Origin of the sequence: Thioalkalivibrio sp. AKL8, assembly GCF_000380525.1 — a bacterium.
Lineage (GTDB): Bacteria > Pseudomonadota > Gammaproteobacteria > Ectothiorhodospirales > Ectothiorhodospiraceae > Thioalkalivibrio > Thioalkalivibrio versutus.
The window spans coordinates 57,363-115,033 of sequence record NZ_AQYF01000001.1; the positions used below are offsets into that span (position 1 = coordinate 57,363).

The 57,671-nt window shown below is 65.3% G+C and carries 47 protein-coding genes (2 of these 47 cut by a window edge); 19 read left to right on the plus strand and 28 right to left on the minus strand.

The genetic code is table 11. The features are described 5' to 3' along the window. Positions 1-683, plus strand: the 3' portion of a protein-coding gene (locus tag G335_RS0100270) for a GNAT family N-acetyltransferase (RefSeq protein WP_018175559.1). Its footprint begins 142 nt before the window's first position; the window shows 683 of its 825 coding nt (coding positions 143-825); its start codon lies beyond the left edge, outside the window; its stop codon occupies positions 681-683. Positions 684-726: 43 nt separating this feature from the next. On the opposite strand, the gene G335_RS0100275 is transcribed toward G335_RS0100270, so the two are convergent. Then, positions 727-2,334, minus strand: coding sequence for an amino acid adenylation domain-containing protein (locus G335_RS0100275; protein WP_018175560.1), 1,608 nt, complete (start codon positions 2,332-2,334; stop codon positions 727-729). Positions 2,335-2,596: 262 nt separating this feature from the next. Between G335_RS0100275 and G335_RS0100280 the strand changes: the two genes are divergently transcribed. The 4 genes from G335_RS0100280 (at position 2,597) to G335_RS0100295 (ending at position 8,488) form a co-directional block, all read left to right on the plus strand. Next, entirely contained in the window at positions 2,597-4,399 is a 1,803-nt protein-coding gene (locus G335_RS0100280) for an ABC transporter ATP-binding protein (RefSeq protein WP_018175561.1), read from the plus strand. A gap of 73 nt (positions 4,400-4,472) precedes the next feature. Then, positions 4,473-5,372, plus strand: a complete 900-nt coding sequence (locus G335_RS0100285; RefSeq protein ID WP_231362639.1) for a hypothetical protein — start codon at positions 4,473-4,475, stop codon at positions 5,370-5,372. 218 nt (positions 5,373-5,590) lie between these two features. Next, complete coding sequence (locus tag G335_RS13650; RefSeq protein ID WP_196802238.1) at positions 5,591-6,424, plus strand: FkbM family methyltransferase; 834 nt, start codon at positions 5,591-5,593, stop codon at positions 6,422-6,424. Between the two features lie 498 nt (positions 6,425-6,922). Further along, the gene (locus tag G335_RS0100295; protein WP_026304729.1) at positions 6,923-8,488 is read left to right on the plus strand and encodes an asparagine synthase-related protein; all 1,566 of its coding nucleotides are present in this window, start codon (positions 6,923-6,925) and stop codon (positions 8,486-8,488) included. A gap of 285 nt (positions 8,489-8,773) precedes the next feature. Here the strand turns inward: G335_RS0100295 and G335_RS0100300 are convergent, their stop codons facing one another. Beyond that, positions 8,774-9,997, minus strand: coding sequence for a hypothetical protein (locus tag G335_RS0100300; protein ID WP_155986703.1), 1,224 nt, complete (start codon positions 9,995-9,997; stop codon positions 8,774-8,776). Between the two features lie 230 nt (positions 9,998-10,227). Continuing rightward, a complete protein-coding gene (locus G335_RS13465; RefSeq protein ID WP_018175564.1) occupies positions 10,228-11,052 on the minus strand; it encodes a hypothetical protein in 825 nt (274 codons plus the stop codon). 107 nt (positions 11,053-11,159) lie between these two features. On the opposite strand from G335_RS13465, the gene G335_RS0100310 reads away from it, so the two are divergent. Continuing rightward, positions 11,160-12,170, plus strand: a complete 1,011-nt coding sequence (locus G335_RS0100310; RefSeq protein WP_026304730.1) for a glycosyltransferase family 2 protein — start codon at positions 11,160-11,162, stop codon at positions 12,168-12,170. 14 nt (positions 12,171-12,184) lie between these two features. Here the strand turns inward: G335_RS0100310 and G335_RS0100315 are convergent, their stop codons facing one another. Both G335_RS0100315 and G335_RS0100320 read right to left on the minus strand, forming a co-directional pair. Further along, entirely contained in the window at positions 12,185-14,020 is a 1,836-nt protein-coding gene (locus G335_RS0100315; RefSeq protein WP_026304731.1) for a hypothetical protein, read from the minus strand. Between the two features lie 22 nt (positions 14,021-14,042). Continuing rightward, complete coding sequence (locus tag G335_RS0100320) at positions 14,043-15,476, minus strand: putative O-glycosylation ligase, exosortase A system-associated (protein WP_018175567.1); 1,434 nt, start codon at positions 15,474-15,476, stop codon at positions 14,043-14,045. A gap of 205 nt (positions 15,477-15,681) precedes the next feature. Between G335_RS0100320 and G335_RS0100325 the strand changes: the two genes are divergently transcribed. The 4 genes from G335_RS0100325 to G335_RS0100340 are packed head-to-tail and all read left to right on the plus strand — an operon-like array spanning position 15,682 to position 20,180. Then, the gene (locus G335_RS0100325; RefSeq protein ID WP_018175568.1) at positions 15,682-17,295 is read left to right on the plus strand and encodes an acyl-CoA ligase (AMP-forming), exosortase A system-associated; all 1,614 of its coding nucleotides are present in this window, start codon (positions 15,682-15,684) and stop codon (positions 17,293-17,295) included. Further along, positions 17,292-18,527, plus strand: a complete 1,236-nt coding sequence (locus G335_RS0100330) for a pyridoxal-dependent decarboxylase, exosortase A system-associated (RefSeq protein WP_018175569.1) — start codon at positions 17,292-17,294, stop codon at positions 18,525-18,527. The genes G335_RS0100325 and G335_RS0100330 overlap by 4 nt, the downstream gene beginning before the upstream one ends. Then, positions 18,524-19,492 carry a GNAT family N-acetyltransferase gene (locus G335_RS0100335; RefSeq protein WP_018169288.1) on the plus strand — a complete coding sequence of 323 codons (969 nt, stop codon included), beginning with the start codon at positions 18,524-18,526 and terminating at the stop codon, positions 19,490-19,492. The genes G335_RS0100330 and G335_RS0100335 overlap by 4 nt, the downstream gene beginning before the upstream one ends. A 37-nt stretch (positions 19,493-19,529) precedes the next feature. Beyond that, positions 19,530-20,180, plus strand: a complete 651-nt coding sequence (locus G335_RS0100340; protein WP_018175570.1) for a GNAT family N-acetyltransferase — start codon at positions 19,530-19,532, stop codon at positions 20,178-20,180. Here the strand turns inward: G335_RS0100340 and G335_RS0100345 are convergent. From G335_RS0100345 to wecB, 4 genes are read right to left on the minus strand one after another with little or no spacing between them, the layout of a single operon-like run. Beyond that, positions 20,143-21,300, minus strand: coding sequence for a GNAT family N-acetyltransferase (locus G335_RS0100345; protein ID WP_018169286.1), 1,158 nt, complete (start codon positions 21,298-21,300; stop codon positions 20,143-20,145). The two genes, G335_RS0100340 and G335_RS0100345, sit on opposite strands and share 38 nt — an antisense overlap. Positions 21,301-21,302: 2 nt before the next feature. Beyond that, complete coding sequence (locus tag G335_RS0100350; RefSeq protein WP_018175571.1) at positions 21,303-22,298, minus strand: polysaccharide deacetylase family protein; 996 nt, start codon at positions 22,296-22,298, stop codon at positions 21,303-21,305. Next, complete coding sequence (locus tag G335_RS0100355) at positions 22,295-23,260, minus strand: polysaccharide deacetylase family protein (RefSeq protein ID WP_018169284.1); 966 nt, start codon at positions 23,258-23,260, stop codon at positions 22,295-22,297. The genes G335_RS0100350 and G335_RS0100355 overlap by 4 nt, the downstream gene beginning before the upstream one ends. Before the next feature lie 5 nt (positions 23,261-23,265). After that, complete coding sequence (gene wecB / locus G335_RS0100360) at positions 23,266-24,420, minus strand: non-hydrolyzing UDP-N-acetylglucosamine 2-epimerase (RefSeq protein WP_018169283.1); 1,155 nt, start codon at positions 24,418-24,420, stop codon at positions 23,266-23,268. 560 nt (positions 24,421-24,980) lie between these two features. Here wecB and G335_RS0100365 point away from each other — a divergent pair. From G335_RS0100365 to G335_RS0100405, 9 genes are all read left to right on the plus strand, one after another. After that, positions 24,981-26,111, plus strand: a complete 1,131-nt coding sequence (locus G335_RS0100365) for a hypothetical protein (RefSeq protein WP_026304732.1) — start codon at positions 24,981-24,983, stop codon at positions 26,109-26,111. A 91-nt stretch (positions 26,112-26,202) separates the two neighbouring features. After that, positions 26,203-27,492, plus strand: coding sequence for a nucleotide sugar dehydrogenase (locus G335_RS0100370; RefSeq protein ID WP_018175574.1), 1,290 nt, complete (start codon positions 26,203-26,205; stop codon positions 27,490-27,492). 314 nt (positions 27,493-27,806) lie between these two features. After that, complete coding sequence (locus G335_RS0100375) at positions 27,807-31,130, plus strand: VanZ family protein (RefSeq protein WP_018175575.1); 3,324 nt, start codon at positions 27,807-27,809, stop codon at positions 31,128-31,130. Between the two features lie 140 nt (positions 31,131-31,270). After that, positions 31,271-31,993, plus strand: a complete 723-nt coding sequence (locus tag G335_RS0100380) for a GAF domain-containing protein (protein ID WP_018169279.1) — start codon at positions 31,271-31,273, stop codon at positions 31,991-31,993. A gap of 40 nt (positions 31,994-32,033) precedes the next feature. Beyond that, entirely contained in the window at positions 32,034-32,768 is a 735-nt protein-coding gene (locus G335_RS0100385) for a class I SAM-dependent methyltransferase (protein WP_018169278.1), read from the plus strand. 256 nt (positions 32,769-33,024) lie between these two features. Continuing rightward, the gene (locus G335_RS0100390) at positions 33,025-33,792 is read left to right on the plus strand and encodes a hypothetical protein (protein ID WP_018175576.1); all 768 of its coding nucleotides are present in this window, start codon (positions 33,025-33,027) and stop codon (positions 33,790-33,792) included. A gap of 55 nt (positions 33,793-33,847) precedes the next feature. Next, positions 33,848-34,150, plus strand: a complete 303-nt coding sequence (locus G335_RS0100395) for an HPr-rel-A system PqqD family peptide chaperone (protein WP_018175577.1) — start codon at positions 33,848-33,850, stop codon at positions 34,148-34,150. Beyond that, positions 34,147-35,052 (plus strand): HprK-related kinase A, encoded by a 906-nt coding sequence (locus tag G335_RS0100400; RefSeq protein WP_018175578.1) that lies wholly within the window; start codon positions 34,147-34,149, stop codon positions 35,050-35,052. Before G335_RS0100395 ends, G335_RS0100400 begins: the two co-directional genes overlap by 4 nt. Beyond that, positions 35,049-36,155, plus strand: a complete 1,107-nt coding sequence (locus tag G335_RS0100405) for a nucleotidyltransferase family protein (protein WP_018175579.1) — start codon at positions 35,049-35,051, stop codon at positions 36,153-36,155. Before G335_RS0100400 ends, G335_RS0100405 begins: the two co-directional genes overlap by 4 nt. An 18-nt stretch (positions 36,156-36,173) precedes the next feature. Here G335_RS0100405 and G335_RS0100410 read toward each other — a convergent pair whose 3' ends face one another. From G335_RS0100410 to G335_RS0100500, 19 genes are all read right to left on the minus strand, one after another. Next, positions 36,174-37,139 carry a hypothetical protein gene (locus G335_RS0100410; protein WP_018175580.1) on the minus strand — a complete coding sequence of 322 codons (966 nt, stop codon included), beginning with the start codon at positions 37,137-37,139 and terminating at the stop codon, positions 36,174-36,176. 55 nt (positions 37,140-37,194) lie between these two features. Then, entirely contained in the window at positions 37,195-38,040 is an 846-nt protein-coding gene (locus G335_RS0100415; RefSeq protein ID WP_018175581.1) for a S1C family serine protease, read from the minus strand. A 119-nt stretch (positions 38,041-38,159) separates the two neighbouring features. Then, a complete protein-coding gene (gene purU / locus G335_RS0100420) occupies positions 38,160-39,014 on the minus strand; it encodes a formyltetrahydrofolate deformylase (protein ID WP_018175582.1) in 855 nt (284 codons plus the stop codon). A gap of 410 nt (positions 39,015-39,424) precedes the next feature. Then, the gene (gene ispH, locus G335_RS0100425) at positions 39,425-40,375 is read right to left on the minus strand and encodes a 4-hydroxy-3-methylbut-2-enyl diphosphate reductase (RefSeq protein ID WP_018175583.1); all 951 of its coding nucleotides are present in this window, start codon (positions 40,373-40,375) and stop codon (positions 39,425-39,427) included. An 18-nt stretch (positions 40,376-40,393) separates the two neighbouring features. Beyond that, a complete protein-coding gene (locus tag G335_RS0100430; RefSeq protein WP_018169270.1) occupies positions 40,394-40,828 on the minus strand; it encodes a peptidylprolyl isomerase in 435 nt (144 codons plus the stop codon). Positions 40,829-40,840: 12 nt separating this feature from the next. After that, positions 40,841-41,344, minus strand: a complete 504-nt coding sequence (gene lspA, locus G335_RS0100435) for a signal peptidase II (RefSeq protein WP_018169269.1) — start codon at positions 41,342-41,344, stop codon at positions 40,841-40,843. After that, complete coding sequence (ileS, locus tag G335_RS0100440; protein ID WP_018175584.1) at positions 41,344-44,190, minus strand: isoleucine--tRNA ligase; 2,847 nt, start codon at positions 44,188-44,190, stop codon at positions 41,344-41,346. Before ileS ends, lspA begins: the two co-directional genes overlap by 1 nt. 33 nt (positions 44,191-44,223) lie before the next feature. Continuing rightward, positions 44,224-45,186 carry a bifunctional riboflavin kinase/FAD synthetase gene (gene ribF, locus G335_RS0100445; RefSeq protein ID WP_018169267.1) on the minus strand — a complete coding sequence of 321 codons (963 nt, stop codon included), beginning with the start codon at positions 45,184-45,186 and terminating at the stop codon, positions 44,224-44,226. 54 nt (positions 45,187-45,240) lie between these two features. Further along, positions 45,241-46,812 (minus strand): murein biosynthesis integral membrane protein MurJ, encoded by a 1,572-nt coding sequence (murJ, locus tag G335_RS0100450; RefSeq protein ID WP_018169266.1) that lies wholly within the window; start codon positions 46,810-46,812, stop codon positions 45,241-45,243. Positions 46,813-47,207: 395 nt separating this feature from the next. Beyond that, a complete protein-coding gene (locus G335_RS0100455) occupies positions 47,208-47,429 on the minus strand; it encodes a cold-shock protein (protein ID WP_196799411.1) in 222 nt (73 codons plus the stop codon). Positions 47,430-47,714: 285 nt separating this feature from the next. Continuing rightward, positions 47,715-48,434: an SDR family NAD(P)-dependent oxidoreductase gene (locus G335_RS0100460; protein ID WP_018169265.1), complete on the minus strand. Its 720-nt coding sequence runs from the start codon at positions 48,432-48,434 to the stop codon at positions 47,715-47,717. A 260-nt stretch (positions 48,435-48,694) separates the two neighbouring features. Then, a complete protein-coding gene (locus G335_RS0100465; protein WP_018175585.1) occupies positions 48,695-50,854 on the minus strand; it encodes a bifunctional diguanylate cyclase/phosphodiesterase in 2,160 nt (719 codons plus the stop codon). Then, a complete protein-coding gene (locus tag G335_RS0100470; protein ID WP_018175586.1) occupies positions 50,851-52,635 on the minus strand; it encodes a SpoIIE family protein phosphatase in 1,785 nt (594 codons plus the stop codon). Before G335_RS0100470 ends, G335_RS0100465 begins: the two co-directional genes overlap by 4 nt. A gap of 7 nt (positions 52,636-52,642) precedes the next feature. Further along, positions 52,643-52,948, minus strand: a complete 306-nt coding sequence (locus G335_RS0100475; RefSeq protein ID WP_018169262.1) for an STAS domain-containing protein — start codon at positions 52,946-52,948, stop codon at positions 52,643-52,645. Between the two features lie 274 nt (positions 52,949-53,222). Further along, positions 53,223-54,422: a methyl-accepting chemotaxis protein gene (locus tag G335_RS0100480; protein ID WP_018169261.1), complete on the minus strand. Its 1,200-nt coding sequence runs from the start codon at positions 54,420-54,422 to the stop codon at positions 53,223-53,225. A gap of 11 nt (positions 54,423-54,433) precedes the next feature. Continuing rightward, on the minus strand, positions 54,434-55,513 hold the full coding sequence (locus G335_RS0100485; RefSeq protein ID WP_018175587.1) for a chemotaxis response regulator protein-glutamate methylesterase: 1,080 nt from the start codon (positions 55,511-55,513) through the stop codon (positions 54,434-54,436). After that, positions 55,514-56,137 (minus strand): chemoreceptor glutamine deamidase CheD, encoded by a 624-nt coding sequence (cheD, locus tag G335_RS0100490; protein ID WP_018175588.1) that lies wholly within the window; start codon positions 56,135-56,137, stop codon positions 55,514-55,516. Continuing rightward, entirely contained in the window at positions 56,137-56,958 is an 822-nt protein-coding gene (locus G335_RS0100495; protein WP_018175589.1) for a protein-glutamate O-methyltransferase CheR, read from the minus strand. The genes cheD and G335_RS0100495 overlap by 1 nt, the downstream gene beginning before the upstream one ends. Before the next feature lie 35 nt (positions 56,959-56,993). Continuing rightward, on the minus strand, positions 56,994-57,671 hold the 3' portion of the coding sequence (locus tag G335_RS0100500) for a methyl-accepting chemotaxis protein (RefSeq protein WP_018175590.1). Its footprint extends 1,572 nt past the window's final position; 678 of the gene's 2,250 nt are visible here — the last part of the coding sequence; its start codon lies off the right edge, out of view; the stop codon is at positions 56,994-56,996.

The following is a 57,671-nucleotide window of genomic DNA, read 5'->3' on the forward strand; positions in this document are numbered from 1 at the left end:
GCCTGAAGAAGATGCTGGTCTTTAACCGGGTGCTGGGATTGGGCGTTTCAGACCCGGCAACCGAGGCCCATATTGATGAACTAGCGGCCCTGTACGCCGAGCATGACCTTCCCTGGGCAATCGAGCTCAGCCCTCATGCCCGCCCGGAGTCCGTTCTCCAATGGCTACGCGATCGCAGGATTCGCCGGGGGGCGGCATCTGCGGTCCTGATGCGGGCCAGCAGCGACGTCCCCGAGGGGAAGAGCGATCTCGAGATCCGCCCCTGGCGGCCAGAAGACGAATATGCCGGCGCCGCGCTGGCGGTCGATGCGTTCTCCGTGCCGCAGGAGGCAAAGGCCCTTCTGGCGGAACTGCCGCGATCACCCAAATGGCGTCAGTGGCTGGCGCTCGACGATGGAACGGTGGTGGCAACCGGCCTGTTGTATCTCGGGGACGGGGTGGCCTGGGCCGGGTGGGAAGCAACCCGCCCGGACTACCGTGGACGTGGCCTGCATGGGGCGCTCATCTCCGCTTGCCTCAGGGACGCGTCGCTGCATGGGTGTACGTCGGTGATCACGGATACCGCCGTGGGGACACCGGACAGGCCTGACCCGTCCTATCAAAACCACCTCCGCAAGGGGTTCGAGGTATTGCATCTCCGGCATACGTACCTGGCTGTGCCTGGAGTGGTCGCGCCGGCGTAGCCTGGAAACAGACGTTGGCCAGAGGCTCGGCGCAGCCTCGTGGTTACGGGGTCGCCGTCTCTTCCAGGGTCGAGATCAGTGCCTTTCGGTCGGCCTTGCCATTGGCGTTGAGCGGCAGGTTGTCCAGCGAGTGGATGGCCCGGGGCACCATCACCGTGGGCAGTCGCTGGCGGAGTCGGTCGCGTATGGCCGATTCGTCCATATCTTCCGCGACCACGAAGGCCACGATCCCCGAGGCGCCGCTTTCCGTTCGTGGCCATCCAACGGCCACTGCCTGGTCCGTGCCGGCGGCCTCGCGCAGTGCGGCCTCCACCTCGCCGAGCTCGATCCGCACCCCGCCAATCTTGATCTGGTGATCCAGGCGCCCGAGAAAGATGAGCGGTTCGCCCGGGGGCGGGCGACGCACCAGGTCCCCCGTGCGGTAGTGCACGCGCCCATCGTCCAGGTGCACAAAGGCCTGCGCCGTGCGTTCGGGGTCCTTCCAGTAGCCGGGCGTCACCTGCGGGCCGCTGATCAGCAGTTCGCCCTCGGCCCCGACCGGCACCTCCCGCAGGGTCTCGTCCGCCACGCGCAGTCCGACCTGGTTTCCCGGGTAGCCGATCGGCACCATGCCGTGCTCGCATTCCGCCGGCGAGCGCTCCCCGTCCCAGCGGTAGTAGCAGGCATCCACCGTGCATTCGGTGGGCCCGTAGGCATTGTCGACAATGGCATTGGGGGCGGCGGCCGCCATCGCCTCGGCCAGCTCCGCTGACAGGGCCTCCCCGCCAAAGCGGCACAGGCGCAGATCCGGGAACCGTCCCGGCGCCCAGCCGTTGCGGCGATTCATCCCGTGCCCGGCCGAGGGGGTGATGTCGATTACCGTGAGGGCCTTGTCCGCGATGTAGCGGTTGGGGTTGAACCACTCCTTGGCGGAGGGGCAGCACAGGCAGGCGCCAAAGGCCCACGACACGTACAGGTCGAACATCGAGGAATCGAAGGTGATGTCGTAGAACTGCGAAAAGCGGTCCGTCTCGCTAATGCCGAACTCGCGGTAGCGCTCCTGCGACATCTCCACGAAACGGGCTGCGTTGCGCTGCAGAACCCCCACACCCTTGGGGACGCCCGTGCTGCCGGAGGTGAAGAACAGGCAGGCCAGGTCATCCGGGGATACGGCCGCCGGCGCCCAGTCCGCGGGCCGATGGGAATCGCCGGCCACCCGGACGTCGTGTCGGGGCCAGCGCGTTTGCAGGTCCTCCAGTCGCTGCGTATCGGGTAGCAGGATCAGGAGCGGGCGGGAGAATGCCTGCAGCAGTTCATCGAGCCGCTCAAGACCCTGGGTATCCACCAGCAACGCCGACAGATCGGCCTGTTCGGCCATGGCCACCGTACGTTCCGTGGGAAACCCCGGGTTCAGCGGAACCAGAGCTTGGCCGGCCATCAGGGTGCCCAGAATCCCGCGGTACATCGCGAGCGAGCGCTGGGCCAGTACACCGACCCGGCCGGGCCCGGTCGGGCTCTGCTGCAGCGTGTGGGCGCTATCTGCGCCGGCCGCGAACAGCTCCTCGTAGCTCAGGACGCGACCCTCGACATCCAGGGCGGGGCGTTCCGGGAAGCGTTCGACGGAGCGCAGGAAGCCGGTCAGTAAACCCTTCGTTATCCTGGCGTTTGGCATGGATGCAGTCCTCGCTCTCCTCGGGAACCCTTTACTGCTGCGGCTTCCGGGGGTTTTTGGGTCGGCCCGGACCGGCGATCCATCTGGCCAGTCGTGCCCAGGCACGTCCACGGTGCCTTCAGCGCAGCATCCGCGAACGCCCCATCTCGTACAATCCAAACGAGAAGCAGGCCACCAGGCCTGGCTAACGGCCGCCTGATGGCGGTTGTCTACGGGGCCGCGACAAGGCCCCTCGTGCGAAGGATCCCGGTTCGGCGAAACCATGCTGCAAACCCTGTACAAGCTGAATGCCCTGCTCGACCCCCGCGATCGCGGCAAGGTCGTCTTGCTGTTGATCCTGATGATTGCGACGGCGTTCATGCAGACCGCCGGCATCGCCTCGGTCATGCCGTTTCTGGCGGTACTGTCCGATCCGGGCATGGTCCACGACAACGAGATGCTGCGCTTCGCCTACGAATGGCTTGGCTTCGAGTCGACCGGTCGCTTCCTGTACTTCCTGGGTCTTGCGGCCTTTGTTCTGTTCATGACCGGTACCGCGCTCCAGGCATTCAACCAGTGGGCCATCACGCGGTTCACCCACATGCAGCAGTACGAGCTCTCCCGGCGCCTGATGGGGGACTACCTCAGCCGTCCGTTCACGTTCTTCCTTAATCGAAACTCCGGTGATCTGGCGAAAACGGTACTGCAGGAAACCACCCAGGCGATCAATGGCGCGCTGATGCCCGCGCTGAAGCTCGTGAGCCAACTGTTACTCGCGGCCTTCATCATTGCACTTCTGGTTGTGGTGCAGCCCTGGCTGGCCTTGATCGCAGCGGCTGGCCTCGGTGGCATCTATGCGGTTATTTATGTGGCGTCGCGGACGTGGCTGAACCGCATCGGCCTGGACCGCGTGGAGGCCAATCGCGAGCGTTTCACGGCCGCGGCCGAGGCCTTTGCCGGTGCCAAGGAGATCCGTCTGTTGGGGCGGGAGCGTGATTACCTGGAGCGGTACCGGAAGCCATCCAAGCGGTTTGCGAGTCACCAGGCGAATGCGGTCCTGCTGCAGAGCCTCCCGCAATACGCGATCGAGGCGATTGCATTCGGCGGGGTTCTCGTCCTGGTGCTCTATCTGATGGCAGGCGATGGCGGGTTGGCTCAGGCCTTGCCCCTGATCGGCCTGTACGCGCTGGCCGGACGCCAGTTGATCCCGGCGTTTCAGAAGATCTTCCAGCAGGTCGCTTCGTTGCGTTTCAATGCGGCCGCGGTCGACAGCGTTCTTCGGGACCTTGGCCAGTTCTCTGACAGTACGCCTCCCCTTTCGCGCAACGATCGACTCGCTCCGCTGGCTCCGACTCGGTCCATCAAGGTGCAAGGTCTCACCTATCGGTATCCCGAACACGAGCACCCTGCCCTGAAAGACATCTCTCTGGAGATTCGCGCCAGAACCACGGTCGGATTCGTGGGCTCGTCCGGTGCCGGAAAGAGCACCCTGGTCGATGTGTTGCTGGGCCTGTTGGAACCCGAGCAGGGCACTATCCTGATCGATGGCGAACCCCTGACACGAGCCAATATCCGTCGCTGGCAGGCAGCCCTGGGCTACGTCCCGCAGCACATCTTTCTCGCCGACCAGAGTGTGGCAGCTAATATCGCCCTGGGTGTTCCGGAAGACCAGATTGACCAGCAAGCTGTGGAGCGAGTTGCTTGCCTGGCTAACCTGCACGAATTCGTCATCCAGGAGCTCCCGAACGGTTACGCAACCGTCATCGGCGAACGTGGCACTCGCCTCTCCGGCGGGCAAAGGCAACGCATTGGTATCGCTCGCGCCCTTTATCGCGACCCCGATGTGCTCCTATTTGATGAAGCTACCAGCGCGTTGGATAACGCCACTGAGCGGGCGGTGATGGAAGCAATCCACAATCTCTCCGGAGCCAAGACGATCATCTTGGTGGCGCATCGGCTTACCACCGTGAAGCCCTGTGACCGGATCTACGTGTTACATAAGGGCCGGATTTCGGAGGACGGTTCTTATGAAGAACTGTCGAGCGCCGGAACGCTCTTTCACCAGCTTGCGGTCGGGGTTGAGTGAGTCGCAGGTGAATTTCCGACTTACGCTTGGATGGAGTAAGCGATAAATGGCGAGTCAAAGGGGTTAGCAGTCCATGGGAGTGCTGAGCACGGAAACGTTGTACCAGGACGATCCCGAAGGCCGCCGATATGCAGCGGGGAAAGGCGTTTGGCGTGCCATTTGTGCAGATGAGTTGCGGGCCGCGCAAGCGCTGGCTGAAGGACCATGGGCAAAAGCCTTGGAAGGGGTGGACTACCCATGGCTTTGCTGGAATGTGGCCGACGAATGGTGTTTGGTCCAGCAAAGGATGGTCCGATCAGTCGGTTGGACCCCTGTGGTAGGTTTTGATCCACGCGTGGGGGAGCCGCCCCTAGTGGAGGGCGCGATTCTCGTGGATTTTAACGCCGGCCTCGACTTCCCCATGCTCCACATGGCGTTCCCGATGGAACTCGTCTACCTGTTTGCCCCTCGGCTAGCCTTTTGGCACTCCGATCTCTTGGTCCGTGAGCCGCTCTTCCGAGAGTTGGCCCAGCGTTTCCGCCAGTTGCCAGATGGAGCCACTGCGGCCGTGGACGTCCGAAACCGCTGGTTTCGCCGGATCCCGAGCGGCAAAAGGGGGCGTTTCTGGGAGCTGATCGGGTGTACCACCCGAGGTGCCAGCGCTGATCAATTCGCCAATGGCTGCGGTTGGTGGAAGTGGATAGACGATCATCCCAACGGCCCCGACGACGAACGGGAACGCGTCGCACGGCGAGCCTACAGCTGGGATCACGGGGGCGGTATCCTGGCTTGGAACGAACGGTGCGGGGGGAAGGTTAAACCCATTCGCGCCAAATCGCTGCATGAGGGCCATTGCACCCGTATCGGCAACAAGCTGTACGAACCACAAGGTCCAATGGACGTCCGCCGCGACTTGAATCGGAATTTGCTGCACAACTACGACTTGCTCGAGGTATGTGGCCGTTTGGGGCTTACTCGGTTTCTCCGGGACTGACCCGCATGGAAATGGCCCGAAGATTGACCCCACAGGGGGGGGGGCACCAAGACCATACCGGATCCTTGTGGGGTGCTGCTTTGCATGCCTTATGTGAATTTAACTCGATTTCTATGAATGCGTGATCCAGCCCGTGGGACAAGTCCATTTCTGGATTGCGTAGCGGCTCTGGTTTTTTTCACGCCTTCAACGCCTCACATCCGCGCTGGTTAATGACGATGCATTCCAAACTGAAAAACATCTGGACCCGCAGCCTATCCACGCATCGTAAATACGGACTGATGGGTGTCATCCATTCTGTTCGTTGGCGTTTTCGAATGCTGCGTACTGAAGTCCGATCGAGTTGGCGTCAGCGCTGGTGTGACTGGGTCGGTGTCAAAAAGGTGGGTAGCCCATACGGCGTAGACTTTGTTCCAAATTGGCGCGACCTGACGTTTCGGTTTTATGTGAACGGTGCCTATGGTACCGGCCTCGCGGACCTTCTGTCTGAACAGGACTCACCGTTTTTCTTCATTGACATCGGCGCCAACCAAGGCCTTTATAGTATTCTTGCGGCTCGGAACCCTCAGTGTCGTAAGGCGATCTCGTTAGAGCCGATAAAGGATACTTTTGAAACCCTAAAGCAGAACATTATCTTGAATGGCGTGTCGGGTCACGTGGTGGCGCTGCCTTGGGCTATCAGTAATCGTCGTGGTAATGCGAGGGTATCATCCAATCCCAACCATAGCGGCGCGAGTAGTTTAGAGCGCTGGAGTGACGGGCAGAAGGGGGAGGTCGTCGAGCTGCACGAGTTCTCTGATTTGGAGCAGTACGTGAGTGGCGAGATGCTCCCAATATTTGTAAAGATCGACGTTGAAGGGCATGAGCCTTCAGTGATTTCATCGATTGCTCAATCGACGCAACTTTGTCCTCGCATATCCGATATCGTGTATGAGGTGGATGAGAGGTGGGTGTCTGTTCCTGAACTAAGACGGAAGTTGGAAAATATCGGATTCAAGCAGTTCACGGACATTGGTAGTGGCGCGCATCGGGATGTTCATGCGGAGAAGTAGTTGGCGGTCCTTTGGAACATGATGATCTACTTAGATCCATGTGTGGTTCGGTTTAGGGGCTCGTTCGGGATTCGGGGTCACGTTCGGGGTCACGGCAGAGTGGATCCGCTGCGAATAGAGGCTCTCCCTGCTCTAGCGGGTAAAGGGTTGCAGCGTGGCGGATTCGCGGCGTTCCGTGCCAGGCTCTCGAACTCAAGTCGCGCACGTATGAGGAGGACTTGATTAGTGTGGATCCTTACGGTTTGCCATAGATCGACTCTTCTTTCGGTTGGTGGTCATTCACGGATCGGGGTATCGATGTGAAGGCGTCTCTGAGAAGCTGCAAGCGGATGGAAGCTCTTTGCCCCGCTTGGTTAAAACGCTTCCATGGGCGGGCTGCCTCTTCTATGCAGACGTTCGAGCAATCGTGGAGTCAGCTGCTTCATTCGGTTGTGGCTCGTGTTTGGGCGAGCTGAAGCAGAGGCGACGTTGGCTTTTTTTGCCCGTGAGGTGATTTCTATGAAGCAGGAGCCTTTGGACTTTCGGCTTTGCAATAGCAAACCCAAGCCCGAGCCATATTTCGTCGCTCGAAGCACCGCGTCGGGTGTTTGCATTGAAGGGGAAGAGCACGTGCGTCTGGGTCATGAGCTCGACGGCGGTCTCGGTAGAGAAACGGACGGAATCTTCGGCCGTTGGGACTGGAGCGGGAGAAGGCTGATCGTAGAAAACGATCGGTACGGGATGTATCCATTGTTCTATAGCACATGGGGGAACGAGATACGGATTTCGCCGGCGATTCGGCATGTGCTTGCAGGTTCCTTCCCCAAAACACTCGACTTCGGGGCGCTGGCGGTTTTTCAGAGGCTGGGAATCTTCCTAGCGAACGATACGCCCTTCGAACACGTGAGGTTTTTGCCCCCGGGCGTACGGCTTACCTGGGCAAACGGAAAGATTTCCGTGGAGCCGCGTTTTTCCGGGGCATCCCAGGTGGCGCCCAAGGTGGGAAATTTTGACGAGGCCGTCGACCAGTATGCCGGCCTGTTCGCGCAGGCCATCAGCCGCAGGGTTCCTCCCGATGGCGGATTTGATCTGGCACTCAGTGGAGGCAGGGATTCGCGCCACATCTTTCTGGAATTACTAGCTCAAGGCCACGCTCCAAGGCGGACCGTGACGGTCCAGGGATATCCGCCAATCGATGATGAGGACCGGTTGATTGCATGCCGCCTCACGCAGGCCACGGGGCAGCTGCATGACGAGGTGGACTATCCGGCCTCCTACCTCGAGGCAACCCTGCAGGATATCGAGCTGACCGAATTCTGCGCCAGCGGGCACACCTGGCTTGATCCACTGGCCGGTTATTTCTCGCATCGCGGGACGAAGTGTATTTACGACGGCATTGGGGGCGACGTGCTTTCCGCAGGCCATACGCTCACGGAAGAGAAACAGCAGCTCCTTGCTTCTGGCCAGACATCACGGCTAGCTGAGAATCTATTGGAAGAATCAGGAAACGAGGGTTTTATCCACTCATGTTCTCAAGCCGATTTTCGGAAACGCATTCCCCGGTCGGTGGCAATCGACCGCTTGGCCGAGGAGCTGGCTCAACACTGCGGTGCACCGAATCCACTGCTCTCGTTCGTCTTCTGGAATCGCACTCGTCGATGCATCGGCCTGATTCCCTTTGGTCTCTTGCGAGATGTCGAAACGGTATTTTGCCCCTATCTCGACCATGATCTGTTCGACTTTCTGATGGGGCTGAACCCTGCCTACGCGCGCCAGGGATTGCATGACGAGACAATTCGCCGCAGCTACCCGGAATACGCGGACGTACCTTATGAATCTCGAAGCACGACGCCACCGAGACAACGTGAGCTCGATCGGTATTACCGCAAGGCGGCGCGCGAGACACTACTGTATCTGGCCAGAAACCCTGGGCTGATGCGTTCCCGTCTAGTGAGGACTGGGCGCTTCGCGGCAATGCTGGCGCGTTCATCCGTTGCCCGGCATCCAGGGAAGCTTTGGTATCTTCAGCCATTGTTAAGAAGACTAGAAATGGAACGGGCAGCGGGAGGAATCCATGGTCTCTGAGCCCGAACTCAGAGATTTGTTGATGATCTCCTACAGGGTCGCGTCCCCTAGGACAAGCTCGGCGTCCATAGGCCCTGCTCTGCCGGGGGGGTTACGTTTTCAACGGTCCAGCTTAACCGTAAAGTGCCAATCTCAGCCCTGCGTTCAATCGTCCGGAACTATGTTTTGTCACTCCTGCGCGCGACATAAAAACGCTTTCTCGCATGGGGTTCAATTAGACGCGATAAAATAATCTGTTTGACGTTGGATGTAAAAAAACTTTACGAATTCCCCGGTGAAGATTGGTTAACTCTTGGCTGACGCTTGGTTGCCCAATCTTCTCCGAATGGCACCGATTGTATGCCGAGCCAGCTGCCTTGTTTGCCGTATCTTGTATCGCATCTCGATAACCCTGGATCTTGCGATGAGTTGCGCCTTTAGCGGGGCTCGAAACCGGTACCGTTTCATCGCATCTTGTAGCTCCTTGTCGTAAGTCCTTTGTCCCCGAATGGTTCCCGCAATGTATCGAATTCGCTCCTTCTCATAAACTTTAAGATCGAAGGATTCGCTGAATTTTTCGAGATTTCCTGTGATTTCAAGGCAAAGGAGTGTCCTCAAGCATTTTCCACAACGCGAGCAGTTCTCCCCCCTTTCATTAATTAGGCATACGTCCAAGCCTGTCCGCGCCGTGCGATTCTCTACGAGGGCCACCGTCTTCTCCACCCGCGTGAGTTCGCCACCCACCGGAATCAGTTCGATGGATTCAGTTCCCAGCAGAGGTAGCAAGACCGGGTCCGCGTGTCCGATTGAGCGTGTCCTCCCAACAAACGTAGACCCATACGGGTAGGCCGAGGAATACAAAAATCGTTGGGTTTTGTCCTGAAAGAGAAGCGCCGCAGCGCCGTTTCGCACGGAGTGGGTCTGCATGAAGTCAATGTCTTCGGATGCCTTTTTAAAGAAGGCGTCCATGTTCGAATCAATTGGAACAAGTTCGAGCCCTTCTTGGGAGGCCTTGGGTTTTAGGCGGTTATATCGTTCGATGAACTCTTTTGTGTTGGATTGGGTTTGCGATCCAACGTTGTTGTAGGTCATAAAGGATAGCGCAAAGCCCTGCGGCGCGTTCGCACGATGGTATTGCGTTAGGGTGCAGAAGGAGTCGACGCCGGAAGAAAATCCCGTCGCAACCAGCCCGTCCCCATGGTGAGGAGTGCGTGGCGCGGGGGTCGCCTTCACCTCCACCCGTGTTAGGTAGGGGGCAATGGCGAGGAGGATGGTCTGAATTGGGCCGTTAAGGTTCCGGAGAAGTTTCTCGGACACGGTTGTGGAGAGGTGTATGTCTTCACCTAAAGCCATGGCGGGCATAAGGAGGGCTAGCGCGGGCGCGTCGGATTCTACGGATATGTGGCCGTAATAACGGGTGAACGTACGGAAGTAGAGGTTGTCCGGAAGTTGTGGATGGTGAACTGCTGTTTCGAAAATGGCCCAGCCATCTTCTTCGCGTTGCTCCGTTCGTTCGACGTAGATGGTCATGGCAGTCGTCCCCATGGGTGATATTGAATATCAGTCGAAACCGCCCTTTTGTTGTTTGCTTTTTCGCAGCGTGTCGGGGGCGGTCGGTCGGTTGTATTGTATTTTTTATCATGCGAACATCTGGTGTTTCTTCGTTTGGTTTTGCGTCTTTGATTCAGGGGGTTATTTAGCCCAATCCGCCTTTAATTGAGAGGCGCCTTTCTGGGGTGGTCGGCGCCGTCGACTTGGCTTCATATCTGTGAGTTGAAGTCGTGGATCTTGTTCTCTATGCGCTGGATGCGGTCCTGAAGGATGCGATCGGCCCCTAATTGGAAATTACCTGTCCGTGCGAGTTGTTTCAGTTTTCGGGAAAAGGTGTTGCCCTTGAATTTCGCAAGGACCCAGCCATGGGGAGACCGGTTGGCGTGAGACCAGATTGTCGGAAGCTTGTGAAAGTGGACTTCAGTCTGCATGCTCGCTGACCAGTCGTGCCACTTGCTCAGAAGCATTTGGCGGTTTGTAATCACGGGAAGCCACGGAACACGGAGTGCTTCGGCCGTGATCGCGCCGTGCATGGCGGAGCAGATGAGCTTGCGGGATCGCCCGATCTGATCGATTACGCTGTCGCAAGAGGCCTCGGGATGAATGAAATGAACGCCGGCCTGCTCGCAAAGCTGGCGCATTCGTTCGGAGAAAAGGGCGTGGTGCGGCATAAAGGCGCAGTCGATATCTTTTTTCGGGTTGAGGTCTTCGGTGCGGTGGAGGAGGATGCCGGGGTCAGAGATGGCGAGTTTCGGGTCCAGGTTCAGGGAGGCGGCGGTCAAGGGGCCCCGTACGAAGTGCACCGTCCAGCGCGCGACGGCTTCTGCTGGGACCGTTCCATAGCCGAGGCCGCTGCCGAAGATGTGGAGAACGCCCGAGGCGGGCAGGCGTTCATTGAGCAACGTCCCTATGCCTACAAACACCTCGTTGGAGCCTGGCTCAGCCTCCAGTGGCGTTCGGATGAAACGTGGCCAAAGGTAGTCGTTGAGAGCGTCGCCAAAGTTGGGTCGTTTACGATAGCTGTAGAGATACATCTCGAGCTCCAGCACAATCCAGGGGAGCGCCCCGGATGTTGGGGTTGTATTAGAGGGGTTTAGATGTCAAAAGGCAGCTGTTCGGTCCCCGTCGTGGAGATATCAAATTGTCCGTGAGCCCTTCGAAGATTGCAGTGGTCATACCTTATTTCCAGCGCAAGCGGGGACTTCTGCGCCAGTGCGTGCGTTCGGTTCTGGACAACGCCGCGGGAGTTGACATAGAGGTCCTGGTGGTCGATGACGGGTCGCCACTTCCAGCCGAGGAGGAGATCGGCGATTTCCTGGAGGATTGTCCGGTCGAGGTTATTCACCAGGAGAATGCGGGGCCGGCGGCGGCCCGAAATAAGGGCCTCGAACATGTTGCTCCAGGCACCCGCCATGTCGCCTTTCTGGATTCCGATGACGAATGGATAGGGCCCTTTCTGGATGATGCTGTGCGAGCCCTTGACCAAGGATTCGACCTCTTTGTGGGAAACAGTCGACGAACCGGAATCCCGACATCGCGCTTCCAGTGGTCGGATACTCGGAACGACAATATCTGTCCCGAGGAGCACCGCGTGGTGGATCCGGAACACGACTTGTACGAATACGTTGGGGATTTCTTTGACCTTTTGGTTCGGCGAACCAATATCATTGGTCCGACGACCATGGCGTACCGACTTGACCGGTTTCCCGATGTCCGTTTCCGCGAGAGTCTTTTTCAGGGTGAGGACCGGTTGTTCAAACTGACGCTGGGGCAATCGATCGGTCGCGTGGCATTTTCGCCCCGTATTTATGCCGACGAAGGCGAGGGCGTGAATATCTTCGACAAGTCGGGCTGGAAGACGGAAGGCTATGTTCGCCTGACATCCAACTACATCGCGCTCGCGCGCATGGTTCTTGAAGAGATTCGGCTGGATGGGAAGCAGCGGGCATTTGTGCGGGGACAGCTGGCGGACTCGCGGCGTTCTTTCGTCGCGGCCGTCTTGCACCAGCTGAGGCACCGTAAACCCCTGGACTGGTCTTTGGTGAGGGCGACGTTGCGTCGAGATCCGCTGGGGGCGGTCCTGTTCTTGCCGAACATCCTGGGCCTGGCCCTCGGACGCCTTGGAGAAAAGGGTGGACGGCCAACGGCGTAAGCGATGTTGGGCGGCTAGCATGGCGATCCCGTAGCGTCCCGGTGCCGACTGGGCCATTCGAGTGTCAGTTCGGACATGTAAGTGCCTCTCAGGATGCTTTCGGGGCTCTGGCAAAACCCCATGCCACTGGCAATGGCGGAGGGCAAGGGCGTCTCGTGCCAGTCGCCCGATGAGTGATCGCGCTGGGCTCCGTTCACGGCTTGTCTGAACCAGCGATTCACCCGTCGCGTGTCGGTGACAGCGTGTCCGCCCGGGTTCAGGAGGGTGAGACCCTGCCGACCGCCGTATTCGAGGTTCAGCCGTTGCACGATGCAAGGCTTCTTCAGGGAAATGATCAGGGTGACAGTGCCGACGACGTCCCGGTATGGCGCTCTCCGCAGGGCGGCGCGCCGGCCTAGCGCGCCATCCAGCAACCGCCAGTCGAGTGCTGCCAGGGCCCGGGCCGGGAGGCTTGTGTCGGCAAGGCGAAGCAAAGGGCGCGGGTGTCCCGAGAGCGTTACTCGCAAGCGTTCTTCCGAAGCCTCGCTTTCGCAGTGTTCGAAGTCGGTGAGTCCGAACAGGCGGTCGTCAATCAGGAACACGGGCGTCCAGCCCGCCAGGGCGGGAGCGTCCAGCAGGGCTTTTACGGGTATTCGGGCAGGCGCGGGACAAAGCACGTTCCCCTGCCAGGTCACGTGCAACGGTACGCCACCGGCATAGCGCAGCTCCACGGCGTCGCGGCTGAAGGCCTGTGGAGGCTGCCCGTGGGTAGAGACCAGGGCAAAGGTGGCAGACGGTGTTCCGGCCCGGAGAAGCTCGGTCCCCGTGTGGGCTGGCTGTGCGGCCTCGAGCGCATCGAGGTGGACGGCATGCTCGCGATCAGGGCGGTCCGTGCGACAGCGCGCCCATGCGATTATGGCCGCGGCCCAGGCGTTGTAGACCGACAGATGCATGTAGGGGTCCCAGCCTGTGCCTGAAATGGCGGTATCGGCGGGGTTCAGTGCCTGGAAGCCATCGGACCGAATCTGGTCGGACCAGCGCCCAAGAAGGCCGCTCAGCATCCGTCCGGATGCGGTGTCCTGGTGTGCGTCAGTTGCGGCCCCGAGCAGTAGCAGGCTCGCTACCAGACAGGCATCTCCAAAGAGCGCGTGGCTGCTCCGGCCGAGGCCGCCAGCATGGCCGTGGCCGTCCCACACGTAGAGGCTCCATCGCAACAGGCGCTCGATGGTGGGCCGCCATGCTTCCGGTTCGCCAAGCTCCGCGGCCATGACCGCCACGAACAACGCTTTGTGATGATAGGCCGCGGGTGTGGCCCCGCGTGCCGGTGTGCCGGGGCGGGCCGGGTAATCAACGAAGGCGCCGGAAGGGGTTGTCCAGCGGTCAAGGAGTCCGCGCAGGCGCGCATGCGTCCGGGGTTCGGCCTTGCCGTTGGCCTCCTGCACTTCGCACAGCCGGGCCAGCAAGGTCCAATTGTTGGATGGGTAGCGGCGCGCCAACTTGCAGCCTTGAGCCAATGCCCGGCTGTGCGCCACTTCGCTTGCCGGTGCCCCGGATCGCTCGAGGTGTTCCGCGAGCAGGGTCAGCAGGAAGCGGTTGAACGGGGCGTGCCCGGTCTTTTGCGCCGGCAGGGCCTCCCACGCCTCCAGGGGGTGCCGCCACATCCGCGAGTCGGGCCCATCCAGGATTGCAAGCGCGAGGGCGGCACCGGTTTGGCCGTAGTGATCTGCGGGTGTAGGGGCTTCATCGACTGGATCGTGCAAGCCAGAGCCGGGCCGGATGTGAGTACGTAGTGCAGCGGCGAGGGCCTCTAGACACCGGCCCAACTCGGAAGCCGCAGGCGCGGAGGAAGGGATGATTGGTGTGGCCCCCATCAGGTCGGTAATCACAATCGACTTAAACCCTGGGCGACGACGGCCCCATCAGGGTGCCGGACATCACGGTGTCCTTGTCTGCGCGGACTGGTTCGGGGTCGGGATCGGGGCCGGAGGCGAGGCCTGGCTCCGTGGGCGGATCGGAAGCCGGGGCCGTGGCCGCTTGTGGGGCCTGTTCCAGTTCCCTGCGCATGATGACGGCCAGGGCGATAAAGGCATACAGCAGGTTGAAGTAGGCGACATCCAGGAAGATGCCGGATATCAGATAGCCTACGAGCCCAATCTGCAGGGCCCAGGCGTACTCCGACAGCCAGATCTCTCCTGTCCGTTGGCGCGCCGTTCGCCGGACCCGGTTGAGAGTGTGAAAGGTGAAGGCCATTAGCAGCAGGAATACGGCCAGGCCTCCGAACCCGTGTTGTCCCAGGATCCCGAAATACACGCTGTGGGGAGACAGTACGTGGCGCCAGCTGCCCTCGAAATTGGCATAGCCCATCCACCAGTCATAACCCAGAGCTGAGTTCCGAAACCCCATGCCGGTGAGGGGGCGTTCCATCGCCATGTTCCAGGCCACGCCCCAGGACTGGATGCGTTGCATGGCGGAGGTGTCTTCCTCGTAGGTCTCGATCGTCTGCCAGCGCTCGACCAGCGGCTCCGGTGCGGTCACGCCCACCACCGCTATAAGGAAAAAGCCGACGAGGACCATCAGCCACTTCTTCTGCATGTGCCAGAAGAGCAGGGGCACGATCGCGAGCAGGCCGACGAACGCCCCGCGCGAGTGGGTGGCGAGGATCGCGATTGCGGTGAGCCAGAAGACGCCGTAGAGGAACCAGCTAATGGGGCGCGAGAATCGACGGAGCAGGTCGAATCCCAGGTCGACCCACTGGTGATGGAACATGCGCGCGCTTGCCAGGATGAGTGGCAGCACCATGAGCATGGCCAGGCCGATGTAGGTATTGCCGGAAAGGTAGGAGCCAACGGGCCCAAGGACCATGTGGGCCCCGCCCGTCTGGAGGGCGAAGATGCCGCCCTTGAATCCGTAGAAGGCGAGCGAGGCGGTGATCACCAGCAGCAGCCAGACAATGCGGCGCTCGCCGTAGATCAGCAGGGGCGTGATGAAGGTGATCAGCAGGATCTTCATGAAGTGGATCCAGAAGTCCCAGGCGCCACTGGAATTCACCGCGAAGTGGCTGGTCATCGCGAAATACGCCGCCAGCGCGAACAGCATCACCGTCTCGCGGGTGAACGGAAACGGCTTGCGATCCTTTGCCAGGAACAGTGCGACCAGGGTCGCCCCGCCCAGGTAGGTGGCGAGGGGGGCCCCGCGCATGAAGGTCCACGCATGCCACTGGGGCGCAAAGAGCCCGACCCAGAACCAGGCCAGGATGCCGATCCACGCGTAGCGCACGATCAGGGGAACGAGCACGACGACGATCAGGGCGAGCAGGTAATCACGCATGCAGTTCGAACCTCGCGCCGCTGTGGCCGGGACGGACGGAAAAGGGATGGCTCATGGCGCGTCTTTTCGAATGTTACACGCGGCGAGACGCATGTAAGGCCGGGCCGACGAACGGACTACTAACGCTGTGGCCAGGCCGCGGCCAGCGGTGCGAAGTGCGTGGGGTATGATCGATTCGTCAATCTCCGATACCCCTTGGCGCCGAATGTCCTTTCTCCTGCACGATTCCGTATTGATGCAAGCCGAGCGCTCGGCGGCCGTACCGGCCCTGCGCCATCGGGATGGCGTCGAGGACTATGCGACGCTGGCGGCCAGTATCGAGCGCGCGGCCTCGCGCCTGCTGGATTGCGGCCTGGAGCGTCAGGAACGCGTCGCGGTCTACCTCGACAAGCGGCCGGAGACGGTTCACGCCCTGTTCGGTGCGGCTCGCGCTGGCGGTGTATTCGTTCCGGTTAACCCGCTACTCAAGGCGGAACAGGTGGCGCACATCCTGCGCGACTGCAATGTGCGCATCCTGGTGACCTCCGCGGACCGCCTGGCGGCACTGCGTGCGGCTCTCGCCGGGTGCCCCGACCTGCACACGGTGCTGGTGGTGGGGCAGGAGCCGAGCCAGGACTCGGGTCAGGACTCGGGCGATGCCGGGGGTGGGCATGTGCGAGTGGACGCCTGGGACGCCGAGCCGGATCGCGATGGATTGAGCGGGCACCGGGTGATCGATACCGACATGGCCGCGATCCTCTACACCTCCGGGAGTACCGGACGCCCCAAGGGGGTTGTGCTTTCGCACCGCAATATGGTCGCGGGCGCACAGAGCGTGTCGACCTACCTGGACAACCGGTCGGAGGATCGCATCCTCGCGGTGCTCCCCTTCAGTTTTGACTATGGCCTGAGCCAGCTGACCACCGCCTTCCGGATCGGGGCCGAGGCCGTGTTGCTGAATTACCTGCTGCCGCGCGACGTGATCCGGGCCGTGGAGCGCGACGGCATCACCGGCCTTGCGGCCGTCCCGCCTCTGTGGATCCAGCTCGCCCGCCTGGAATGGCCGGAAGCGGCACGCGCCTCCCTGCGCTATATCACCAACTCTGGCGGTGCGATGCCGAAGGAGACACTCGCGGCCCTGCGCGAACAACTTCCGCGCACCGATTGCTACCTGATGTACGGATTGACCGAGGCATTTCGTTCCACCTATCTCCCGCCGGCCGAGCTGGACAAGCGTGCCGGCTCCATGGGCCGGGCGATCCCCAATGCGGAGATCCAGGTGGTCCGCGAGGACGGCAGCCCCTGCGCCCCCGGCGAGCCGGGCGAGCTGGTTCACCGGGGTGCGCTGGTCGCCATGGGGTACTGGAACGATCCGGAACGCACGGCGGAGCGTTTCCGCCCTGCGCCGGGCCAACCGCCCGGTGTGCCACTGACCGAGATGGCGGTGTGGTCCGGCGATACGGTACGCATGGATGCGGATGGGTTCCTCTATTTCGTTGGGCGCCGTGACGAGATGATTAAGACTTCCGGGTACCGCGTGAGCCCCAACGAGGTGGAAGAAGCGGTCTATGCCACAGGGCTGGTGGCGGAGGCCGCCGCGCTGGGGGTGGAACACCCGGGCCTGGGGCAAGCGATCGTGCTTGTGGCCCTGCCGCAGGCCCCGGGGCTGCGGGCGGATGACCTGATCGACGCGCTGCGCCCCCATTTGCCGGGTTTCATGCTGCCGGCGCATGTCGGTTTGTGCACCGAGCCACTGCCGCGCAACGCCAACGGCAAGATCGACCGCAAGGCGCTTGCCAGCGAGTTTGGCGACCTGTTCCGGGAAGGGGTGCCGGCGTGAACGATACCCGCCCCGACCACTGCCCGATGGACCAGTTCAGCGTGGTGGACGACTGCCTCCAGCTTGGAGGGCAGTCGCTCGTAGATCTGGCCGCGCGCATCGGACAGACCCCCTTTTATGCCTATGACCGGGACGCAATGACCCGCCGGGTCGCGCTGCTGCGTCGCAGCCTGCCGGATGGCCTCTCGCTGCATTACGCGATCAAGGCCAACCCGATGCCGGCGGTCGTACAACACATGGCCGGGCAGGTGGACGGGCTCGATGTGGCCTCGCAGCGCGAGATGCAGGTGGCGCTCGATACCGGGACCCGTCCGGATGACATCAGCTTTGCCGGACCGGGCAAGTCGGTGCCGGAGCTGGAGGCCGCCGTCGCGGCCGGGATCACCATCAACCTGGAATCTCCCACCGAACTCGAGCGGGTCGGCGCGATTGCCGCGCGTACCGGCTATCAGGCCCGTGTCGCGGTCCGGGTGAATCCCGATTTCGAGCTGAAGAGCTCCGGCATGCGCATGAGTGGCGGCCCCAAGGCCTTCGGGATCGATGCCGAACGGGTCCCCGACCTGCTGGCCCGCATTGGCGAACTCGGGCTGCATTTTCGCGGTTTCCATATCTTCTCCGGCTCGCAGAACCTGCGACCAGAGACCTTGGTCGAGGCGCAGGGGCAAACGTTCGAGCTTGCCCTGCGTTTGGCCGAGTCCGCCCCGGGGCCGGTCGAGATGCTGAACATCGGCGGCGGCTTCGGTATCCCCTATTTCCCGGGCGATCAACCGCTGGATCTCGGGCCGGTCGCGGAGCACCTGGAAGGCCGTCTGCCTGCGGTGCGGGATGTGCTCCCGGATGCAGAGATCATTCTCGAACTGGGGCGCTACCTGGTGGGCGAGGCCGGCATTTATGTGGCCGAGGTCCTGGACCGCAAGGAGTCGCGCGGTCAGGTGTTCCTGGTCACCAATGGCGGCCTGCATCACCACCTGGCCGCTTCCGGCAACTTTGGCCAGGTGATCCGCAAGAACTATCCGGTGGTGGTGGGCAATCGCGTGCGCGGTACCGAGCGCGAGGTCGTGAACGTGGTGGGCCCTTTGTGCACGCCGCTGGATGTGCTGGCCCAGCAGATGGAACTGGCACGCGCCGACGTGGGCGACCTGATCGTGGTCTTCCAGTCGGGTGCTTACGGCTACACCGCGAGCCCCACGCGCTTCCTCAGTCATCCAGAACCCGTGGAGATCCTGGTGTGAACGGCGCCGTTGCCGTGCCCCCGGAAAGCCCGGCCCTGCCGCTGGCGCGCCAGACGGTGTATCTGCCTTTCCGCTTCGGGTATCGCACCCTGGCGGAGCCGGTGCGCACGATGCAGGTGCTGCAGCTTCCGTTTACCCGGATCCGTGCCGAGCATGCCGAAGAGATTCTGACGGCCGCACCGGACGAGGACTGCCTGATCCGCTCCATGCCGGTGGAGGCGCCCCTGCCCCGCGTCTCGCGGTTTCGGGGGCGATTGCGCTTCGTGCCCCGGCAGTATCAGCGCCACTTCATTGATCTGACCACCGGGTGGGACGCGTATCAGGGACGGTTCAGCGCGAAGACGCGCGCGAGCATGCGCCGCAAGGTGCGCAAGCTGGCGGAGGCCTCCGGCGGCGCGGTCGACTGGCGCCAATACGACACGCCGGAGGGGATCCAGGAGTTTCATCAACTCGCCCGCGAGGTGTCGGCCCGGACCTATCAGGAGCGCTTGCTGGATGCCGGTCTGCCCGGGGGCAAGGCGTTCGTCGAGCAACTGGTGGAACGTGCTCGCGAGGGGCGGGTGCGCGGGTACCTGCTGTTTCTGCAGGGGCAGCCCATTGCCTATCTGTACTGTCCGATTGACGACGGGATTCTGCGTTACGCATTCCTCGGCTACTTGCAGGAGCATGCCGACCTGTCCCCCGGCACGGTCCTGCAGTGGCTGGTGCTGGAGGCGCTGTTCCACGAGGAGCGATTTGCCCTGTTCGATTTCAGCCCGGGGGAAGGCGCGCACAAGTCGCTGTTCGGGAAGGACTCCCGCTATTGCGCCGACGTGTACCTGTTGCGCCCGTCCTGGCGTAACCGCGCCCTGGTGTACTCGTATCTGGCGGTCACGGACCTTTCGCGTCTGGCCAGTGATGTGCTGAGCCGCTTGCAGCTCAAGGGCCGGGCCAAGCGTCGTGCCCGGGCGGCCGCGGCAGGCTGAGGGGCGATCGCTCGTGCGCCGGCTGCGCCTGTCACCGATGACGTTCGAGGCATCCGCCCTGTGGCTGCTCAAGCGACTGACCGGTCTCCAGGTCCACTGGCTCTACGAACTGCGCGCGGACGCCACGGACGGCGGGAGTCCGCACGAGGGGCCGCCGGAAGTGTGCTACCACCAGTTTTGTGATGTGGCGGGGTTCGACGGTCTGCCCGAGGATCAGGCCCGGTCGATCGCGGGACACACCGGCCGCTCACCCCGGCGCCTGTTGCGCGAGGGCGGGCGCATCCATGCAATGGAGACGGGCGGACGGATCGTGTCGCAGCTGAATGTGCAGTTCGGCGCATTCGATGTCTCCACGCCGATTCCGTTGCGGTTCTCCCTGCCGGCCGAGGCGTTCTTTGTCTCCTTCCTGTACACGCCGGAATCCGAGCGCGGGCGGGGGCACGCCCAGGCACTGGTTCGGCATGCCTGCGAGACGCTGTTTCGGGAAGGCTACGGGCGCGCGTACTGTCATGTCCGCTCCACCAATATTGCCTCTCGCCGGGCATTCCGGCGCGCAGGCTGGCGGCCGGCGGGGATCATTGTCGCGACTACCTCCGGACGCCTTGTCGCCACCCCCGGTACCCGCCGGCGGGGCTTCGGCGTCACGCGCCTCAAACCCGCCGCAGAACCCTCCGGATCCGGTCCTTGAATTTCAGGCGTGCGGCGAGGGCAGAGAGGGTGTCAGAGAGCCTGTTGAAGCTACCCAGCGAGGTGTAGAGCAGGGTCCCCCGCACGTTTCGCGGGAACAGGTAGAACTTGCCTTCGCGGCGCGACTGGTTCGAGAGTTTGCGCTTTGCCGCGTTGTCTCCGTGCAGCATGTCGACGCGCTGGATGGTCGGTGACAGCGAACAGAGGTCCTGGAGGGTCCGTGCTTGCAGCACAATGCCCGGATGCCATTCGGACCAGTCCGGGTCGTAGCCGATGTGGTGGCTGAAATAGGTGCCCTGAAAGACGAAGCCGACTCTCCAGGCGACCAGCTTCTGGTCCACAAACAAGCCGTAACATCGCGCGTAGCCGCGTTCGGCGGCGGCCTGCAGCATGCGCTCAATCCAGTGCCCTCGCTTTACCCCCAGTCCGAGCAGGCGGCTTTGGTAGGTGCGGGCCGATACGGGCTCGACGGTATCAAGAAACGCCGTGATCTCTTCCGGTCGGGAGAAGACATCCAGGCGCGCGCTTTGGCCGAAGTGTTCGCTGAATCGACGTTCACTGCGGCGGATATCCTGGCGGGCCTTGCGTGGCAACGAGCCGAGATACGCATCGAAGGTGCCTGGCAGGTCCGCCAGACGCCGCGTGTCCGTCTCGCCGCTTTGCAGTACGTGGTAGTGACGGCGGAGCTCGGCCGATTGCAGCGCCTGCCAGAGCGGTTCGCCTTCGACCACGCCGATCAGAAACACCACGCCGCGCCGGTCCAGGTGGCCTTTCAGCTCGCCGAGGACGGCCGTCAGGTCATCCTGCGACCAGTCGGGCAGGTTGCCGGTGAGTACATGGCGGCGGATCTCGATGCGCCTCAGGGCCATGCCACCGAGGACGAAGCTGAGGGCCCCGTCGTGGACATAGATGGGCAACTGGCGGGAGTCCCGCTCGGCCAGCAGCACGCTGCCGTGGCCGGGGTGCCGTATGGCGAGCAGCCACTCCGGGTCATGCTCCATCATCGTGCCCGGCGCCGGGGGCGTGAAGGTCTCGCCCGGCGAGGCCTGGCGCAGGACCCAGTTCGCTGCGCGGGCACGATCGTTCTGCTGGGTCGCCGCGGCGCTGGGGGAGCGGGCCATGCTCACACCCCGACCGAGGCGTGGTTGAGGCGGTTGACGAGGATGCGCCCCAGAGCCCGGTAGGCGGGGACATCGAGCGTGTCTTCATGCGGGGCCGCGGGCTCGTTTCCGAGTGTGCTCATGCAGGCCGCCTCCAGACCGGGCTGTTCCGCGACGAATTTGCACAGTCGTTTCAGGCGGTGACGATTGATGCGATCAAGGGTCGGCGACCGGGCGGCGTCGCCCCGGTGCTTCACGAACTCGAATGGGTGGGTGAGGACCACGACATCCGATACGCCCTGTTCGCGGGCCTTTTTCAGGACGGTCCGGGTCTCCGGCCAGGAGCATCCCGTGATCGTGAGGGTCTTGTAGTGGCGCTCGCCCCGCAGGCAAAAGTCCGTGTAGGTGGTGACCGGGAACTCGCGTATGCCGTCGATATCGTGATGTCCGGCGAACAAGTGCAGCTCGGGCTCGCGCGGGCGGTAGATCGCCAGGCCGATGTTCGAGGCGATCCCCATGCCGCAGCGGCGCATCGCCGCGTAGACGCCAAGCCCGACCTTGAGCCCGCCGGTACGCAGGACCGTGGGCGCGGGCAGGCCCCAGCGGGTGAAGGTGTCCTGGCCCATCCGGATCAGCCGAACCTGCTCGTCCTCGCTGCGGCGGGTGATGTCATCGTTCGGCGGATTCGTCTGCAGCTGTTGAGACCAGTTCGGCTGTTCGAAGTACGTCCAGCAGGGGTGCAGGTGGAGTTGCACGTCATGCCCCCGCGCGGCGATCTCGCGCGCGATGCCCCCCATGAGCTCGTCTCCGAAATAGCAGGTGTTCAGGGTCTCGACAAAGAAGGTGCCGCGAATGCCGTACTGCTCCAGGGTCTCCAGAAGATAGCCCAGACCTTCCGAGCGACCATGGCGCTCGCAGTAGACGGACGGCGGGCCGATCGGCCGCCGGCCCTGGGGGTCGGCAAAGGCCCCGCCGATGCTGAACTCGGTGTCGACCGTGATGTGGACACGGGTGGTCATGCGGCGCGGCGTTCCAAGGGTTCGGCGAGGTTGCGGGCCAGGCGCAGGCCGAAGCGCAGGGGCGTGCGGTCCCAGGGGGTAAAGCGCGGGAGCTGGAACGGATCGGAAGCCGCGCGCGCGGCGCCGGCGGCGGTGGAGACGGCGGCATCGAAGCCGCACTCGCGCGCGATCTGCACGTGCTCGGCGGCGTAGTCGCGGTCCGGGCGGCCGTTCGGGTAGGCGAACAGGCGCAGCGGGCGGTCCAGCAGCGTCTCCAGATCGGCCTTGCCGCGCTGGATCTCGGCGCGCGCGGTGGTGGCGTCCACCTCGGTGAGGATCGGGTGGGTGGCCGTGTGCCCGCCGATCCCCATGCCCGCCGCCGCCAGTTCGCGGACCTGGGCGCGAGTCATCATCAGGTCGTCAGGAAGTTTCAGTCCGAAGCGCCGGGCAAGTGCCTCGGTGCCGGCCGTGCGCTGCTCCGCGGGCTGGTACTTGAACTGGCCGATCAGGGCGCGGATCAACTCCCGCCGGTCGGCGATGGTGTCCAGCTGCCGCTGTCCCAGGCCCTCCGGCGTCAGGTCGATGGGGCCCGCTGGCAGGCGGCGTACGGTCTCGATCAGGGTGTCGTTGAACATGCGCCCGCCGTCGAGATACCCGGTGGCGATGAAGAAGGTGGCCGGCACGCCCGCCTCGCGCAGGATCGGCAGGGCGACCGTGGCGTTGTCGGCGTAGCCGTCATCGAAGGAGACGCTGACCGCGCGGGCGGGCAGCGTAGCGGCCTGCAGGCGGTCCACGGCCTCGTCCAGCGGCAAGGGGTTCATGGAGCGGGCCAGCAGGCGCATCTGCCAGCGGAAATCATCGGCGTGCGGATCGCCGGGCAACAGCGGGTCGGGTGCGGGCAGGACGCGGTGATAGATCAGGATGGACAGGCGCGCGCGGGAGCCGCCGGGCGACATCAGGGACAGCAGCGAGCGCAGCAGCATGCGGGTCAGCCCGTGGCGCGGGCGCGCGGCTCGTGCCCCAGCCACTGGGCGATGACGGAGGCAATACGCTCGCCGGCGCGGCCATCCCAGTATTGCGGGGCGCGGCCCTGTTTGCCGCCATGGTCCATGACGTCGCGGAAGGCGGCCTGCAGACGCTTCGGGTCGTGTCCGACCAGGACATTGGTGCCCTCGTCGATGGTGATGGGCCGTTCGGTATTCTCCCGCAGGGTGATGCAGGGTACGCCCAGCGCCGTGGTTTCTTCCTGCATGCCACCGGAGTCGGTGAGCACGACTCGCGCGTCCTTCATCAGGCCCAGCATTTCCAGATAGCCGGCCGGCGGCAGGACCGCGATGGGCGCCTCGCTCAGGTGGTGGTCCAGCCCGGAGGCCTGCAGCCGGTCGCGGGTGCGGGGGTGCAGCGGGAAGACCAGGGGCAGTTCGCGGGCGATGGTCGCGAGAGTGGCGATGAGGCGTTCCAGGATCGCCGGGTCGTCGACATTGGAGGGACGGTGCAGGGTTAGCACGCCGTAGGCACCATCCGGGGCGAAGCGCGCCGGGTCGATACCCGCGGATTGCAGGGATGCGTCCCAGGGCACGGCCCGCTCGAGGTTGTGGAGCTGGGTGTCGATCATCACGTTGCCGACGAAGTGGACGCGCTCGCGATCGATCCCCTCGCGCGCGAGGTTGTCGATGGCATGGCCTTCGGTGGTGAACAGGAGATCGGAGATCTGGTCGGTCAGAACCCGGTTGATCTCCTCCGGCATGCGTCGATCGTAGCTGCGCAGCCCGGCCTCGACGTGGATCACGCCAATCCCCTTCTTGGCCGCGACCAGGGCACAGGCGATGGTGGAGTTCACGTCGCCCACGACCAGCACGGCCCGCGGGTTCAGCGCGTCCAGCACCGGCTCGAAGCGGCTCATGACCTCGGCCGTCTGTACCGCGTGGGAGGAGGAGCCGACTTCCAGGTTGATGTCCGGGTACGGGATGTTCAGATCGGTGAAGAAGCGCTCGTTCATCGCCGGATCGTAGTGCTGGCCGGTATGCACGAGCTGCCCGGTGATGCCCGCGCCGGCCAGCGCGCGCATCACCGGGCCGATCTTCATGAAATTCGGCCGTGCGCCAACGACGCACACGATGTCGCATTGCTGATGGCTTGTCATGGGCTGTCGAGATGTCCTGTGGGCGCATGGGCGGGGCCCGCTTGCGACGACGCCAACGGGCGCTGCTGGGCATCCGCGATGGGTCCGCGAGGCCCGGTCGGGATCCCTGTTGAATCACTTTATCGTGTCTGCAGAAACATGCTGGGCCTTCGTGAATGGCTCGTTAGATCCGGTGTGGGTGGTAGTGCGTGACAACAGGGTGGCCGGGGGTCATCGTTGAGTTCGGCAAGTGGGTTGGGTAAGCGTTTTCGGCAAGGGAGGCCTCGGTGATGGAACGTTTCGATCGCGGACTGTGCCGTGCCCTTGGCGGGTTGCTGGCGGCGTGCGTCTTGCTGCAGGGGATACCGGTCGCCATTGCAGATCCAGGCACTTCTACGGTCACAAGTGAGCCTGGAACAGACCTGCCGGATACGGCCTGGAACGTGGTACGGGCGGGTCCGGAAGATTACCGTGCGCGGGTGGCGTCGCTGGAGCCCGGCGACTGGCTGCAGCTGGCACCGGGCGACTACCCCTGGGCCCTGCGGCTGCATGGCGTGCGCGGAACGCCGGAGCAACCCATCGTGATCAGTGGCCCGGTCGGCGGCGAGCCCGCCATCCTGCGCGGACGCCGCGGGGAGAACACGATCAGCCTGGTGGACGCCGAGCATGTCGTGATCCGGCACCTGACCCTGGATGGTGGTGGCGAACCCGTGGCCGGGGTGGTCGCCGAGGCGCGCGGTGATGGGGTCCATCACGTGACCCTGGAACACCTGACCATCCGTCATTACGACCATTCGCAAGGCAACGCCGGGATCACCACGCGGGCGCCCGCCCGGGACTGGGTGATCCGGCACAACGAGATCCACGATGTGGGGACCGGGATGTATCTGGGACAGCCGGACGGGACCAGCCCGTTTGTCGCTGGCGTGATCGAGCACAATCACGTTCACCGCACCCTGGGGTACAACATCCAGATCAAGCACCAGACGGACCGCGACGGGATCCCGGGGATGCCGGCGGAGCCGCGGGAGACGCGGATTCGCTACAACCTGCTGAGCAAGGCAGAGCGCGCCAGCGACGGGGGGCGGGCGCGGCCCAACCTGCTGGTGGGGCATTTCCCGCCCGCCGGGCCGGGGTCCCAGGACCGCTATCGCATCGCGGGGAACCTGTTCTATCAGAACCCGCACGAGCGTCTGTTTCAGGGCGAGGGGAATATCGAGCTACACGACAACCTGTTCCTGAACGATACGGGCGACGCGGTACTGGTGCGGCCGCACAACCACCGGCCACGCGAGATCCGGATCGTGAACAATACGATCCTGGCCACCGGGTTCGGCATCCGGGTGGACGCGTCGGGTCGGGCCTACGATCAGGAGGCGTCCGGCAACGCCGTGTTTGCCGGGGATCCGCTGCAGCTCTCGGGGCGTATCGCGGGCGGCGAGAACTTCATTGCGGCGCGCGCGGACGCGGCCCGGTATCTGGCGGCACCGGATGCCGGGCAGGATGCGCTGGATCTCTATCCCCGGGAGGGCGCTCTGCACGAGCGTTCTGCCGGCGTGAGTTCGGCCCCGGCCGCGGGTGCGGATCGCGACTACAATGGCCGTTTGCGCGAGCAGGCAGTCTGGGGTGCCTATGCCGGGCCGCCGGGGCCCAACCCCGGACGAGCGGACGGTGTCGGGCCGCGTGTCCCGGGCTGTGCGCCCTGCCGCTGACGGGGTTGCGAGCGTCGGTATCGCATACGAAAACGGAGAGGTAACCGGCCCGGCGCCCTCCATTACGATTGGCAAAGAGAACGGACATCTTATGCATACGCTTCCCGCGCTGGATGAAGTCACCATCGGAGTAGTCGGTCTGGGGTACGTCGGCCTGCCACTGGCCGTGGAATTCGGCCATCAATGGCCCACCCGCGGGTTCGATATCGACCCGGATCGGGTGCGGCAGCTGCAGGCTGGAGTGGACCGCACGCGCGAGGTGGAGCCGGAGAAGCTCGCCGCGACCCCGCAGCTGACGTACACCGCCGATCTCGAGACCATGCGCGAATGCAACGTGTTCGTGGTGACCGTCCCGACGCCGATTGACCTGCACAAGCGACCGGATCTGGGACCGCTGCTGGGAGCCAGCCGCAGTGTGGGGCAGGTCCTCAAGCCGGGCGACACGGTGATCTACGAATCCACCGTTTACCCGGGGGCGACCGAGGAGGATTGCGTGCCGATCCTCGAGGCGCAGTCCGGGCTGGTGCATAACCGGGACTTCTTCACCGGCTACAGCCCCGAGCGCATCAACCCGGGCGACAAGGAGCACGGGGTCACCTCCATCATGAAGGTGACCTCGGGCTCCACCCCGGAGGTGGCCGACTTCGTGGACGGGCTGTATGCGCGGGTGATCACCGCCGGGACGCACAAGGCCGAGAGCATCCGCGTGGCCGAGGCCGCCAAGGTGATCGAGAATACCCAGCGCGACGTGAACATCGCGCTGATCAACGAGCTGGCCCTGCTGTTCGAGCGCCTGGGCCTGGATACCGAGGCGGTACTGAAGGCGGCCGGGACCAAGTGGAACTTCCTGCCCTTCCGGCCGGGCCTGGTGGGCGGACACTGCATTGGCGTGGATCCCTACTACCTGACGCACAAGGCACAGGCGGTGGGCCATCACCCGGAGATGATCCTGGCCGGGCGGCGCGTGAACGATGCCATGGGCGCGCACATCGCGGACAACACGGTGCGCGCCCTGGTGCGCAAGGGCATCAACCCGGTGGGGGCGCGGATCCTGGTGATGGGGCTAACCTTCAAGGAGAACTGCCCGGACCTGCGCAATACCCGGGTGATCGACATCCACGCCACCCTGGCTGGCTACAACGCCGAGGTGACGGTCTTCGACCCCTGGGTGGACCCGGCCGAGGCCGAGCACGAGTACGGCATCACGCCGGTGACCGAGACGCCGGCACCGGGGCAGTTCGATGCAATCATCGTGGCCGTGCCGCACCGCGAATTCCTGCAGATGGGGATCGAGGCCATCCGCGAACTGGCACGGCCCGAGTCGGTGATCTTCGACGTGAAGTCCGTCTTTCCGCGCTCCGCCACGGATCTCCGCCTTTAAGGGGGCGCCGAGCCCATCACGCGTTTGCGTTGGTGCCCCCCGGGTTCCTGATGGGGAGGCTCCGGGCCCCGGTGCGGCGCACGGATGGCGAACGCTACGCCCGCATAACGCCCCCGCTGTTCATGGGCGCGGCCGGAGCTACAGTGGCGGGACGCTTTCGTCCCGGGAGACGCTGAACCGTGTGTCCGTCCGCGTTGTTGCCCCATGGTTTCCGACGTGCCGCCTGATTGCAGGGGCGTCGCTGCGCCCCATGTGCATTCGGGCGTGACGCGCGCCCGCACCGATTCATGGATCGGCGCTTCCCTGGCCCTTCGATGAGCCGGCCGCGCGCCGGTTCGGAACCGCTGTCGCTGCGTACCTGCGCGCTGTGGGCCTGGCTGTCGCTGGGCGCTGCGGTCTACCTGACGCTGCTGCCCTTCGAATTCGGCTCGATGAGCCTGGAGCGCGCCTGGGAGGTCTACCGTGGCATGAGCCTGACCGGCCCCGGGACCAGTGGCCGCCAGCAGTTCATGGCCAATGCCCTGATGTTTATGCCGTTGGGGTTCTTCTGGACTGCATGGCTGACTCATGGTCGCCGCAACCGGCTGCTTGCGACCGGCGCGTTCGTCTTCGTGGCCGCCCTGGGCCTGGCGGTTACGGCCGGCGTGGAGTTTTTGCAGGTGTGGCTGCCGTACCGGCATCCGGCGGCGGCCGATATCGCCGGAAACTTTTCCGGGGCAGTGGCCGGCTCGCTCGCCTGGCTGGTGTTGCGCGACCCGTTGGCGCGCTGGCGTCGGGTGCTGGAGGGTGCGGGTGCGCAGGCCCTGACCGCCGGGCTGGTGATCTATGCCGCCGCCTATGTGATGGTCGGCTTTGTCCCCTTTGACCTGGTGCTCGCCATGGACGAGCTGCGGGCTCGCCTGGCATCCGATGCCTGGGGCTGGTGGGTCGCTGCCGGGGCCTGCACCAGCGGGATTCGCTGTATCAGCTGGCTGACGCTGGAGGTGGTCGCCAGTATCCCGGTGGGGCTGCTCCTGGCATTGTGGCTGCACCGGCGCGGCGCCTCGCTGCTGGGGGCCGGGATCCCGCTGGCCCTGCTTCTTGCGGGGCTGCTGGAGCTGTTGAATCTCGCCACCCTGTCGGGCATCGCCGAGGGGCGGTCCGTGCTGTTGCGGGCCCTGGGGATGGGCATCGGCCTGGTCCTGTTCCGGAACCTGCCCGCGCATCCCCATGGCGTGATCCGGACGCTGCAGCAGTTCGCCACGCCGATACTCGTGATCGGTGCCGTGTTCTACGCGTTGTTGCTGGTCGCGCTCAACCACGGTTTCGGCCCGTTCCACGCCGATGTGGAAGCGGCCCGAACCCAGTGGGCCGATCTGAACCTGTGGCCGTTCTACTACCACTATCACGTGGACGAGATTCACGCCCTGCGCAGTACGGCGCTGCATCTGGCCATGTATGCACCGCTGGGGTTCCTGGTCTGGTTGTGGCAGCTGCGCCGTCCCCTGCAGCCGTCGGCGCTGAACCTGCTGGCCGTCGTGGCAGGGGTTGTCCTGGCGCTGCTGGTCGAGGCCGCCAAGCTCTTCGTGGACGGCGCGCGCCCGGACCCGGCCAGCCTGGTGCTTGCCGGCCTGGCCGCCTGGGCGATGGCCGCGCTGCTGCAATGGCTGGGTCGTGCCAGTGCCGTGGGGGGCGTACCCGCAGAACGGGCTGCGGCTGAGCCACGCGGTCCTCACCCGGAGCCGGCTGGGCCGGGCCCGAATCCGCGCGGTTTTCAGCGCCTGCGCCAGGCGCTTGCCGGCCTGCTGGCGCTGGCGACTCTGTTGCTGGCGGTGACCTGGCCGGTCGTGCCCGTGGCACTGAGCGCCGGGTTGCTGGCCTATGCCGCATTGCTGGCGTGGCGGCCGCAGGGCTGGCTGTTCGTGATCCCCGTGCTGCTGGCCACCCTGGACCTGACGCTCTACCACGGGCGCCTTTTCGTCTCCGAGCTGGACCTGTTCCTGTTGATGACCCTGGCCATGGCCCTCTGGCTCGGGCCGCATGCGCTGCATGCGGGGGCATCGTTGTTGCCGCGCGGCATTCGTTGGGCGCTGGGTCTCCTGGTGGCCTCGACGCTGATCAGCCTGGCGGTTGCCCTGTTCCCGCCCGGCACCTGGAACCCCGGCGAGGCGGTGCATTTTGCCCACCAGTGGAATGCCCTGCGGGTGGCCAAGGGCCTGCTGTGGGCGGTTGTCCTGCTGGCGATGCTGAGGGTTGCGCCTGTCCCGGTGCCGGAGCAGGTGACGCGCTGGTTTCTCCCCGGGGTGGCGCTGGCCCTGCTGGCGCAACTGGCGTTCGTGGTGCGCGAGCGGGTTACCTATCCCGGGCTGCTGAACTTCGATAGTGGCTATCGGCTGTCAGGGCTGTTTTCGGAGATGCAGGCGGGAGGGCCCAGCATCGAGACCTTTCTGGTGCTGGCCTTTCCCCTGGCCCTGATCTGGTGCTGGCGCCAGCGCCTCGGCCTGATGCTCGCCGGCTCGGCCCTGCTGGCGGTCGGGACGGCATACGCCGTGGCGATGACCTATTCGCGCGGCGGGTATCTGGGGTTGGCGGTGGCTGTGGTCGTGCTCGCGGTCGGGGTGCTGCTGGCGGCGTTGCATGGGCGCATGCAGGCTCGGCAGGGGGCACTGGTCGGTGTGCTGTTGCCCGTGGTGGCGATTGCCCTGGTTGCGGGCACCACGTTGGGCGGGTTTGCCGAGCAGCGGATGAGTCACATCGAACGTGACTTCGGGATCCGCATGGATCACTGGCAGGCCGCCCTCGAACTGCCGGGCGGCGGGCCGCTTTCACCTCTGTTTGGGCGGGGTGTCGGCAGTTTTCCGGAGCACTACCGGACCGGAAACCGGGACGGGCGCCTGCCCGGCAATCTGGCCTTCACCCGCGCGGAGGGTGAGTCGCGCCTGCAAATCGGCGGTGGCGATTCGTTGTTCGTGAATCAGCGGGTGAGCCTGCCCCGCGACGGTCTCTATACCTTGACCGTGGAGGCCGCCAGTGCCCAGCCCACGGGATTTCGAGTCTTCATCTGCGAGAAGCCCATCCGCCATTCCTTCGGTTGTCGCAGCGAGGGCATGCGTCTGGAAGACGGTGGACGTCAGACCTTCCAGTGGAGCTTCGACCTGGATCCGATGGAGGCACGCCCCTGGCCCATTCAGCGCGGCCTGGTGTTGTCGCTGGGGGTCGATGCGCGCCAGCGGTCTGTCACCGAATTTTACAGCGTGCAGGTTCGGGATTCGGCCGGTCGTGAATACGTCGCCAACGGCGACTTCGAGCATCTGGGCCGTTACTGGTACTTCACCACGGACCATCTGTGGCCGTGGCGGGTCGAGAATCAGTGGCTGGAGATCTATTTCGATCAGGGCTGGCTGGGTCTTCTGGCCTTTGTGTGGCTGACGCTGGCGGCCCTGGTTTTGCTGTTGCGGCGTTCGCTGGCGGGCGATGCGGTGGCGCTGGCGTCGACTGCCGCGTTGACAGGGGCATTGTCGATCGGCGTGTTCAGTACGCTGTTTTACTCCCCGCGGATCGCCCTGTTGTTCTACCTGGTGCTGTTGCTGGGCGTGGCGGCGTCCGCAGCGCCGGCCGCAAAGGGCGTCAGGCAATCCGCGAAGCCTCGAGCGGGTTGAATTTGGGGCGGTCGTGCGGTGCGCGGTCGGGGGCGTTATGGGCCAGTCCGGTCCGCTCGGCTTGTGCCTAACGCTGCCTCGATCCCGCGCCTGATCGGGCTGTTAAGCTCGCAGGACGAAACCGTGGTGGGGCCGGGGAGATGGGCGAGGCCTTTGATGCATTCGACGAGCGGCTGATGGAGCTGGCTCATTTTGTGGAGGAGGCCGAGTCCCTGGAAAAGGGGTTGGCCGGCCTGGCCGCCCTGGTCAGTCACGCCATGGAGTGCGAGCGCTGTTCGATCATGCTGCTGAAGCCGGACCCGGACGGGAGCGCGGTGCGCTTGCGCGTCCAGGCACATCACGGGTATCTGCCCGATCAGGCCTATGACGTGAGGCAACCCCTTGGCTCGGGTATTTCGGGGCGGGTGGCGAGTGCGCGCAAGGGGTTGCTGATTCGTGACCTGCATGCCTCCGATTTTGCAGCCGAGGCGCGGCGGGCCGAGGGTTCGGGTCCGGTCGACGTGATCGCGGTGCCAGTGATTCTGGAGGGCGACCTGTTGGGCGTGATCAACATCGACAGCCCCGAGGGGCGGGGCCGGCTGACGCAGGAGGATTTGCGCCGGGCGTTGATCCTGGCCCTGGTGGTGGCGAAGTCGGTCCTCGTCCATCGGCTAAAGGGGTTGTTGCGCACGAGTTTTACGCAGATGGCGCTGGCGCGACAGCCGGGTGCGGCAACGGGCCCCATTACCCACGCCCCGGAACGCGTGGCCCGGTTGCTGGCGCGCACGCTGTACGACGAGATGAGCCGGGCCGGATTCTCCCGCGATCATGTGCTGATTGCCGCGACCGAACTCATTGGTCAGGTAAGCGAGGGCCGGGAATGAACCATCACGCGGTCATGGCGATGGCGCAAGGTGCGAACCGGTGAAGGATGCCGGCTTCGAACGCCGTTGGCGCCAGCGCTTCCTGGAGCGCGGGGCGAACCTGGAGGACGATGCCGGGATCGCGGGCTGGACGCACAGCGGCCTGCATAGCCGCATCCGGCAGTTCGAGCGACTGTGGCGGCGCGCCGACGTGGGGCCCGGTCGCTGGCTGGATGTCGGCTGCGGCGCGGGAACCTACACACGGATGCTGCATGCGCAGGGCCATGGGGTCTGGGGGCTGGACTACTCAACGCCCTCCCTGCAGAAGGCGCGGGATCGAAGTGATCCGGCGATCCCCTGGCTGGCGGCGGACATCAATCACCTCCCGCTGGCGGACGCCGCCTTCGACGGGGTGCTCTGCTTCGGCGTCATGCAGGCCTTGTCGGATCCAAAGCCGGCACTTGCCGAGATTCGGCGCGTTCTGCGCCCGGGAGGCGAGGCCTGGGTCGATGCGCTGAACCTGCGTTGCCTGCCCACGGCGGTTCGCGAATGGCGCCGGTGTCGGCGAGGGCGTCCGCCGCATCTGCGCTACGACGACCCTCAGGGTTTTCGCGCGGCGGCGGAGGCCGTGGGTCTGCGGCCCGAGGCGTTGTACTGGCTTCCGTTGGCCCCCGGCCGCCTGGCGCGCTTGCAGCCGCTCCTGGAGAACCGGGGCACCCGGAGTTTCCTGCAGGCGGTGCCGGCCGCCGGGGCGTGGCTGAGTCATTCGTTCATTCTGCGGGTGCGGCGGGTATGAGGGGCGGGCCACTCAGGGCTGTCGGAAAACTTTCCACTCGGCGCCTCCGCGTGCCCCGCGGGCTTTGTATCGTCGAGGGTCGGAGCCGTTATATCAGTAAGTTACCCGTTATTCAAAAGGCTGGCATCCCGCTTGCTATGTTCCAGGAGAAAGCGTCTGATTGCAGTGTACCCCCCGGATCGCAGCCCATTGCGGCGTGGCCGGGTGCCGTTGCCCGGACGGCGAAATGGCGAGGTTTGACCTGGAGCAGGCAAGCATGAGTGATGAACACGAGCACAACGGAAATCATGGCCCCGAAGACGTAGGCGAGGGCAAGTCCACCGCCCCCGTGGACCCGGACACGGGTTCGTCCGGCCTTCGCAGTCGCAGCCGGCGCCGCCTGACCGCGGCCGGCCTGGGTGGGGCGATGCTGGTGTCGCTCCCGGCCAAGTCGGTCTGGGGCGCCCAGGGGCAGTGCTCGCTGTCGGGCAACATCTTCTCCGCCAACGTCTCCAACATTGACCACGAGTGCACCGCGGGCGATGGCTGTACCTCGGCGTTCTGGAAGGACAACTGGGGTGCCTGGGAGTGCACCGGGTATTCCCCGGGTTCCTGCATTCAGACCAGCGGGACCGACAACAACTGCCAGCGTTTTGACGCCACCGTGGGTACGGGCGGGGCGACCTCCTTCGAGGAGGTCTTCGGTTACAGGCCGGAATGCCTGACCGGCACACCCTCGCTGATGGAGGTGCTCCATGCCTGGGGCGTGTGCAGGGGGTCGCTCGACTGGCATGCAGTGGGTGCCGTTCTGAACGCAGCGTGTACCTCGATCGACTTCGGCGCCTCGGTCGACGAGGTGATCAAGGCCTATTCGATGGCCCGCGAGGATGTGGGCAAGCACTCCGCGGTGAGGAACGTCTTCGCCTACATGAACGAGCGCTTCTGCCCGATCAACGGCCTGGGCGACTGCGGCGACGGCTACACGCGCAACGAGGCGGGCGAGTGCGTGGAGGTGCGGACCAACTCTTCCACTCTCAATCGTTGATATCCCGGGGCGCTGCCCACCAGCGCTCCTGGGCCGGTCGGTACACGAGGCCCCCTTGTCCGTTTCTGAAGAATCCTTTGCGCTGATCCCGCTGCCCACCGCTCACGTGCGGGCATGGGGTGAATCGGTGGTTGTCTATGATCAGCGCTGTGGCGAGACGCACGTGCTGCAGCCCCCTCTGATCGACATCTTCCAGGCCCTGCAAGAGGGGCCGATGACGCCGGCCACCCTGTTCGAGTACCTTGAACAGCGATATGACGCCACGGAAGGGGACCTGGAGGATGCGATGCACGCCGGCTTGAGCCAGTTGCGGCAGCATGATCTGATCCGTGTCTCCCCGGAGTCGCGGGACGCGTGATTGCCCATGAAGACCTGAGGGCGGGGTTGCGGGACGCCGGCCTTGCCATCCAGGTGGGGCCCTTCGTGGTCCGCTTGCGTTCGCGGCTGGACCGGGTCGAGCACTCCGTGGCCCTGTTCTACGATCGGCAACTTTTGCCGGCCGCCAGTACCCCCTTCGCCGATTTCCACGTCACCCTTGCGGCCTCCCCCGGCCTGCGCTCGGTTTGGCGTCCGCAGGCGCGTTTCTTTCTGGATGGTCGCTCGCCCTTCCGCCCCCTGCCGCTGGCGCATGCCTATCCGCTGTTCGAGTGGGGGCTGAACTGGTGCATTGCCCAGCACGCCCATGACTTCCTGATGATCCATGCGGCGGTGCTGGAGCGCGACGGCCGGGCGCTGGTGATGCCGGGTGAGCCCGGGGCGGGAAAGAGCACGCTGACCGCGGCCCTGACCCTGTCGGGCTGGCGGTTGTTGTCGGACGAATTCGCCCTGCTGTCGCTGGCGACCGGCAAGCTGGTCGCGCTGCCGCGTCCGGTCAGCCTGAAGAATGCCGCCATCGACCTGATCCGCGAACGCCATCCGCAGGCGATCATCGGTCCCGCCTCCCACGACACCAGCAAGGGGACCGTGGCACATCTGAAGCCACCGGATTCGAGCATTGAACGGATGCACCAGCAGGCCGGGCCGGCTTGGCTGGTCTTCCCGCGCTTTGCGGCCGGAGGACGTGACCGCCTGCAACCTCTGGAGCGGGCCGAGGCATTGCTGAAGCTGATCGGCTCGTCCTTCAATTACAGCGTGGTGGGCGGAGCGGGTTTCGAGGCAGCGGCCGATCTGATCGAGCAAAGCGCCTGCCTGAATCTGGAGTACGCGGACCTGGATGCCTCCCTGGGGTTGCTGAATGATCTCGCCGGGGCGGGCGCATGATCCGTGCCGCGCTGGAGCAACTGCTCGCGGTCCTCGCCGAGCCGGCAGCCTCCCGCAGTCTTTCGCTGGCGGATTGGGATTGGCTGGTCCGGGTGGCGCGAGTGGCCTCTCTGGAGGGGCGGTTGCATGCCTTGATCAAGGATGCCGGGGCGTTGTCGGATGTGCCTCCGGCGCCCCGGCGACACCTGCACGTCGCGCGGGTCCTGGCGGATCGCCAGCACGCCATGGCTCGCTGGGAGGTGGCACGGATTCACGAGGCCCTGGCGCCGGAGGCGATCCCGGTGATGCTCCTGAAAGGCGCGGCCTACGTGATGGCCGGGCTGCCCAGTGCGCCGGGGCGGCAGTTCTCCGATGTCGACATCCTGGTCCCGCAGGCGCAGATCCAGTCGGCGGAACAGCACCTGTTCGTTCAGGGGTGGGTCTGCGAGGGCTACGACACCTACGACCAGACCTACTATCGCCAGTGGATGCACGAGCTGCCTCCGCTCACGCACATGCGGCGCAAGAGCGTGCTGGATGTGCATCACACCATCCTGCCGCCGACCGCGCGGTTGCATCCCGATCCGGAACTCCTGTGGGCGGCCGCGCTGCCGCTGGATGGCTTTCCCGGAATGTACGTTCCGGGGCCGGCCGACATGGTCCTGCACAGTGCGACGCATCTGTTTCACGATGGCGAACTGGAGAACGGCCTGCGGGACCTGGCGGATATGGATGCGCTACTGCGTCGTTTTGTGGCGGAGGATTCGGACTTCTGGGAACACCTGACGGCGCGCGCCTTCGAGATGGATCTGGCACGCCCGCTCTACTATGCGTTGCGCTATGGTCGCGAGTTCCTGCAGACCCCCGTCCCCGATTCGGCGTTCCGCGCGTTGGCCGCGGCGCGTCCGGCGCCTCCTCTTCTGGCGCTGATGGACGGCCTGTTCCGGCGCGGCCTGAAACCGCATCACTGGAGTTGCGACGGCCGGTTGTCCGGCACCGCCCGCTGGTTGTTGTATGTACGCTCGCACTATCTGCGCATGCCCTTGCACTTGCTGGTTCCGCACCTGCTGCGCAAGGCGGCCAAGGACCATCGCAAGGGCAACAGGAACCAGGCCGAGCCCTGATCAGTGTTTCCCTAGGGCTCAGGGGGCTGCGGGGCCGGAAACCATGGCTTCGGAAAGGGCCATCAGGGGTGCGAGAAACAGTTCGCCGCGGAACAGGATGCGCGGGCCTGCCACCAGCCCCATGCACCGATAGCGTAGTTGTGCCATGCCGGAGCCCGCCAGGCCGCGCCCGGCGGTTTCCACTTGCTCCGCGGGGCTCACCAGGATGTGCAGGGCGTCGGCGCTGCGCAGGGCGCGTGCCAGCCGCTGGTCCACGCTGATGTGGTGCGCGGTGTAGACCATGGGGTCGCGGTAGAAATCGTGGCCGTCCGCATCGGCCTTTTCGAGCAGGGCGCAGGAGATTAGCGCGGCGGGAAACATGTCCGGAAAGTTGATGCGATCTTCGAGCTCGTCGAAGTAGTCCGCCTGACGCACGAGTGATCCCGACAGCAGGTTCTTGGCATTGCTGTTGGACATGAACTTGCGCTTGTGGAACCACCCGTTGTCCGCGAGCACGCAGCGATCCTCGAGCTGCTCGAGTCGGACATCCGCGGGCAGCGGCAATGACTCGCCAGGCAACGCCTGGGGTGTCAGGGAGTCGCGTACATGGCCGAGCAGCACCAGTCCGCTGCCTTTGCGCATCGCGATTCGATTGGATACCTGCGGCTGTCCCGACGCATCCGTGCCCCGGAGGGTGGGTTTGACGACGGTGGTGAACGGCTCGTCCACGCGCAGGGCGCCGGCGAACGTGAATTGGTAGTTGCGGAACGGGAGTTGCGAGGTGCTTCCGGCATCGCCCTCGGCGATCCGCATCCGGGTGACCAGGGCCTCTGCCAGACACTCCAGCTGAAAGCCCAGCACGATCGGTCCGCCAAACGGATTGCCGCGGATGCGCGTCCACTTGTCGCCGTCATGGAATGGGTTGAAGTCGTCCGTGGCGTTGCGCGCCACATCGATGTGGATCTGGCGGTAAACGCAGCGACTATCGGACGATGAGGCCGCCATGGGTGTGCCTTTGTCCGGCTCGGACTTGCCGTGAGGGGAGGGGGTGCGGATCGGCCTACTCCTGGTAGCCGGCCAGCAGCGGGCGGATCCGGTCGGCCGGGACCGCGTAACTGATCCCGCTGGGCCGGCTTACTGCGGCCTCGCGCCCGCCCTGGACGAAGACCTGGTTGATTACGCCGACGACTTCGCCATTGTCGATGCGATAGAGGGGGCTGCCGCTGTTACCGGGGTAGGCGGTGGCATCCAGCTGAAACACCATCGGCGCGCCGGCGCGCAGTTGCCGGATGTGAGCCTCGCTCAGTTCTCTCGAGCGGCGGGCGGTGATCGCCATGGGGGTGCGTGCGGCCACGTTGGCACGATGGGTCGCGGGGTAGATGCCCAGGATCATGCCGATCGGATAGCCCGTAAAGGCCAGCTGCTCGCCCGCGCGCACGGCGTCCGACGATCCCAGTCGCAAGGGGGGCAGTGGAGGGCCGGCGATCCGCAACAGGGCCAGGTCGTCGTTCGCCGAATGGGCCACAAGCTCCGCGCTGTGGATGGAGGTGTCGCGACCTTCGCCGCTGACTACCACGAGTTGCTCGCGGTTTGCATGATCCAGTGATTCCGGGATCACATGGTGATTCGTAACGATGAGGCGCCCGTCGCCGACCGCAAATCCGGTTGCGAGGTAATTGGCTCGCGGGCTGCGCGACGGCTGGTGGGTCGCGATACTGACTACCGAGGGCTTGATGCGCTCGATCGTGTCCGGCAGCCCGTCGGCGGCAGCCGGGCGCTGGGTAACCAGCAGGGCCAGAAGGCTCGCCGTGGCCAGCACCTTCAGCGTCTTCCTCGCGCGCTGCCAGGTGTCTGCCGAAAAGCCCCGGAAGAAGAGGGCGGATCGCTTGCTCGTCGTGCTGTCCATGGGCCATCCCCGCCAGTCGATGATTCGAGTCTAGGTCAGGCGGTTCCGGCCGTGGTGGTGATGCGTTAGGCGAAGGGGGCAATGGCCAGCGGGTGCTTTAACGCCGCGTCGACACCCCGTCAGTTGAAGACGATGGTCTTGTTGCCGTGAGTGAGGACGCGGCCCTCGAGGTGGTAGCGCAGGCCGCGGGCGAGGACCCAGCGTTCGACGTCGCGGCCCTTGCGGATCAGGTCCTGCACGCCGTCGTCGTGGCGGATGCGGGTGACGTCCTGCTCGATGATCGGGCCGGCGTCGAGGTCCTCGGTGACGTAGTGGCAGGTGGCGCCGATCAGCTTCACGCCGCGGGCGAAGGCCTGGTGATAGGGGCGGGTGCCGACGAACGACGGCAGGAAGCTGTGGTGGATGTTGAGGATACGCTCGGGGTATTCGTCGCAGAGCGTGGGCGGCAGGATCTGCATGTAGCGCGCCAGCACGATGGCATCGGGCGCCAGCTCGGCGAGGCGCGCCTGCAGGGTGGCAAAGGCGGCCGCGCGGTCTGCGCGCGGCACGGGGATGTGCTCGAACGGGATGCCGTAGCAATCCGCCAGCGGTGCCAGGTCGCGGTGGTTGGAAAGGATCGCCGGGATCTCCATCGGCAGTTCGTCGTTGCTCCAGCGGGCCAGCAGGTCGCTGAGACAGTGCGGTTCGCGCGAGACCATCAGCACCACGCGCGGGCGGGTGTCGGCCCCCGCCAGCCACCAGTCCATGCCAAGATCGCGGGCCAGTTCATCCAGCCGTTCACGCAGGGCGGGCTCGGCATCGATGGGCAGCGAGAATACCCAGCGCATGAAGAACCAGCCGGCCTCGGCATCGGTGTGCTGGGCCGCCTCGGTGATCCAGCCATCGGTATTCGCGATTGCGTTGGCAATGCGCGCGACGATTCCGTGCTGATCGGGGCAGCGGATACTCAGCCGAAAACGGGGTCGATCATCCATGTCGTTTAAGTATCCCGAATAAGGTCAAGGGCGGGTTTCACCACGAAGCGCGCAAAGGCGCGGAGAAGATCATGGACATTTTTACCACAGAGGGCATCGCCCCAAGCGAAGTCATCCCGGAAACCGCGCAGCGGTTATCCGGGATCTCCCGGGGTTGGCGATGCGTCGGTGGCAGCCTTGGAAGATCCCGGCTCTCCGCTGCGCTGCGGCCGGGATGACGAGATTCTGCTACGCATCGGGTCCGGGCGGTGCCAAAGGATCAATGCGATTCGCGGCGCGCCTCAGCATCCTGCCTCCCACAAAGCCATCCCCGGTTATCTCCGTGACCTCTGTGGTTCATTCGCCTTGCCCTCTTCATCTCTTCGTGCGCTTCGTGGTGAACAAATCGGCGCAAGGAAGGACGGGGCGGGTCAGGCAGATTCGCGGCGCAGGCCGGTGGGGATGGAGAAGGTGATGGTCTCTTCGCGGCCGGCGAGTTCGGAGACGGCGTCGACGCCGTGTCCGCGCAGGAAGTCGAGCACCTCGTTGACCAGGACCTCCGGGGCCGAGGCGCCGGCGGTGACGCCAATGCGGCTCTTGCCCTCGAGCCAGGCCGGGTCGATGTCGGCTGCGCCGTCCACCAGATAGGACTCCACGCCCATGCGTGCGCCGATCTCGCTCAGGCGGTTGGAGTTCGAGCTGTTCTTCGAGCCGACCACTAGTAGCAGGTCGCATTGCTTCGCCAGGTCCTTCACCGCGTCCTGGCGGTTCTGGGTGGCGTAGCAGATGTCCATCTTGCGCGGGCCTTCGATCTTCGGGAAGCGCGCGGTGAGGGCGTCGATGATCCCGGCGGTGTCGTCCATCGACAGCGTGGTCTGGGACACGAAGGCAAGCCGGTCGGGGTTGGCCACCTCGAGGTTCTCGACGTCCGCGATGGTCTCGACCAGCATCATGCTCCCGCCCCGGGAATCATCGAACTGGCCCAGGGTGCCCTCGACCTCGGGGTGCCCGGCGTGGCCGATCAGCACCACCTCGCGGCCCTCGCGGGCATAGCGCGCTACCTCCAGATGCACCTTGGTGACCAGCGGGCAGGTGGCGTCGAACACCGTCAGGCCGCGTTGTTCGGCCTCCTGCTGCACACGCTTGGGCACGCCGTGGGCGGAAAAGATCACCACCTGGCCGTCGGGGACCTCGTCCAGCTCGTCGACGAAGCGCACGCCGGCATCCGTCAGACGCCCGACCACGTGCCGGTTGTGCACCACTTCATGGCGGACGTACAGCGGCGCGCCGTAGATCTCCAGGGCGCGTTCCACGATCTCGATGGCGCGTTCCACCCCGGCGCAGAAACCGCGCGGATTGGCGAGCTGGGCCTGCATGCTCATAGGAGACTCTCCTGCGACCTATTGCGGTTCACTTACCGATAGCACATCCACCTCGAAGGTGAAGTTCTGCCCCGCCAGCGGGTGGTTGAAATCCACCGTCACGGTGTCGTCCTCCACCGCTTCGATGCGGCCGGGTACGGCATCGCCGGCCGGGCTGTTGAACTCGTAGATGTAGTCCACTTCCAGCGGCAGGTCGGCCGGGAACTGCGAGCGCGGCATCTGCTGTACCGCCGCCTGGTCCCGAAACGGGAACATGACGCCGGCCTCGATCGCAAATTCCCGGTGGTCGCCCGCGATCAGACCGACCAGCAGATCCTCCAGCCCGGGCAGGATTTCGCCGGAACCGATCTCCAGGGTGATGGGTTCTTCGCCCGTCCCGTCCACGACAAAGCCGTTTTCCAGGATCAGGCGGTAGTGCATCTCGATGTGCGCGCCCTTGGTGGCCGTGGTCATGTGTGCTCCCGACTAGTCTGTGTTGCCCGAGTGGCTGCGATCGCCCTCGATGAAGGTGGCGACGATCAGCGTGATCGCCCCTACAACAATGGCCATGTCCGCCACGTTGAAGGCCGGCCAGTGATAGCCCGCCCAGTGAAAGTCCAGAAAATCCACCACCGCGCCGTAGCGCACGCGGTCGATCAGGTTGCCGATGGCGCCGCCCAGCACCAGGCCCAGGGCGGTCACCGACCACCAGGCCTGGCGTGGCAGGCGGGCCAGCCAGACGAGGATCAGAAGCCCGATCACCACGGCAATGCCGGTCAGCAGCCAGCGGCCCCAGTCCCCGGCCCCGGCCAGAAAGCTGAAGGCCGCACCCGGGTTGTACACCAGCGACAGGTTGAAGAAGCTCGTGACCTCGACCGGCGCGAACAGCGTCAGCGCATGCTCCGCCCAGACCTTGGTGACCTGGTCGGCCAGCACGATGGCCACCGCGATCAGCAGCCCCGGGCCGAGGCCGGACCCCCGCAAGCCCATCAAGCGAAACGCCGGGTCTCGCCCGGGCCGTCCACGTTACTGACGCAGCGCCCGCACAGTTCCGGATGCTGGGTGTGTTGACCGACGTCCGGGCGGCGGTGCCAGCAGCGGGCGCACTTGGGCTGTTCGCTCTTGTGCACCGCCACGCCCAGCGGCGTCCCGTCGCCGAGTTCCGCGGCATGCGCAGCTTCCGGTGCGGCGCCTTCGGCGAGGCGTGCCTCGGAGGTGATCAGCACGAAGCGCAATTCGTCTCCGAGGCGTTCCAGCAGGCTGCGGGCACTCGAGTCGGCCGGCAGGTGCAGGTCGATCTCGGCATTCAGCGAGGCGCCGATGCCCTGCTCGTTGCGCGCCAGTTCCAGGGCGCGGGCGACATGGGTGCGCACCTCCAGGATGCGGTCCCAGTCGCCATCGGAGAACGTGGCGTCTTCCGGCAGGGGCGCCAGCCCCTCGTACCAGGTGGCGAACAGCACGCTGTCCGGACGCTCGCCGGGCAGCAGTTCCCAGATCTCCTCGGCGGTGAAGGTCAGGATCGGGGCCACCCAGCGGGTCAGGGCCTCGGCTACGTGATACAGCGCGGTCTGTGCCGAGCGGCGGGCGTGCGAGTCTGCCTGGGTGGTGTACTGACGATCCTTGATCACGTCCAGGTAGAAACTGCCCAGCTCCACCGAGCAGAAGTTGTGTACCCGCTGGTAGATCTGGTGGAACTGGTAGCCGTCGTAGGCCTGCGTGACCTGGCCCTGTACCTGCAGTGCGCGGGCGACGATCCAGCGATCCAGTGGCAGTAGATCCTCCAGCGGCAGGGCGTGTTCGGCCGGCTCGAAGCCGTTCAGGTTGCCCAGCAGGAAGCGCGTCGTGTTGCGGATGCGGCGATAGGCATCGGCGGTGCGGTCGAGGATGTCCTTGGAGATCGCCATCTCGCCGGAGAAGTCGGTCGCCGCGACCCACAGGCGCAGGATGTCCGCCCCCAGGGTGGAGACCACCTCTTGTGGCGCGACCACGTTGCCGCGCGACTTGGACATCTTCTCGCCCTTCTCGTCCACCGTGAAGCCGTGGGTCAGCACCGCCTTGTAGGGCGCCTCGCCACGCATGGCCACGCTGGTCAGCAGGCTGGACTGGAACCAGCCGCGGTGCTGGTCCGAGCCCTCCAGGAACAGGTCCACCGGCAGCTCGCCCAGTTCCGGGCGTTTCTCCACGACCGTGGAGTGCAGCACGCCGGAGTCGAACCAGACGTCCAGCGTGTCGTTGAGCTTCACGTAGTCGTCGGCCTTCTCGCCCAGCAATTCCTGCGGATCCAGCTGGAACCAGGCCTCGATACCGTCGCGCTCGATGCGCTGTGCGATGGTCTCGATCAGCTCCGCGGTATGCGGATGCAGGCGGTTGGTTTCCTTGTGCACGAAGAACGGGATCGGCACGCCCCAGTTGCGCTGGCGCGAGATGCACCAGTCCGGGCGGTTGACCACCATCCCGTGGATCCGGGCCTGGCCCCAGCTCGGCATCCACTCCGTGTCGGCGATGGCCTTCAGGGCATCGGCGCGCAGCTCGGCGCGGTCCATGCTGATGAACCACTGCGGCGTCGCGCGGAAGATGATCGGGGTCTTGTGGCGCCAGCAATGCGGATAGCTGTGCTCGAACTTTACCGCCACGATCAGCGCGGCGTGCTCCTTCAGCACGTCGATCACGTGGCCGTTGGCCTGGTGCACGTTCTCGCCGGCGAAGTGCGGGGTGTCGGGCAGGAAGCGGCCATCCGGGCCCACCGGGTTTTCCACCGGCAGGCTGTACTGCAGCCCGACCGCATAGTCCTCCTGGCCGTGGCCGGGGGCGGTGTGCACCGCGCCGGTACCGGTCTCGGTGGTCACGTGATCGCCGAGGATCAGCGGCACGTCGCGCTCCAGGAACGGGTGGCGCAGCATCAGGCCTTCCAGTGCCTGACCCTTGGTGCGTGCCACGATGTGGCCTTCGCCCAGGGAGTAGCGCGCCAGGCAGTCCTCGACCAGGTCCTCCGCCAGCAGGATGCGCTCGTGTTCCAGCTCCACCAGGGCGTAGTCCAGTTCCGGGTGCAGGGCGACCGCCTGGTTGGCCGGCAGGGTCCAGGGGGTGGTGGTCCAGATCACCACGCTGATCGGGCCGCGCGAGCCGTCGATGCCGTCGAAGCGGCGCAGGAAGTCGATGTCGTCGACCACGCGAAAGCGTACGTCGATCGCCTGCGAGAACTTGTCCTCATACTCGACCTCGGCCTCGGCCAGGGCCGAGCCGCAGTCCACACACCAGTGCACCGGCTTCTCGCCCATCTGCACGTGGCCGCGCTTGAAGATGGTGCCCAGCGCGCGGACGGTGTCCGCCTCCACCTGGTAGTTCATGGTCAGGTAGGGGTTGTCCCAGTCTCCCAATACGCCCAGGCGCTGGAAGTCCGCGCTCTGGCCGTCCACCTGCTCCTGGGCGTATTCGCGACAGGCCTTGCGGAAGGTCGCGGCGTCCACGTCGCGCCCGGCCTTGCCCAGCTTCTGTTCCACCTTCAGCTCGATCGGCAGGCCGTGGCAGTCCCAGCCCGGCACGTAGGGGGCGTCGAAGCCGGCCAGCGTGCGGCTCTTCACGATCACGTCCTTGAGGATCTTGTTGACCGCGTGGCCGACGTGGATCGAGCCGTTCGCATACGGAGGGCCGTCGGCCAGCACGAAGCGCGGCCGCCCGGCGCAGTATTCGCGCAGGCGCTGGTAGCGGTCCTCGGCTTTCCAGGCCTCCAGCCACTCCGGCTCCCGCGTCGCCAGGCCGGCGCGCATGGGGAAGGCCGTCTCGGGCAGGTTGAGGGTGTCCTTGTAGGGGTTCGGCGGTGCCGGTTTGCGTGCCATTAGCGAGTTCCGGATCGGCCCTGCGGGCCGGTTTCAGTCGTGTGCGGAGAGTTGCGTGCGGGCGGTTTCGACGTCACGCGCGATCTGCGCGCGCAGCGTCTCCAGTCCCTCGAAGCGTTGTTCGCCGCGCACCTGCGCGACGGGTTCAAAACAGACGGCCTCGCCGTACAGGTCGGGCTGGCCCTCGAGTACGTGGGCCTCCAGACGCTGTTCGGTGCCACCCACCGTCGGACGCCAGCCGATGTTGGCGACGGCGGGCAGGGCCTCGCCGGAGGCCCGGCGCAGCCAGCCGGAGTACACCCCGCGCAGTGCCAGCGGCCATGGCCCCAGGCGCAGGTTCGCGGTAGGAAAGCCGATGGTGCGCCCGCGCTTGTCGCCGTGTGCAACCCGGCCGTGCAGCCGGTAGGGCCGCCCCAGGAGCTCCGCCACGCGGGCGAAGTCGCCGGCGACGGCGGCGGCACGCACCCGCGTGCTGCTGATGCGCCCCTCGGCGTCACGCACCGTCGGGGTGGATTCGACGGTGAAGCCGAGACGTTTGCCGGCCGTCTGCAGGGCCGACTGATCGCCCTCGCGTCCGCGTCCGAAACGGAAGTCGTCGCCCACCAGCACATGGCGGGCGCCCAGACGGCGATGCAGGACCTCCTCCATGAAGGCCGTGGCCGAAAGCCCCGCCAGCTGCGCGTCGAAACGCAGGACCCAGGCTGCGCCGAGGGCGCTGTCGCCCAGCGTCACCAGGCGATCGCGCAGCCGCTGCAGGCGGCCGGGTGGCGCGGGGGCCTGGGAGCGTGCGGCGAAGTACTCGCGGGGCAACGGCTCGAAGGTCATCAGGAGCGCCGGCGCCTGGCGATCCTGCGCCGCCTCGAGTAGCCGTCCCAGAACAGCCTGATGACCACGATGCAGACCATCAAAGTTGCCAATGGTCACCACCGCGCCATGCATGCCGGCTGCCTCGAACGCCTTGCTGTCGGCCGGCCCCAGGCCGCGAATCAGCCGCATCGCCCCGATCCCGCGCAAAACCGAAAGTATAACCCGCCGGGGCCTTCCCCGGCATCATTGATCGGTGCCTTCGCGCAGCAGCAAGTGGTGCGGGCGCACACCGGTCAGCCACAACGTGGCGGCGAGTGTGGCGGTGCCGGCCAGGATCAGGCCGGTGAGCGCCAGCAGGCGGGTGTCGACGGGCCACTCGGTCCACTGGCCGAACTCCGGCGAGAGCCAGATCAGCACCCCGATCATCGCGGCGAGCCCCAGGGGCAGCCCCAGGCGTAACGAGCGCAAACCCGGTCCTGGCTGGTAGATGCCCTCGCGGATCAGCCCGCGGTAGAGCAGCCCGGCGTTGATATAGGCCGAGGCCGAGGTGGCCAGCGCCAGTCCGGCGTGCGCTCCGGGCGTGCCGGAGAGGTACCACGGCAGCACAAAGGCGCCGTTCAGCACCATGTTCCAGAGCATGGCGATGATCGCGATCTTCACCGGGGTCTTGGTGTCCTGGCGAGCGAAGAAGCCAGGCGCCAGCACCTTGATCAGGATGAAGCCGGGCAGGCCCAGGGCATAGGCCGCCAGGGCCATCGCGGTCATGTAGGTATCGAACTGGGTGAAGGCCTGATACTGGATCAGCGTGGCCAGGATCGGCACTGCCAGCACGACCAGGCCGACCATGGAGGGCAGCGCGACCAGCATCGCCAGGCGCAGGGCCCAGTCCAGGGTGCGACCGAAGGCGGCCGGGTCGGCCAGGTTGTACTGCCGCGCCAGGCGCGGAAGGATCACCGTGCCGATCGCGATCCCGAACAGGGCCAGCGGCAGCTCCACGAAGCGGTCGCCGAAGTACAGCCAGGAGATTGATCCGGCCACCAGGAACGACGCGATCAGGGTGTCCACCAGCAGGTTGATCTGTACCACCGAGGTCCCGAGGATCGCCGGCAGCATCAGCTTCACGATCCGGCGCACCCCCTCGTGGGCGCGTCCAAAGCGCGGGCGCGGCAGTAGCCCCGCGCGCCACAGAAAGGGGATCTGGAAGGCCAGTTGCAGGGCCCCGGCGATAAACACCCCCCAGGCGAGGGCGACCACCGGCTCGTCGAACATCGGCGCCAGCCACAGCGCGGCGACGATCATCGACAGGTTCAGGAAGACCGGGGTGAAGGCCGGCACCGCAAAGCGCCCGATGCTGTTGAGAATGCCGGCTGCCATCGCGGTCAGGGAGATGAACAGCAGATACGGGAAGGTGATCCGCAGCATGGCTGCGGCGAGGTCCTGGCGCCCGGCCTCCTGGGTGCCCAGCCCCGGGGCGAACACCCAGATCAGTGCCGGCGCCGCCAGGATCCCGATCAGGGTCACGACGGTGACCACTGTCATCAGGGTGCCGGCGGTGTGATCCAGCAAATCACGCAGGGCCTCGCGTCCGCGCTTCTCGCGAAACTCCGCGAACACCGGAACGAAGGCCTGGTTGAAGGCGCCCTCGGCGAACAGTCGGCGCAGAAAATTCGGGATGCGGAAGGCGACGAAAAAGGCGTCGGTGGCCGGGCCGGCGCCGAAGGTGACCGCCAGCACCATGTCGCGCAGATAGCCCATGATCCGGGAGATCATGGTCATGCCACTGACGACGGCGGTGGAGCGAAACAGGCGGTTCATCGCGTGCGGGAGCAGCCTTCGGGAAAGCCCCGCAGTGTACTTGAATCATTCTCGATGAACTTCTGCATCCACCACGAAGCGCACGCTCAAGAGCGATTGCACCACAGAGGTCGCAGAGGACGCAGGGGTTAGGGAGGGCGTTGGGTGGTGGGTAGGATGCTGATGAGCGTAGCGAATCGCATCGATCCGGGGACGGCCCGACCCCGATGCGTTTCACTGCGTTCAACGCATCCTACCCGTTACTTCCAAGTCAAGAGCGATCGCACACAGAGGGCACAGAGGGGATAGGGGGTCGTTTGGTAGTGAATACAGAACGCCGGACACGAAAAAGGCCGCCCGGAGGCGGCCTTTTCGGACGGTCCAACGAAGGAGCCGTCAGCCTTGGGAGTGGCGCCTTAGATGGCGGTCACTTCGCCGGCGGCCAGGCCCTTGGCGGTTTCCTGGATTTCAAAGGAGACCTTCTGGCCTTCGGCCAGGGTCTTGAAACCCGAACCGCTGATCGCGGAAAAATGGACGAACACGTCCTTGCCGCCATCATCGGGGGTAATGAAACCAAAACCCTTGCTCTCGTTGAACCACTTCACAACACCAGTATTCACAACTTGTAACCTCTTCATGTAACTAACAAATGTGTTCGTGGCATGCTGCCAACAGATCAACGGGAGCACTGGTTCAGAAACTAGAAACTTCCTAGTGTTGTCGCTCAACCACGAATCACGCTCCCGACTATACGCGCCATCCCAGGCAAAATCCAACGCACCTTCATGAACCTTTTTTGGCGCTGCGAAGCCGATTTTCCGGGTTGGGTCGCGGTCCACGTCCGAACCGCACAAGGCCGCGAAGAAGGGCAGCGTCAAGAGCGTTTCCACCGCAATTTTCTGCGTGCGAAACCGAAACGGGCGTCAGAGTTGGCGGATGTCGACGAAGCTGCCGCGGGTCGTGTGGCGCAGGCGCGGCAGGGCATCCAGGATGGCGCGCGCGGCGTTTTCCGGGTCGGGCATGTCCGGGGTGCCGCGCGCCGCCTTCAGGCGCTGGAGTACCGGGAAGCTCTCGCGGTCGGCCTCGTCGCACAGGTAGTCCTGCATCGCGGTGTCGACCAGGCCCGGGGCGAAGGCGTTGATGGCGGTCTCTTCGGGGAATTCGTGCGCGTAGAGCTGCATCATCATGTTCAGCGCGGCCTTGGACAGCGAATAGCCGCTCCAGCCGGCATGCCCGGAGACCGACGCGCCGGAGGAGATCGCGATGATCTGGCCGACGGCCACACGATGCTTCAGCAGCGCGTCGAGGATGACCTTGTTGGCGAAGGTGTTCACGTCCATCAGCAGGCGCAACTCGTCCATCGGCGCGTCCTGCATGCGCTGCATGTGGCCCAGTAGCCCGGCGTTGAGCACCACCAGATCAACGCGGTCCACGCCGCCCAGCAGTCGCTCCATTGCGGCCCCGGTGGCGTTGAAATCGCCCAGATCCACTTTTTCGTCGCCGCTCACCCCGGCCTCGGGGCAGCCGCGCCGGCTCATGCCGTAGACGCGGGCGCCTTGTTCCAGCAACACCCGGGTCATCCCCAGACCCAGGCCACTGGAATTGCCGGTGACGAGTGCCGAACCGAAACCGCTGTCCTGCATGTCGTTCTCCTTGGTTTTTCTGTTGGGCAGATTGTCTACCACGAAGCGCACGAAGGCACGAAGAAGGGCCAGGTCAAGACAGATTCCACCACGGAGGGCGCAGAGAAAACCGCAAAGACTTCAGGCGGATTGGCAGCGTATCGGGTCGAGGCCCGGCAGTTCCGTGAGACGGATGCGATTCGCGGCGCTCATCCTCCCCACTCCATTGCCCTGAGTTTGCTCCGTGCCCTCGTGCGCTTCGTGGTGCACACAAAAAGCGCCTACCCTGGTGTGTGTGCGCGTTCCTTCCATTCGCGTTCGAGCTGGGTGGCGGGCATCGGGCGGCCGAGCAGGAAGCCCTGGACCTCGTCGCAGCCCATCTCGCGCAGGAATGCGTGCTGCTGTTCGGTCTCCACGCCCTCGGCCAGGACCCGCAACTTCAGGGTTTTGCCCAGGCCGATGATCGCGCGGGTGATCGCCTCGTCGTCCGGGTCGTTGCCGATACCCCAAGTGAATTCACGGTCGATCTTCAGCGTGGTCAGCGGCAGCCGCCGCAGGTAGCGCAGGGACGACTGCCCGGTGCCGAAGTCGTCGATCGCCACCGAGACGCCCAGACGCACCAGACGCTGGAGCATCTCGGCCGCCGCGTCGATATCCTCGACCAGCACGCTCTCGGTGATCTCCACCTCCAGGCGCTCGGGGGCGAGCCCGGCCGCCTGCAGGGTTTCCAGGATGCGCTCGGGCAGCTCGGGGTCGGCGAACTGCCGGGCGGACAGGTTGATGGCCAGGCGCAGCGGTGGCAGGCCCAGGCGATCCCATTCCGCCAGTTGCCGGGTGGCGGTGCGCAGGACCCAGTCGCCGATGGGCACGATCAGCCCGGTCTTCTCCGCCAGCGGGATGAATTCGCCCGGCGACACCATTCCGCGCTCGGGGTGGCGCCAGCGGATCAGGGTCTCGACACCGACAGTGTGGCCGCGATCCAGTCCGATCTGCGGCTGATAGTGGAGCTCGAATTCTTGCTGGCGAAGCGCGCCACGCAGTCCCTGTTCCAGCTCCAGCTGTTCGCGCGCCTGGGTGTTCAGCTCCTGGGTATAGAAGCGGCAGGTGTTGCCGCCAGAACCCTTGGCCTCGTGCAGGGCGCTGGTGGCATGGCGCAGCAGGTCGTCCTTGCCGCGCGCATCCTGCGGGAACAGGCTGATGCCCACGCTGCTGGTGGCGACATGCTGGCCCTTCCCGAGCGCAAACGGTTCCGAGCAGTGATCCAGAATGGCCTGCGCGCGTTCCTGCGCATGGGCGAGGTCCTCGATCTCGGTCAGGATCACGGCGAACTCGTCGGAGGCCAGTCGGGCCAGGGTATCGCGCGGGCGCAGGAGGTTTTGCAAGCGCCGGGCCAGGGCGTTCAACAGGGCGTCCCCGGCGTCGTGGCCCAGGGTGCTGTTGATGGAGGTGAAACGATCGATGTCCAGCAGCAGTACCGCCAGCGATTCCCCCTGACGCTCGGCCTCGCCCAGGGCGGCGCGCAATCGGCTGCGCAGCCCGGTGCGGTTGGGCAGGCCCGTCAGGGCGTCGAAATTCACCAGCTTGAACAGCGCCTGCTCGGTTTTCTCGCGCTCGGTCAGGTCCTGATGGATGCCGAGGATGCGGGCGGGCGGATCCGCGGCGCGCTCGCCCTCGGCCAGCATGTAGCGTTCCTCGCCGTTGGGCAGTAGCAGGCGGTGCCGAATCGAGAAACGCTCGGTTTCCCCGTTGGCCAGGCGCAGCAGGGCAAAGGCCAGGGCCGCGCGGTCATCCGGATGGGTGGCTTCGACCAGCGCCTCGCGGGGCATGGAGCGGGGCCGGTCTTCATGCCCGAACAGGACGCTGGCACTGGGTGACAGCTGGAGTTCGTCGGTCTCCAGTACGAACTCCCAGTGGCCGATCCGGGCTACCCGCTGCGCGGCCACCAGGCGCCGATGACTGTCCTGCAGGGCCTGTTCGGCGCGCATGCGCTCTTGCACCTGACGGGTCAGCAGGTCGATGGCCTCGCGCAGGTGTTCGGCCTGTTCCGGCGTGTCGGCGGGGTGCCCCGGCCGCTGCTCGCGCAGCACCACGAACTGCACGTGTTCATGCGTGTGCTGGCAGGTTCCGATATCGAGCAGGGCCGGCCGCGACTGGCCGTCCTCGCAGAGGAGTTCAACAGGGTCGCGGCGGGGGATCCAGCCATCCGCGCGCGTCGATTCGCGCAGCCGTTCGAGTAGATCGAAGGCCGGATCGCGGGGTGTGATCAGGGCAGCCAGGTCGCGTCCGTCCAGGCTGCAGGCGGTCGTGCCGAACAAGCGTTCCGCCGCCGGGTTGGCGTAGCGCACGTGGCCATCGGCCGTGACGAACAGCACCGCCTCGCTCAGGGCGTTGACCAGATCGATCGGCGCTGGGCTGTGCATGGCTTCCAGGGCGTAGGTCATCCTGACACTCCACCCTTGGACCCGGTCCCCGCGGCGGCGCCCCAACGATAATCCGCCTCCACCAGGTTGCCGCTGCCGTGATAGCGAACCTGCTCGCAGAGCTGACGCACCAGGTTCAGACCGCGCCCCCATAGGCGCTTGTCGCCACGGCCTTCCAGGGCCTCCTGGATCTGGCGGTGGTCAAAGCCCGGCCCGCTGTCGCGCACCCGGATGCGGATGCAGTGCTGGCCGGCCATGGGCCGGTAGCGCAGGGAGATGCCGATCCGGCCGCGAATGTCGCGCAGCCCCTCGGTCCGCTGCTGGTAGTACTGCTCGAAGCCCTCCACCGTGGCCTTCATGTCGGAGTCCAGGCGCAATACGCCGTGTTCGAAGCCGTTGTTGCAAAGCTCGGCGATCACCGTCTGCAGCGCCTCTGCGTGTCCACCCCCCAGGTTCGGCAGCCATTCCAGCAGCTGGGTTCGGGCGGCACCGACCAGATCAACCTCGGCCAGGCGCTGGTCACTGGCCTCCAGCGACCAGCGCAGGGTGCCCCGGAGCTGGCGATCCTGCGGGTGCTCGCTCTCGGTGACCACGGCGGGAGAGCAGTCGATGGTCACCAGGGTCATGTCGTCGGTGGGTGTCTGATCGCCGCAGTGGGCCTCCAGCGCCTCGCGGATGCGCTCGAAGGCGTCCTCGGCAGATCGGCTCGCCTGGCAGTCCCGAAGGATCGTGTCTTCGCCGAACGCGGTCCCGGCGACATCGGTGGCCTCCAGCACCCCGTCGCTGACCAGCGTGAGCCAGTCGCCCTCGTCGAGGTCGAAGGAACGGGCGCCGGTATCGTGGTCGAGGCGGCCGAGGATGCCCAGGGGCATGGCCTGGGACTGGATGCGCCGTACCCGGTCCTGTTGCGTGTTGCACAGCCAGGCATCGGGCATGCCGCCGTTCCACAGGCGGACCCGGCGGCCGTCCGCGGAAAACGTGGCGAGCAGCGCGCCCATGAACATCGCGGCTGGCAGGAAGTCGTGCAGGACGTGGTTCAGCTCGTGCAGCAGTTCCTGGTCGTCCACGCCCTCCTGGGTCAGGGTGTGAAAGGTCTCGCTGACCGGATACGTCCCGATCGCGGCAGTCAGGCCGTGGCCGGTGAAGTCCCCGACCAGCACGCGCAGGGCTCCGTCGGGGGTGTACCCGGAGAGCACGACGTCGCCGCTGAAGGTGGAGGCCGCGTAGCGGTGCAGCCGCAACCGATCCAGGCCGCGATTGCGGCGGGTGATGGCGCGCGAGAACAGGCCTTCGGCGGTCTCTTCTTCCCAGGCCTGGCGAGCCTGGGCGCGCAGCAGGGCCTCATTGCGGCTTTGCAGCCCCGTGTGCAGGTCGCGCAGGCGCTCCATCGCATGGATCTTGGCCTTGAGGACCGCGAGATTCAGCGGCTTGCTGAGGAAATCATCCCCGCCCGACTCGATGCCGCGCAGCAGGGCATTCTCATCGTCCAGGGCGGTCAGGAAGATCACCGGGACGAAGTGGTGGCCCATCTCGGCCTTGATGCGGGAGGTGGCCTGGTAGCCGTCCAACTCCGGCATCATCACGTCCATCAGGATCAGGTCCGGCACTTGCTCGCGGCAGGCCTCCACGGCCGCAAGACCGTTGTTGGCCTCGCGGATTCGGTATCCGGCGCCCATCAGCATCATTCGCAGCAGGCGGCGGTTGTGCGGGTCGTCGTCGACCACCAGCACCTGCCCCTCGCCGGAGATCAGATCGCCCGGCGAGGATTCGTTGCTGGTCGGGATGTTGGTCTGTTCGTCCACGACCCTGCTACTGAATGCGGAACAGGCGGCCGAAATTGGCGATATCCAGCACCTTGCGTACGCCCTGGGAGGCCCCGGCGACGGAGACATCGGAGAACTCGCCCCCGGCGTGTTCTCGCAGCAGGAGCAGCATGCCCAGAGCGGAGCTGTCCATGTATTCGGTCTGCGAGAGGTCCACGGTGTAACGCACGCCAGTCCCGGCGGTGTCGCGGTAGGCGGCGCGGAAGTCCTGGTGCTGTTCGAAGTCGAAGCGGCCCTTGACCCGGATGCGGACTTCCTTGCCGTCGTCGGAGGTGTGTTGCTCGATGCTCATATGCGATTCCTGGCGCTTTGGGGGGCTTCGTGCCCGGTGAAGTAGGCGCTGAACAAAGCCACCCTGGCTTGTTCGGCGCAAGCGATGCTGCAAACCCGAGTCGCAGCTTGCGGCGGAATCAACCGTTTGGTCCGGTCGATTTCGGCGGCACATCCGACGTGCCGCGGGGAGGCGCGAATGAAGCTGCGCTTCCCCGGCGGCTGATGGCCGGCGTGATGCCGGAAGGGCGACGTCGGCGGGGTGTTGGATGGCAAGACTTCAGAACAATTCCACGTCAGAACAATTCCACGTCGCCGGTGGCCATGTTCTGCTGGTCCACCGCGCGGTGGTAATTCTCCTGGCGACGCTCGCGCCACTCGCGCACGCGCTGGGCCATGGCCCGGGCGTCCTCGGTCGAGCGGGCCTCGTGCAGGATGCCTTGCAGCTCCTGCAGGTGAGTCACGGCCTCTTCGGCGGTACCCAGCGATTGCCGGGCGATGTCCTCGAACTGCAGTGAGCGTATGGCGATGGCAACCGCCTGGTGCATGCGCTCGCTTAACTCTGCTTCCTCGCGGATGCGTTCGTCCAGCTCGTCGGTGGCGCGCCGGGCGTATTCGAACAGGTGGGAAATGCGCTCCTTTTCGCCCATGGTGTCGCTCATGTCGCGCGAGGCCATGTCGTGCACCGTGCCATGCACCTTTCCGATCGACTCGCGGGCCTGGTCGATCTGCTTGCGGATGTCGTCGTGGAAGGTCGCCGAACGCTGCGACAGCGAGCGTACCTCGTCGGCCACCACCGAGAAGCCGCGCCCGGCCTCGCCGGCACGGGCCGCCTCAATGCTGGCGTTCAGCGCCAGCAGGTTGGTCTGCCCCGCGATCGCGCCGGCGCTGTCCAGCAGTTTGAACACCCCGTCCATGTGCTGGCTCATGTCTTCCATGTGGTGGGCGCTCTCGACACTCTGGCGACTGATCTGCACCAGGGTGTCGATGAACATTTGCAGGGTCTCGTCGGACTTGCGGGTCAGCTCGGTGATCACCTCGGCATTGGTCATGTCCTCGGCGTTGTTACCCTGGGAGGCATCGCGGCTCATCAACTCCGTCTGGCGGCCGGCAATCTCGTGCATCTCGTTGAAGCTGGAACCCAATTCCTTCACCGCCTCGGCGATCAGCCCGCGCTGTCGGCCGATCTCGGCCGACAGCTGCCCCAGTTCGAAATCCATTGCCTGATCCAGCTCGTCGGAGAGTTCTCGCCCGCCGGTGGGCTGGCCCGGGGATGCGCACTCATCGGAAGCGGTGTCAGCGGACGTCGGCCCGCGCTGCTGGATGCCCAGAGCCAGCAGCGCCGCCAGCCCGGCCAGGATCGCGGCGGCCAGTGCCTGCCACCAGGCGGCGGAGAAGCCGGCGATGATGGCCGCGAGCAGGAGCAGGGCGGTCAGTACCAGCGCCAGGGCTTTGTGGGCCGAATCCCGGGTGAGCCATTGCATGCGGTCGTCCATTCACATTGCTCCTATTGGCCGGATGCGGCGGCGTTGCGGTGGTCACGGATCAGGGACGCGGCGATGCCCCCCAGCGGCAGTACCTGCACCGCGGCGTCCAGTTTGACCGCTTCGCCAGGCATGCCCCAGACCAGGCTGGTGCTCTCGTTCTGGGCGATAGTGTGGGCGCCGGCGTCGCGCAGCGCTCGCAGACCGCGGGCGCCATCGTCGCCCATGCCCGTCAGCAGGGCGGCGACGACGTTGGCCCCCGCCTGCTCGGCGGCGGAGTTGAACAGCACGTCGACGCTGGGGCGGTGGCGGTTCACCGGCCCGCCCTGGTCGAGGCGGCAAATGTAGCGCGCGCCGTCGCGTGCCAGGCGCAGGTGGTAGTCGCTGCCTGGGGCCACATAGGCGTGCCCGGGCATCACGATATCGCCGTCCTCGGCCTCTTTCACGCTGAGTGCGGTGTTGCGGTCCATGCGTTCGGCGAAGGCGCGGCTGAACCCGGCTGGGATGTGCTGGGTGATGAGGATGCCCGGAGCGTCCGGCGGCAGTGCGCCCAGCACCTCGCGCAGGGCCTCGGTGCCGCCGGTAGAGGCGCCCAGGACGATGACCCGGTCGGTGGTTCGGAAACGTCCGCTGCCCGCGCTGGCCAGCCGCTGCGGTGCCGGGGCGGGTGTGGCGCTGCGTGCCTGCAGACGGACGCGCGCGGCCGTGCGGACCTTGTCGATCAGCACGTTGGCGTAGTCCTGCAGGGCGTGGGAGACATCCACCTTGGGCTTGGTGACAAAATCCACTGCGCCGACCTCCAGCGCCTCCAGGGTCACGTCGGCCCCCTCCTCGGTCAGTGACGAGACCATCACAACCGGCATCGGGCGCAGCCGCATCAGATTGCGCAGGAAGGTGATGCCGTCCATCTTCGGCATCTCCACATCCAGGGTCAGCACGTCCGGTTCGTGTTGCTTGATCTTGGTGCGAGCGTCGAAGGGGTCGGCGGCGGCAGCCACGACCTCGATGTCCGGCGCCTGGGACAGGATTTCCGTAAGCAGCTTGCGGATCAGGGCCGAGTCGTCGACGACCAGGACGCGAATGGGCTTGGAGGTGGCAGACATCTAGAAGAGCTCCACGTCGCCCTGCAGGGGTTCGTCCTGCAGTCGGCGGCGGTAGTCCTGCTCGCGTTCGAGCAGGGTGTTGTTGTGCAGGGACACGAGCTTCTTGACCCGTGCCCGCCCGGTGGCGGGGAAGAACACGACCTTGCGCGGCCAGCGCCCGCCCACGTCTTCCGCCACCAGTTCCAGGTTCTCGTCCTGCAGGAACCGGCGCATGAAGGCGATGTTGCCCGCGCCGACATCGCTCATTCCGGCCATCACGCGGCCACCACCAAACATCTTGATGCGCAGATCCTCGCGCCGGGCTCCCAGCTTTAGCAGTTCGTTGACCAGGAATTCCATCGCATGGGTGCCGTAGCGGGTGGCGTTGGAGACGGCCGGCCCCCAGCCGCTGTTGCGGTCGCCATCCGGCAGCATGAAATGGTTCATGCCTCCGACCCCGGCTTCGGGTGACCATACGCAGGCGGAGACGCAGGAGCCGAGTACCGTCGTGATCAGCTCCGAACGCGATACCGTGACATAGCATTCGCCTGGCAGCAGCTTCGCCGCCGGGCAGGCATGCGCCCGATCCCAGTAACGATTGATGTGCGCGAAGGCGCCATCGTGCAGCTGCGGCAGGGTGGGCATCAGCGGGCCCGCCGGTACAGCGTCTGTTCCAGCAGCCGGAAGTCATCAGTCACGCGGAACAGGGACTCTGAGTGACCGATAAAAAGATAGCCCTCCGGGCGTAGCAGTTGGGCAAAGCGCTCCACCAACTGCTTCTGGGTTGGCTTGTCGAAGTAAATCAGCGTGTTGCGGCAGAAGATTACGTCCAGCGGGCCCTTCATCGGCCACGGATCGAACAGGTTCAGTTGGCGGAAGTGCACCATGGCGCGCAGTTCGTCGCGGATCTTCACCCGGTCCTCGTTGGCCCCCTTGCCGCGCAACAGCCAGCGTTGCTGGCGTGCGCCCGGGATGCCGGTGACGCGCTTCGCGTCATAGACCCCGGCGTCGGCATGCTCGACCACGCGCGAGTCGATATCGGTGGCCAGGATGCGTACCTCATCCGGCGAGGGCAGGGCCTCGGCCAGGGTCATGGCGATGGAGTAGGGCTCCTCGCCGGTGGAGCACCCCGCCGACCAGACCTTCAGCGGGCCGTTCGGGTTGCGCCGTCGGATCTCCTGCAGCACTGGGCCACCCAGCATCTCGAAGTGGTGCGGCTCGCGGAAGAACGCGGTCAGGTTGGTGGTGAGCGCATTGATGAACTCCTCGAGTTCGCCCTCGTCACCCCCCTCGACCCGGTCCAGATAGGTGTCGAAGGCGTCGAGACCGAGCACGCGCAGCCGCCGCGAGAGCCGGCTGAACACCAGCTCCTTCTTGCTCTCGTTGAGCATGATCCCGGTGCGTTCCTGCGTCAGGCGGACAACGCGCCGGAAGTCGCGCTCGCTCAGGCGGTCGGAGGCGGCCAATCAGTGTCTCCCCGAAATGGATGAATAACCGGGACTCAAAACTCTTCCCATTCTTCCGTGGCCGCCTGGCGCGAGGGGGCCGGGGTCGGCCGGTTGGCCGACCCGCCTTCGCGGTTACCGCCGGCGGAGGCCGGACGTTTCAGCCCGGTCGTGCCACCCGCCGTCCTGCCGGTGGCTGCGGCCGGTCGTGCATTCGACTGGGGCATGGCCTGGCGCGCCATCGGCACCTCGACGCCCTTGAAGAAGCTCATCAGGTCTAGGAGTTCGCGTGACTGGTCGTCCAGTGACTCGCTGGCGGCTGCGGCTTCTTCGACCAGCGCGGCGTTCTGCTGGGTAACCTCGTCGAGCTGGGTCACAGCCTTGTTGATCTCGTCGAGGCCGGTGGATTGCTCCTCGCTGGCGGCGGCGATCTCGGCAATGATGTCGGAGACCTTCTTCACCGAGTCGACGATCTCCTCCAGCGCCTTGCCGGAGTTGTCGACCAGCTTGCTGCCCTCGCCAATGCGCTCTACCGAGTCGTTGATCAGGGTCTTGATCTCCTTCGCGGCCTGGGCACTGCGCTGTGCCAGGTTGCGCACCTCGGTGGCGACCACGGCAAAGCCACGCCCCTGCTCGCCAGCGCGGGCGGCTTCCACTGCCGCGTTGAGCGCCAGCAGGTTGGTCTGGAACGCGATCTCGTCGATCACGCCGATGATGTCGGCGATCTTCTTTGA

Excerpts from the sequence above, each read along its gene's own strand:
- G335_RS0100480 (WP_018169261.1), bottom strand. The coding sequence starts at position 54,422 with ATGGACGACCGCATGCAATGGCTCACCCGGGATTCGGCCCACAAAGCC.
- G335_RS0100485 (WP_018175587.1), bottom strand. The coding sequence starts at position 55,513 with ATGTCTGCCACCTCCAAGCCCATTCGCGTCCTGGTCGTCGACGACTCG.
- ribF (WP_018169267.1), bottom strand. The coding sequence starts at position 45,186 with ATGCGGCTGATTCGCGGCCTGGGGCCGGCCGACAGCAAGGCGTTCGAG.
- G335_RS0100415 (WP_018175581.1), bottom strand. The coding sequence starts at position 38,040 with ATGGACAGCACGACGAGCAAGCGATCCGCCCTCTTCTTCCGGGGCTTT.
- G335_RS0100300 (WP_155986703.1), bottom strand. The coding sequence starts at position 9,997 with ATGACCATCTACGTCGAACGAACGGAGCAACGCGAAGAAGATGGCTGG.
- G335_RS0100295 (WP_026304729.1), top strand. The coding sequence starts at position 6,923 with ATGAAGCAGGAGCCTTTGGACTTTCGGCTTTGCAATAGCAAACCCAAG.
- G335_RS0100380 (WP_018169279.1), top strand. The coding sequence starts at position 31,271 with ATGGGCGAGGCCTTTGATGCATTCGACGAGCGGCTGATGGAGCTGGCT.
- G335_RS0100390 (WP_018175576.1), top strand. The coding sequence starts at position 33,025 with ATGAGTGATGAACACGAGCACAACGGAAATCATGGCCCCGAAGACGTA.
- G335_RS13650 (WP_196802238.1), top strand. The coding sequence starts at position 5,591 with ATGCATTCCAAACTGAAAAACATCTGGACCCGCAGCCTATCCACGCAT.
- G335_RS0100325 (WP_018175568.1), top strand. The coding sequence starts at position 15,682 with ATGTCCTTTCTCCTGCACGATTCCGTATTGATGCAAGCCGAGCGCTCG.
- G335_RS0100455 (WP_196799411.1), bottom strand. The coding sequence starts at position 47,429 with ATGAAGAGGTTACAAGTTGTGAATACTGGTGTTGTGAAGTGGTTCAAC.
- G335_RS0100375 (WP_018175575.1), top strand. The coding sequence starts at position 27,807 with ATGAGCCGGCCGCGCGCCGGTTCGGAACCGCTGTCGCTGCGTACCTGC.
- G335_RS0100430 (WP_018169270.1), bottom strand. The coding sequence starts at position 40,828 with ATGACCACGGCCACCAAGGGCGCGCACATCGAGATGCACTACCGCCTG.
- G335_RS0100320 (WP_018175567.1), bottom strand. The coding sequence starts at position 15,476 with ATGCGTGATTACCTGCTCGCCCTGATCGTCGTCGTGCTCGTTCCCCTG.
- ispH (WP_018175583.1), bottom strand. The coding sequence starts at position 40,375 with ATGAGCATGCAGGCCCAGCTCGCCAATCCGCGCGGTTTCTGCGCCGGG.
- ileS (WP_018175584.1), bottom strand. The coding sequence starts at position 44,190 with ATGGCACGCAAACCGGCACCGCCGAACCCCTACAAGGACACCCTCAAC.
- G335_RS13465 (WP_018175564.1), bottom strand. The coding sequence starts at position 11,052 with ATGTATCTCTACAGCTATCGTAAACGACCCAACTTTGGCGACGCTCTC.
- murJ (WP_018169266.1), bottom strand. The coding sequence starts at position 46,812 with ATGAACCGCCTGTTTCGCTCCACCGCCGTCGTCAGTGGCATGACCATG.
- G335_RS0100475 (WP_018169262.1), bottom strand. The coding sequence starts at position 52,948 with ATGAGCATCGAGCAACACACCTCCGACGACGGCAAGGAAGTCCGCATC.
- purU (WP_018175582.1), bottom strand. The coding sequence starts at position 39,014 with ATGGATGATCGACCCCGTTTTCGGCTGAGTATCCGCTGCCCCGATCAG.
- wecB (WP_018169283.1), bottom strand. The coding sequence starts at position 24,420 with ATGACAAGCCATCAGCAATGCGACATCGTGTGCGTCGTTGGCGCACGG.
- G335_RS0100285 (WP_231362639.1), top strand. The coding sequence starts at position 4,473 with ATGGGAGTGCTGAGCACGGAAACGTTGTACCAGGACGATCCCGAAGGC.
- G335_RS0100405 (WP_018175579.1), top strand. The coding sequence starts at position 35,049 with ATGATCCGTGCCGCGCTGGAGCAACTGCTCGCGGTCCTCGCCGAGCCG.
- G335_RS0100410 (WP_018175580.1), bottom strand. The coding sequence starts at position 37,139 with ATGGCGGCCTCATCGTCCGATAGTCGCTGCGTTTACCGCCAGATCCAC.
- G335_RS0100315 (WP_026304731.1), bottom strand. The coding sequence starts at position 14,020 with ATGGGGGCCACACCAATCATCCCTTCCTCCGCGCCTGCGGCTTCCGAG.
- G335_RS0100355 (WP_018169284.1), bottom strand. The coding sequence starts at position 23,260 with ATGCTGCTGCGCTCGCTGCTGTCCCTGATGTCGCCCGGCGGCTCCCGC.
- lspA (WP_018169269.1), bottom strand. The coding sequence starts at position 41,344 with ATGGGCTTGCGGGGGTCCGGCCTCGGCCCGGGGCTGCTGATCGCGGTG.
- G335_RS0100460 (WP_018169265.1), bottom strand. The coding sequence starts at position 48,434 with ATGCAGGACAGCGGTTTCGGTTCGGCACTCGTCACCGGCAATTCCAGT.
- G335_RS0100345 (WP_018169286.1), bottom strand. The coding sequence starts at position 21,300 with ATGGCCCGCTCCCCCAGCGCCGCGGCGACCCAGCAGAACGATCGTGCC.
- G335_RS0100275 (WP_018175560.1), bottom strand. The coding sequence starts at position 2,334 with ATGCCAAACGCCAGGATAACGAAGGGTTTACTGACCGGCTTCCTGCGC.
- G335_RS0100280 (WP_018175561.1), top strand. The coding sequence starts at position 2,597 with ATGCTGCAAACCCTGTACAAGCTGAATGCCCTGCTCGACCCCCGCGAT.
- G335_RS0100370 (WP_018175574.1), top strand. The coding sequence starts at position 26,203 with ATGCATACGCTTCCCGCGCTGGATGAAGTCACCATCGGAGTAGTCGGT.
- G335_RS0100465 (WP_018175585.1), bottom strand. The coding sequence starts at position 50,854 with ATGACCTACGCCCTGGAAGCCATGCACAGCCCAGCGCCGATCGATCTG.
- G335_RS0100340 (WP_018175570.1), top strand. The coding sequence starts at position 19,530 with ATGACGTTCGAGGCATCCGCCCTGTGGCTGCTCAAGCGACTGACCGGT.
- G335_RS0100350 (WP_018175571.1), bottom strand. The coding sequence starts at position 22,298 with ATGACCACCCGTGTCCACATCACGGTCGACACCGAGTTCAGCATCGGC.
- cheD (WP_018175588.1), bottom strand. The coding sequence starts at position 56,137 with ATGCCCACCCTGCCGCAGCTGCACGATGGCGCCTTCGCGCACATCAAT.